The organism is Actinomadura rifamycini DSM 43936, assembly GCF_000425065.1.
Lineage (GTDB): Bacteria > Actinomycetota > Actinomycetes > Streptosporangiales > Streptosporangiaceae > Spirillospora > Spirillospora rifamycini.
On the sequence record NZ_AULB01000003.1, the window covers coordinates 1 to 57,671 of the forward strand.

General features: G+C 75.0%; 44 protein-coding genes and 1 pseudogene (1 of these 45 running past the window's edge). 26 read left to right on the plus strand and 19 right to left on the minus strand.

Annotated features, from left to right (window positions below; translation table 11 throughout):
- Together H505_RS0100005 and H505_RS0100010 are read left to right on the plus strand one after the other, a co-directional pair.
- A partial coding sequence (locus tag H505_RS0100005) for a transposase family protein (protein WP_026400320.1) occupies positions 1–270 on the plus strand: 270 nt, incomplete at its 5' end.
- Between the two features lie 213 nt (positions 271–483).
- A complete protein-coding gene (locus H505_RS0100010; protein WP_026400321.1) occupies positions 484–2,562 on the plus strand; it encodes a UvrD-helicase domain-containing protein in 2,079 nt (692 codons plus the stop codon).
- Here the strand turns inward: H505_RS0100010 and H505_RS0100015 are convergent.
- Complete coding sequence (locus tag H505_RS0100015) at positions 2,546–4,051, minus strand: serine/threonine-protein kinase (protein ID WP_026400322.1); 1,506 nt, start codon at positions 4,049–4,051, stop codon at positions 2,546–2,548. The two genes, H505_RS0100010 and H505_RS0100015, sit on opposite strands and share 17 nt — an antisense overlap.
- 315 nt (positions 4,052–4,366) lie before the next feature.
- Between H505_RS0100015 and H505_RS0100020 the strand changes: the two genes are divergently transcribed.
- Positions 4,367–5,221 carry an isocitrate lyase/PEP mutase family protein gene (locus H505_RS0100020; protein ID WP_026400323.1) on the plus strand — a complete coding sequence of 285 codons (855 nt, stop codon included), beginning with the start codon at positions 4,367–4,369 and terminating at the stop codon, positions 5,219–5,221.
- A 51-nt stretch (positions 5,222–5,272) separates the two neighbouring features.
- Here the strand turns inward: H505_RS0100020 and H505_RS0100025 are convergent, their stop codons facing one another.
- Positions 5,273–7,240 (minus strand): SAM-dependent methyltransferase, encoded by a 1,968-nt coding sequence (locus H505_RS0100025; protein WP_034516043.1) that lies wholly within the window; start codon positions 7,238–7,240, stop codon positions 5,273–5,275.
- A 271-nt stretch (positions 7,241–7,511) separates the two neighbouring features.
- Here H505_RS0100025 and H505_RS0100030 point away from each other — a divergent pair, with 271 nt between their 5' ends.
- The 7 genes from H505_RS0100030 to H505_RS0100060 all read left to right on the plus strand — a co-directional run bounded on the left by H505_RS0100030 (position 7,512) and on the right by H505_RS0100060 (position 19,439).
- On the plus strand, positions 7,512–8,273 hold the full coding sequence (locus tag H505_RS0100030) for a DUF4352 domain-containing protein (protein WP_026400325.1): 762 nt from the start codon (positions 7,512–7,514) through the stop codon (positions 8,271–8,273).
- Positions 8,274–8,317: 44 nt separating this feature from the next.
- Positions 8,318–10,705: a hypothetical protein gene (locus tag H505_RS38940; RefSeq protein WP_051299950.1), complete on the plus strand. Its 2,388-nt coding sequence runs from the start codon at positions 8,318–8,320 to the stop codon at positions 10,703–10,705.
- Positions 10,706–10,865: 160 nt separating this feature from the next.
- Positions 10,866–15,590, plus strand: a complete 4,725-nt coding sequence (locus H505_RS38945; RefSeq protein ID WP_157432845.1) for an AAA domain-containing protein — start codon at positions 10,866–10,868, stop codon at positions 15,588–15,590.
- An 89-nt stretch (positions 15,591–15,679) separates the two neighbouring features.
- Positions 15,680–17,452, plus strand: a complete 1,773-nt coding sequence (locus tag H505_RS0100045) for a PD-(D/E)XK nuclease family protein (RefSeq protein WP_026400326.1) — start codon at positions 15,680–15,682, stop codon at positions 17,450–17,452.
- 372 nt (positions 17,453–17,824) lie between these two features.
- On the plus strand, positions 17,825–17,980 hold the full coding sequence (locus H505_RS49605; RefSeq protein WP_157432846.1) for a hypothetical protein: 156 nt from the start codon (positions 17,825–17,827) through the stop codon (positions 17,978–17,980).
- A 29-nt stretch (positions 17,981–18,009) separates the two neighbouring features.
- Positions 18,010–18,585, plus strand: a complete 576-nt coding sequence (locus H505_RS0100055; protein ID WP_026400327.1) for a hypothetical protein — start codon at positions 18,010–18,012, stop codon at positions 18,583–18,585.
- Positions 18,586–18,617: 32 nt separating this feature from the next.
- Positions 18,618–19,439 carry a hypothetical protein gene (locus H505_RS0100060; RefSeq protein ID WP_157432847.1) on the plus strand — a complete coding sequence of 274 codons (822 nt, stop codon included), beginning with the start codon at positions 18,618–18,620 and terminating at the stop codon, positions 19,437–19,439.
- Between the two features lie 18 nt (positions 19,440–19,457).
- Here H505_RS0100060 and H505_RS0100065 read toward each other — a convergent pair whose 3' ends face one another.
- From H505_RS0100065 to H505_RS0100090, 6 genes are all read right to left on the minus strand, one after another.
- Positions 19,458–20,321 carry a hypothetical protein gene (locus H505_RS0100065; RefSeq protein ID WP_026400329.1) on the minus strand — a complete coding sequence of 288 codons (864 nt, stop codon included), beginning with the start codon at positions 20,319–20,321 and terminating at the stop codon, positions 19,458–19,460.
- Between the two features lie 195 nt (positions 20,322–20,516).
- Complete coding sequence (locus H505_RS0100070) at positions 20,517–21,371, minus strand: hypothetical protein (protein WP_026400330.1); 855 nt, start codon at positions 21,369–21,371, stop codon at positions 20,517–20,519.
- Between the two features lie 45 nt (positions 21,372–21,416).
- Positions 21,417–21,656 carry a hypothetical protein gene (locus H505_RS0100075; protein WP_026400331.1) on the minus strand — a complete coding sequence of 80 codons (240 nt, stop codon included), beginning with the start codon at positions 21,654–21,656 and terminating at the stop codon, positions 21,417–21,419.
- Positions 21,653–23,656, minus strand: coding sequence for a lipase family protein (locus H505_RS38950; protein ID WP_034516047.1), 2,004 nt, complete (start codon positions 23,654–23,656; stop codon positions 21,653–21,655). The genes H505_RS0100075 and H505_RS38950 overlap by 4 nt, the downstream gene beginning before the upstream one ends.
- Positions 23,653–25,224 (minus strand): peroxidase family protein, encoded by a 1,572-nt coding sequence (locus H505_RS0100085; protein WP_026400332.1) that lies wholly within the window; start codon positions 25,222–25,224, stop codon positions 23,653–23,655. Before H505_RS0100085 ends, H505_RS38950 begins: the two co-directional genes overlap by 4 nt.
- Before the next feature lies 1 nt (position 25,225).
- Positions 25,226–26,533, minus strand: a complete 1,308-nt coding sequence (locus tag H505_RS0100090; RefSeq protein ID WP_026400333.1) for a cytochrome P450 — start codon at positions 26,531–26,533, stop codon at positions 25,226–25,228.
- Positions 26,534–26,793: 260 nt separating this feature from the next.
- Between H505_RS0100090 and H505_RS38955 the strand changes: the two genes are divergently transcribed.
- Complete coding sequence (locus H505_RS38955) at positions 26,794–27,834, plus strand: acyl-CoA desaturase (protein ID WP_084549678.1); 1,041 nt, start codon at positions 26,794–26,796, stop codon at positions 27,832–27,834.
- Positions 27,835–29,080: 1,246 nt separating this feature from the next.
- Here the strand turns inward: H505_RS38955 and H505_RS38965 are convergent.
- From H505_RS38965 to H505_RS38970, 4 genes are read right to left on the minus strand one after another with little or no spacing between them, the layout of a single operon-like run.
- Positions 29,081–29,722, minus strand: a complete 642-nt coding sequence (locus H505_RS38965) for a GTP-binding protein (RefSeq protein WP_084549679.1) — start codon at positions 29,720–29,722, stop codon at positions 29,081–29,083.
- Positions 29,703–30,071: a DUF742 domain-containing protein gene (locus tag H505_RS0100110; protein ID WP_026400334.1), complete on the minus strand. Its 369-nt coding sequence runs from the start codon at positions 30,069–30,071 to the stop codon at positions 29,703–29,705. The genes H505_RS38965 and H505_RS0100110 overlap by 20 nt, the downstream gene beginning before the upstream one ends.
- Position 30,072: 1 nt before the next feature.
- Positions 30,073–30,462, minus strand: a complete 390-nt coding sequence (locus H505_RS0100115; RefSeq protein WP_026400335.1) for a roadblock/LC7 domain-containing protein — start codon at positions 30,460–30,462, stop codon at positions 30,073–30,075.
- The gene (locus tag H505_RS38970; RefSeq protein WP_051299952.1) at positions 30,459–31,973 is read right to left on the minus strand and encodes an ATP-binding protein; all 1,515 of its coding nucleotides are present in this window, start codon (positions 31,971–31,973) and stop codon (positions 30,459–30,461) included. The genes H505_RS0100115 and H505_RS38970 overlap by 4 nt, the downstream gene beginning before the upstream one ends.
- 470 nt (positions 31,974–32,443) lie before the next feature.
- Here H505_RS38970 and H505_RS38975 point away from each other — a divergent pair, with 470 nt between their 5' ends.
- From H505_RS38975 to H505_RS0100170, 10 genes and pseudogenes are all read left to right on the plus strand, one after another.
- Positions 32,444–35,587: an AfsR/SARP family transcriptional regulator gene (locus H505_RS38975; protein WP_084549680.1), complete on the plus strand. Its 3,144-nt coding sequence runs from the start codon at positions 32,444–32,446 to the stop codon at positions 35,585–35,587.
- A gap of 68 nt (positions 35,588–35,655) precedes the next feature.
- Positions 35,656–37,197, plus strand: a complete 1,542-nt coding sequence (locus tag H505_RS0100135; protein WP_026400336.1) for an MFS transporter — start codon at positions 35,656–35,658, stop codon at positions 37,195–37,197.
- An 84-nt stretch (positions 37,198–37,281) separates the two neighbouring features.
- Positions 37,282–38,193 carry an SPFH domain-containing protein gene (locus H505_RS0100140; RefSeq protein WP_026400337.1) on the plus strand — a complete coding sequence of 304 codons (912 nt, stop codon included), beginning with the start codon at positions 37,282–37,284 and terminating at the stop codon, positions 38,191–38,193.
- A 28-nt stretch (positions 38,194–38,221) separates the two neighbouring features.
- Positions 38,222–38,530 carry a type II toxin-antitoxin system antitoxin gene (locus tag H505_RS50865; protein WP_084549681.1) on the plus strand — a complete coding sequence of 103 codons (309 nt, stop codon included), beginning with the start codon at positions 38,222–38,224 and terminating at the stop codon, positions 38,528–38,530.
- Between the two features lie 2 nt (positions 38,531–38,532).
- Entirely contained in the window at positions 38,533–39,168 is a 636-nt protein-coding gene (locus H505_RS0100150) for a GOLPH3/VPS74 family protein (RefSeq protein WP_034516051.1), read from the plus strand.
- A 124-nt stretch (positions 39,169–39,292) separates the two neighbouring features.
- Positions 39,293–40,000, plus strand: coding sequence for a lysophospholipid acyltransferase family protein (locus tag H505_RS38985; RefSeq protein ID WP_051299955.1), 708 nt, complete (start codon positions 39,293–39,295; stop codon positions 39,998–40,000).
- Positions 40,001–40,031: 31 nt separating this feature from the next.
- Positions 40,032–40,610: a 3'-5' exonuclease gene (locus H505_RS0100160; protein WP_026400339.1), complete on the plus strand. Its 579-nt coding sequence runs from the start codon at positions 40,032–40,034 to the stop codon at positions 40,608–40,610.
- Positions 40,603–41,028: pseudogene (locus H505_RS48630) on the plus strand (ATP-binding protein); the annotation flags it as partial. The gene H505_RS0100160 and the pseudogene H505_RS48630, both read left to right, overlap by 8 nt.
- A gap of 84 nt (positions 41,029–41,112) precedes the next feature.
- Complete coding sequence (locus tag H505_RS0100165) at positions 41,113–41,517, plus strand: ankyrin repeat domain-containing protein (RefSeq protein ID WP_026400340.1); 405 nt, start codon at positions 41,113–41,115, stop codon at positions 41,515–41,517.
- 70 nt (positions 41,518–41,587) lie between these two features.
- A complete protein-coding gene (locus H505_RS0100170; protein WP_026400341.1) occupies positions 41,588–42,853 on the plus strand; it encodes an alpha/beta hydrolase family protein in 1,266 nt (421 codons plus the stop codon).
- Between the two features lie 62 nt (positions 42,854–42,915).
- Here the strand turns inward: H505_RS0100170 and H505_RS38990 are convergent, their stop codons facing one another.
- Positions 42,916–43,998 (minus strand): mechanosensitive ion channel family protein, encoded by a 1,083-nt coding sequence (locus H505_RS38990; RefSeq protein ID WP_064743421.1) that lies wholly within the window; start codon positions 43,996–43,998, stop codon positions 42,916–42,918.
- 205 nt (positions 43,999–44,203) lie between these two features.
- Between H505_RS38990 and H505_RS38995 the strand changes: the two genes are divergently transcribed.
- From H505_RS38995 to H505_RS0100195, 4 genes are all read left to right on the plus strand, one after another.
- Positions 44,204–45,934: a CocE/NonD family hydrolase gene (locus H505_RS38995; protein WP_084549755.1), complete on the plus strand. Its 1,731-nt coding sequence runs from the start codon at positions 44,204–44,206 to the stop codon at positions 45,932–45,934.
- Positions 45,935–46,091: 157 nt separating this feature from the next.
- Positions 46,092–47,369, plus strand: a complete 1,278-nt coding sequence (locus H505_RS0100185) for a glycosyltransferase (protein WP_026400342.1) — start codon at positions 46,092–46,094, stop codon at positions 47,367–47,369.
- A gap of 120 nt (positions 47,370–47,489) precedes the next feature.
- Positions 47,490–50,420 carry a helix-turn-helix transcriptional regulator gene (locus H505_RS52240; RefSeq protein WP_026400343.1) on the plus strand — a complete coding sequence of 977 codons (2,931 nt, stop codon included), beginning with the start codon at positions 47,490–47,492 and terminating at the stop codon, positions 50,418–50,420.
- 387 nt (positions 50,421–50,807) lie between these two features.
- The gene (locus tag H505_RS0100195) at positions 50,808–51,635 is read left to right on the plus strand and encodes a nitroreductase/quinone reductase family protein (RefSeq protein ID WP_026400344.1); all 828 of its coding nucleotides are present in this window, start codon (positions 50,808–50,810) and stop codon (positions 51,633–51,635) included.
- A gap of 13 nt (positions 51,636–51,648) precedes the next feature.
- Here the strand turns inward: H505_RS0100195 and H505_RS0100200 are convergent, their stop codons facing one another.
- A complete protein-coding gene (locus H505_RS0100200; RefSeq protein WP_026400345.1) occupies positions 51,649–52,602 on the minus strand; it encodes an ornithine cyclodeaminase family protein in 954 nt (317 codons plus the stop codon).
- A gap of 31 nt (positions 52,603–52,633) precedes the next feature.
- Positions 52,634–53,626, minus strand: coding sequence for an ABC transporter ATP-binding protein (locus H505_RS0100205; RefSeq protein WP_026400346.1), 993 nt, complete (start codon positions 53,624–53,626; stop codon positions 52,634–52,636).
- A gap of 398 nt (positions 53,627–54,024) precedes the next feature.
- Here H505_RS0100205 and H505_RS0100210 point away from each other — a divergent pair, with 398 nt between their 5' ends.
- The gene (locus tag H505_RS0100210) at positions 54,025–55,083 is read left to right on the plus strand and encodes a S1 family peptidase (RefSeq protein WP_026400347.1); all 1,059 of its coding nucleotides are present in this window, start codon (positions 54,025–54,027) and stop codon (positions 55,081–55,083) included.
- A 112-nt stretch (positions 55,084–55,195) separates the two neighbouring features.
- On the opposite strand, the gene H505_RS0100215 is transcribed toward H505_RS0100210, so the two are convergent.
- The 4 genes in view from H505_RS0100215 to H505_RS0100230 are tightly spaced (at most 1 nt apart) and all read right to left on the minus strand, a layout consistent with a single transcriptional unit that may run on beyond the window.
- Positions 55,196–55,930: a thioesterase II family protein gene (locus H505_RS0100215; protein ID WP_026400348.1), complete on the minus strand. Its 735-nt coding sequence runs from the start codon at positions 55,928–55,930 to the stop codon at positions 55,196–55,198.
- Entirely contained in the window at positions 55,927–56,565 is a 639-nt protein-coding gene (locus tag H505_RS39000) for a GNAT family N-acetyltransferase (RefSeq protein WP_026400349.1), read from the minus strand. The genes H505_RS0100215 and H505_RS39000 overlap by 4 nt, the downstream gene beginning before the upstream one ends.
- Positions 56,558–56,767: an MbtH family protein gene (locus tag H505_RS0100225; protein WP_026400350.1), complete on the minus strand. Its 210-nt coding sequence runs from the start codon at positions 56,765–56,767 to the stop codon at positions 56,558–56,560. The genes H505_RS39000 and H505_RS0100225 overlap by 8 nt, the downstream gene beginning before the upstream one ends.
- 1 nt (position 56,768) lies before the next feature.
- Positions 56,769–57,671, minus strand: the end of a protein-coding gene (locus H505_RS0100230; protein WP_026400351.1) for a non-ribosomal peptide synthetase. It continues 3,036 nt past the right edge of the window; 903 of the gene's 3,939 nt are visible here — the last part of the coding sequence; the start codon falls outside the window, past its right edge; the stop codon is at positions 56,769–56,771.

Consider the following 57,671-nt stretch of genomic DNA (forward strand, 5'->3'; position numbering starts at 1 on the left):
CTGGCCGCCTCCGGGCTGCTGGTCCTGGCCGACAAGGGCTACGTCGGCGCCGATCCGCACATCCAGACGCCCTACAGAGGCAAGAACAAGCCCGAGCCACTCAAGGACGCCAACCGCTCCCACGCCAAGCTCCGCGGACCGGGCGAACGAGCCAACGCCCAGCTCAAGACCTGGAAGATCCTCACGAAGCTACGTTGTTGCCCCCACCGGGCCGGTCACCTCGCCAAGGCCATCCACGTCCTCCAGAACCGCGAGCTCAACGCATGTTGAAAAAGCTTCACTGAGCAGTTGGACACCGTGTGGAGTGCGGCTCAGGTCGGATCTCGGCGGCGCGGCGGCATGGGTCGCCGCGGCATCGGCTCCGTCGTGGCGGAGCTGCCGGTGACCGGAGGTGGCCGGAGGTACACGGTTCAACCATCTGGGGGCTTGAGAATCTCTAGGATGGCCCCCTTGGCCTGGGTTCTGGCGGGAGGGGCGTGCGGAGTGGCTGAGCTGGCTATTGCGAATTCGTTCATGCCGCAGTACGCCAAGCTCGAGCCCAAGGTGCGCAAGGGCGTTGACGCGGCGCTCGCGAAGTTCGCGGAGCACACGCATGCGGGCCTGCACCTGGAAAAACTGCGGAACGCGCGGGACCCCCGTATTCGGACGATCCGGATCGACCAGTACTGGCGCGGGGTCGTGCTCGCGCCCGATCAGGGCGACGTGTACTGCCTGATCAGCGTGCTCGGGCACGACGACGCGATCGAGTACGCCAAAAGCCGGAGGTTCTCGGTGAACCGGCGGCTCGGCGTCCTGGAGGTCAGAGACGAGGGTGCCCTCGAGGAGATGTCGCCCGCGCTGGAGAAGGCGGCCGAGGGGACCGAGTACCGGCTGTTCGAGCACGTCTTCGACAAGGACCTCATGCGGCTCGGGATCGACGCGGAACTGATCCCGCTGGTCCGGCTGCTGACGAACGAGGCGCACCTGCAGGCGCTGGAGAAGCTGCTGCCGGAGCCCCAGTACATCGCGCTGCTGGCGCTGGTGCAGGGCATGAACCCGCAGGAGGCGTGGGCCGAGGTCGCCCAGTGCCTGCCGGTGGAGGAGTCGCCCGAGGAGGTCGACCCCGACGACCTCGTGGCGGCGATGCGGCGGACGCCCGGGCAGGTCGTGTTCGTCAACGGGCCCGAGGAGCTCCGGGACGTGCTCGCCCATCCGTTCGCGACGTGGCGTGTCTTCCTGCACCCGGTCCAGCGGAAGGTCGCTTTCAAGCGGTACAACGGGCCCGCGCAGGTGACGGGCGGGGCGGGTACGGGCAAGACGGTCACCGCGCTCCATCGGGCGAAGTTCCTGGCGGAGCGCGACGGCGCACGGGTGCTGCTGACGACCTTCACGAAGAACCTGGCGGAGGCGCTGGGGGATCAACTCGCCTTGCTGGTGGACGATCCCGAGGTGCGCGGGCGGGTGCACGTCCGGAACGTCGACGCGTTGGCGTACGCGATCGTGGGGCGGCATCACCGGCCGGCCATCGCCGCGCAGAACCTCCTGGACCGGCTGTGGGAGGAGGCCGCGGAGGGGACGGCCCACTCCCCCGTGTTCCTGCAGCGGGAGTGGGAGCAGGTCGTCCTCGCGCAGGGGCTGGAGAGCGAGGAGGAGTACCTCGCGTGCACCAGGTCGGGGCGCGGGGTGCCGCTCGGGAAGGCGCAGCGGTCGGTGGTGTGGCGGGCGCTCCGGCATGTGATGGACGGGCTCGCGGCGGCGGGGAAGTCGACGTTCCCGCAGCTCGCGAACGAGGCCGCGGAGCTGGCCGGGGCGCCGGAGTACGACCACGTGATCATCGACGAGGCGCAGGACATCCATCCGACGCAGTGGCGGCTGCTGCGGCGGCTGGTGGCGCAGGGGCCGGACGACCTCTTCATCGTGGGCGACCCGCACCAGCGGATCTACGACAGCCACGTGTCGCTGGCGAGCCTCGGCATCAACGTGCGGGGACGCAGCACGAAGTTGAAGCTGAACTATCGGACGACGCAGGAAATCTTGCAGTGGTCCGTGCCGCTGCTGGGGTTCGCGCCCGCCCAGGGGCTGGACGACTCCGCGGACACGCTGGACGGGTACCGGTCGCCGATGCACGGACGCCGCCCGCTCGTCCGGGAGTACGGCAGCGCGGACGCGGAGATGGACGGGCTCGTCGCGCAGGTCCGGACGTGGATCGACGACGGAGTGGAGCCGGGATCGATCGGGGTCGCGGCGCGGTACGTGTTCCTGGTGAAGAGGGTCGTTGGACGGCTCAAGGCGGCGGGCGTGCCCGCGTGCCAGGTGCCCGGCTCGTCCGACGGCGTGCAGGTCGGAACGATGCACCGGATGAAGGGGCTGGAGTTCCGCTGTATCGCGGTCGTGGGGGCGGACGAGAGTTCTCTGCCGTCCGGCCAAGCCCTCACGAGCGAGGACGAGGACCCGAAGGCGCACGCGCAGGACGTCCAGAAGGAGCGGTGCCTGCTGTTCGTGGCGTGCACGCGCGCGCGGGACCACCTGTACGTGTCGTACACGGACAGGCCCAGCCCTTTCTTGCCTAATTCAACTCGGTGAGAAGCGCCCTCAAGCCGGGGATCTGGGGGTGGGTTTCGCCGTTGCGGCCCACCAGCTCGGTCAGGAGCCCGGAGAGCTCCTCGCGGGCTTCGGCGGTTCGGCCCGCCGCGAGCTTCGCGCGGGCGATCTCCTCGCGGAGCCGCGGGACGAGCGCGTCGTCCGGACCGCGGCCGGGCGCGACGTCGCCGAGCAGCGCCTCCAGAGCGCGAAGCGCGGATCCGGTCGCCCCCAGCTGGGCGTGGCAGACCGCCTCCCGCTCGCGGCAGTGCAGGACCTGCGGGCCGTCCGGCCCCTCCCATTCGGCCAGGTCGGCGGCCGCCGAACGGTAGGCGTGGACCGCGCGCCGGTAGTCGCCGCCGTCGAACAGGACGTCGGCGAGCTCCGCCTGCAGGCGCTGCCACTCCGGATCGTCGTCGCCGAGGGCGAGCCGGGCGGGTTCGGCGAGGTCGGAGAGCAGTTCCGCGGCCTGCGTGTAGCGGCCCTCGCCCGCGAGGACGGCGGCCTCCTCGCGCGCCCGGACGACCTCGCCGCGGGTGGGGAGTTCGACGGGTTCCTCGACGCGGCGCGCGGCCGCGGCGACCTTGATGCGGCTGACGGCGTGCGCGTACAGGTGCGCGGGCGGGGACGTGACGATGCCCGGAAGCGGTTCGAGTGCGGAGACGAACTGCAGAAGCCGCTGGTAGACGTCCTCGGCGTCCCTGGGGCGGTCGCCGGGCTGCTTCTTGAGGAGTTCGAGGACGAGAGCGTCGAGACCGGAGGGGATGTCGGGGCGCAGCCGGCGGGGCGGGGCCGGGTCCTCGGTTTCGTGGCGGCGCATCACCTCGTACGGGGTCGCTCCCTCGAACACTCGGCGTCCGGTGAGCATCTCGTAGAGGACGCACCCGAGGGAGTACAGGTCGCTCTGCGGGCTCGGCGCCCCGTACACCTGCTCCATGGCCGTGTAGCCGGGCGTGTGGGGCGCGCCGAGGCCGGTGGTGGTGCGGCGCACGTCGTCGGGGCCGAGGGCGACCGCCGCGCCGAAGTCGAGGACCTTCACCGAGCCGTCCGGGCACAGCATGAGGTTGCCGGGCTTGAGGTCGCGGTGGACGAGCGGGCGCCGGTGGGCGACGCTCAGCACCGCGCAGACCTGCGCGGCGATCAGGGCCGCCCACGGGACCGGCAGCCGCTCGCGGGAGTCGACGACGTCGGCGAGGGTGAGGCCCTCGACGTACTGCATCACCAGGTAGAAGCAGTGGCCGCGGTCGGTGTCGCGGTGCCGCCCGAAGTCGTACACGGTCGGGACGCCGGGGTGCTCGAACCACGCGGTGCTGCGCGCCTCCTGCTCGAACCGCCCGGCGAGGGCCTCGTCGCCGACGACGGTGAACTTGACCGCGAGCCTGCGGTCGAGGAACCGGTCGTAGGCGCGCCAGACCTCGCCCATGCCGCCGCGCCCGATCGCCTGGTCCAGCTCGTACCGTCCGCGTTCTCCGAGGAGATCGCCGCGCCGCACTCGCACCTCCCTCCGCCGGTCCGGACGCCGGCGGGTCCGCCCGGCACCGTGTGCGTAGGGTACCGGCGTCCGCGGAGCGCGGCGAGCCTGCGCCGCCGCACGTCCGCGCAGGTAGCGCGGCCCGACGGCCGCTCACCGACAGCGGCGCGCTGACAGCATCGGCGGCGCCCGCTCCGGAGGTGGGCCCGGGGCGTCTCAAGACAGCCACATCATTGTTACTGCTTGTAGTTAAATGAATTCATAGAGTTAGCATGGTCCGCGCGGGATGGGTGTTCGTTCGGTCCGGGTTCGGCGCCCGCGACGAAGGAGTGACGGGTGAACTACGGGGACGAGCTACGGCGAGACATCGCGGCGGAAGGGGTCACTCCGCTCATCGGAGTGTTCGACATGTTCTCGGCCTCGGTGGCCGCGCAGCACTACGACGGCCTGTTCGTGTCCGGCTTCGGGTTCGCCGCCTCGTTCTACGGCCTGCCCGACATCGGCTTCATCGCCTGGCCGGACATGGTGGCGTTCACGCAGCGGCTGCGGCTGGCCTTCCCGCACCGGCACCTGCTGGTCGACATCGACGACGGCTATGTCGACAACGACGTCGCCTGCCACGTCATCGAGCAACTGGAGCTGATCGGCGCCTCCGGGGTGGTCCTGGAGGACCAGAAACGGCCGCGCCGCTGCGGCCACGTCGACGGCAAGCGACTCCTCCCCCTGCCGGAGTACCTGGACAAGCTGGCGACGGTGCTGCAGACCCGGCGCAACCTGGTGGTGGTGGCGCGGACCGACGCCACCGGGGAGGAGATGCTGCGGCGCGCCGAGGCCCTTGCCGCCACCGCCGCCGACGTCGTCCTGGTCGACGGGATCGGCAGCATCGAGGGCATCCGCCGGATTCGCGAGGTCATCGGCGACAAGCCGCTGCTGTTCAACCAGATCGCCGGCGGCAAGTCGCCGCGCCTGTCGCTGCCGGAACTGGCCGCGCTCGGGGTGAACGTCGCCGTCTACAGCACCCCCTGCCTCTTCGCCGCGCACACCGCCATGGAACAGGCGCTCCTGCGCCTCAAAGGGGAGGACGGCCGGCTCCCCGAGCCGACGTCCGGCGGCGTCGGCGTCAGCGAATCCCTCGCGCTGCTGCAACGCAACATCAGCCGACACCGCTCCGCCGCACAGCGCCCGTCATGAACGGGCCTCGCTCGATCCGGCTGGACGCCGCGGGCGCGGCGGGGGCGGCCGTCAGGGGCGGGGGCGGAGGGTGCCGGCGCCGAGCCCCTCTAGGCCGAGGGTGAGGACCCGGTCGCCGGCCTCCTGGGCGGCGCGGAGGGCCGCTTCCAGGTCGGTGAGGCGGCGGAACGCCTCGCCGTAGCCGGCCTGCTCGTCGAGGGTGAGGCGGGGCAGCCGGGCGCGGCGGACGTCGAACCGGGCGGACGAGGTGGAGCTGCGCAGGCTCGCGCCGCGGGCGCCCAGCCGCAGCCAGCCCGCGACGAAGTCGGGGTCGCTGCGGGCGGGGTCGACGCGGACGATCGTCAGTCCGGGCCCGAGGACCGGGCCGTCCTCGGCGGCGACGCGCGCGACGGGGTGGCGGGCGATCTGGGAGACGACGATGTCGCGGGCCCGGATCCGGACGTGGTCCGCGTCGGGGGCCGCGGCCCCGGTCGGGCCCCGGCCGCGGGCGGCGTCGTCCAGCGTGAGGACGGGCACGGTGCCCTCGTCCATCCGGATGCGGGGCGACACCCGCAGGAGCTGCAGGACGCCGGCCTTCGCCAGCTCGCCGATCGTCGTCATCGCGGGCTCGTCGCCGCCCCGCGCCTGTCTCAGCAGGTCCAGCGCGGTGACGGCCCGGGGCAGCGCGGCGGCGGCGCTCTCGAGGCGCTCGCGTTCGCGGGTGAAGGCGCCCCCGGCGGACGGCGCGGTGCGCTGCGGCAGGTGCCGCGCGGGGTTGAGGTCGACCTCGTCGTCGAGCAGGTCGATGATGCGGACGACGGTCGCGGCGCCGCGCTGCGGACGGCCGTCGAGGTAGCGGCGCCACGCGTCCACGGCGGCCTCGTGGTACGCGCCGGGCTCGGCGGACACGTCCGCCATCAGGACGTCGTCGGCGGGCTGGTCGCCCGGGGCGGGGCGGCGCAGCACCCAGACCGAGACCGCGACGGCCATGTTCGGCACGGCGCCCGCGGGGAGGCCGACGACGGCGCGCAGCGCGCCGCGGCGCAGCAGCTCGGCGCGGATGCGGCGGCCCGAGCGGCGGGCGGCCACGGCGGGCGGCACCAGCATCACGACGAGACCGCCCGGCGCGGCGTGCGCGAGCCCGTGCTGCAGCCAGGCGAGCTCCGACTCCATGCGGGGCGGCAGCCCGTACTCCCACCGGGGGTCGCCGGTCAGCTCCTCGTATCCCCAGTTGCGGTCGTTGAACGGGGGGTTCGTGACGACGAGGTCGGCGGCGCGTCCGGCGAACGCGTCGTCGCGCAGGGAGTCGCCCGGACGGACCTCGGCCGGGGCCCCGCGCAGTGCGAGCTGTACCGCGGTCATGCGCGCGGTCGTCTCGTCTATCTCCTGCCCGAGGAGCTCTTGCACGTTCTTGTAGACGTCCTGGGCGGTGGTCAGGAACGCACCCGTGCCGCAGGCGGGGTCGAGGACGGTGCGAGGGGTTTCGGTCGCGAAGTCGAGCATCAGCCGGACGACCGGTTCGGGCGTCATGTACACGCGGCGGCTGTGGTGCTCCAGGTAGCGCGTGCGTAGGAACTCGAAGGCGTCCGCGGTGCCGAGTTCGTCGGCGAGCCCGGCGAGCGCGCGCGCCAGGGGGACGTGGGCGGCGGCGTCGAAGGAGGCGGGGAGCCGGTCGGTGTGCGCGCGGACGGCCGCGGCGAGCGCCTCGCCGGCGCGGTCGTCCGGGAAGGCGGACAGGTCGTTCCGGAGGGACGGGTCCGCGTGCAGGGAGAGCAGGAAGGCCCCGGCGAACGTCATGACGTCGGACAGTTCGACGTCGGCGGCGGCGGCCTGCCGGAGGGTCTGCCAGACGCGCTCGCGCAGCGGCGGGTCGGCCAGTTTGCCCTGGTCGCGCAGCCAGCCCTCGATCTGGCCGAGGGAGAACGTCGGGCTGGTGGCGGTGCCGCCGACCGGCTGCGGGAAGTCGTCGTGCCGGCGCCGCCAGTTGCTCACCGCCGCGCGCCCCACACCCGCCAATCGGGCGATGTCGGCAGCGGTCACGGTCGCATCGTTCGACACACCAGCACTCCCTCCAGCCGACGTTCAGGCGGCGTTCAGTGATCACACCTTAGCGGTACCGGCCGGTCGGGCCGGTTGACCTGGTTCACGGTATCGCGGATCCGCGTCGATGAAGGTGACTGCTTGGGCGACGATTCGTCGGTTGATTGCGTTCACATTGCTATTGTGCTTTGCTGTGAACATCAGACGCCTCGCTGGACGAGCGCGGCGCTGGGCGCGACACCGAGGTGCCGCCGAGAACCACGGAGAGAGCATGAATCCCGGCCACGGAATCCCCGCACCAGGTCCGCAGCCCGCGGGCCCGCACGGTCCGCAGCACCTGCCGCCGCACCCGCCCCTTCCGCCGCACGGGCACCCGGCGGTCCCCCCGCCCCGGCGGCGCGGCAAGGGCTGCCTCTACGCGGCCGTCGGCGGCGTCGCGGCCCTGTTCCTGATGGTGGCGTGCGGGGCGATCGTCTCGACCGCGTCCGACCCGGCGGCCACGTCGTCCGGCACGGACGCCGGGTCCGCCGGGACGCGCGGCGAGGAGGCCGCCGCGGGCGGCGCGGGCACCGGGAAGGGCGCGGACTCGGAGAAGAGCGCGGAGCCCAGGAAGGGCGGGGCGAAGGTCGCCGACGGGATCGGGCGCGAGTACCGGGACGGCAAGTTCGCCTTCACCGTCACCAAGGTGAAGAAAGGCGTCGCGCGGGTCGGGAACCAGTACGCGGGCTCGGAGGCGCAGGGGCAGTACGTCCTCGTCCACATCACCGTCGAGAACATCGGCGACGAGGCCCGCATGTTCGACGGGACGAACCAGACGCTCATCGACACGAAGGGGCGCGAGTTCGAGGCCGACACCGAGGCGGCGATCTGGAGCAACCGGGACACGCGGTCGTTCCTGGAGCAGATCAACCCCGGGAACTCGGTGAAGGGCGTCGTCATCTTCGACGTCCCGAAGAACGTGAAGCTCAAGGCCATCGAACTCCACGACTCGATGTTCTCCGGCGGCGTCACCGTCCCCCTGGGCGGACGCTGACGCGCCCCGCGGCCGCCCGAACCGTCGTCATCACGGGAGTGGAATTGAGCGAGATCTCCTGGGTTCTGACCGTCCCCCAGCCCGCCGCGTGGGCCATCGCCCACGGCCACCAGGACGTCTACAACCGCACCTATCCGACCGACCGGCGCGGCTGGTTCGCGATCTGCGCGGGCCGCGCCGCGGACTCCGGGCTCCTCGCGGCCACCGCCCGGCTCACCGGCCGCACCCCGGCGCAGGTCGCGCGGGAGGCGGCCGAGCGGGACGCGATCGTGGCCGTCGCCCGGCTCGCGGACGTGTGCAACGAGCCGTCCTGCGCCTGCGGGCCGTGGGCGCGGGACCGCTACGTCCACTGGCGGTTCGCGGACGCGGTCCTCCTCCCCGAGCCGGTGCCCGCGCCCCGCGAGGTCGGGATCTGGAAGCCGCCGAAGGACATCGCCGACGCCGTGGCGCTGCAGTGGCGCGCGGCGGCCGGCGAACCCGCCGACCACACCGCGGTCCGGGACGGCCTGCTGCCGCTCCCGGCCGCCGGCTACCGCCGCGTCCTGCTCCTCGGGACCACCGGCGCCGGCAAGACGACCGTCGTCCGGCAGCTGCTCGGCACCGACCCGGAGACCGAGCGGTTCCCGTCCACCTCGACCGCCAAGACGACCGTCGCCGACACCGAGCTGGTCCTGACGCCGGACGGCCCGTACCGCGCGGCCGTCACGTTCGCGGGCCGCGACGAGGTCGCCGCCCACCTGCGCGACAACGTCTGGGAGGCGGCCCGCGCGGTGCTGGAGGAGCGCCCGGAAAGGATCGTCCAGGACCGGCTGCTCGACCACGTCGGCCAGCGGTTCCGGTTCAGCTACCTGCTCGGGCGCGCGGCCGCGCCCGGCGCCGCGGACCCGTCCGACGAGCCCGACGACCTCGACGACGACGCGGCGGCCCTGGGCCCGCCGGACGCCGCGCCCGACCCGGGCACCACCGAGCTCGTCCGGACCTCGGTCCGGGAGCTGCGGCGGTTCGTCCGCGCGGAGCTCGCGCGGCTCGGGCCCGGCGCGCCGGCGGAGGCCGTCGAGGACGAACTGGAGACCCGCGTGCGCCGCTCCCCCGTGGCCGACCGGATCGTCGCGGCGCTCCTCGCCGCCGTCCACGACCGGTTCGCGCTGCTCGGCGAGGGCGAGCTGCGCCGCGCGGACGGCTGGCCGGTGTCGTGGACGTGGCGCAGCGACGACCGCGCCGAGTTCCTGCGGGTGATCACCCGGTTCTCCAGCAACCAGGCGGCGTTCTTCGGGCACCTGCTGACGCCGCTGGTCGACGGCGTCCGCGTGGCGGGCCCGTTCCGCCCCCGGTGGGCCGGGCGCGCTCCCCGGCTCGTCCTCATCGACGGCGAGGGCCTCGGCCACGCGCCGGGCTCCGTCGCCGAGGTCTCCACCCGGCTGCGGCGGCGGCTCGACGAAGTCGACGCGATCGTCCTCGTCGACAACGCGCAGCAGCCGATGCAGGCCGCGCCCGTCGCCGTCATGCGCACCGCCGCCGCGACCGGCAACGGCGGCAAGCTGTTCTTCGTCTTCACCCACTTCGACCTGGTCAGGGGCGACAACCTGCGGTCGTTCCCGGACCGCGAGCGGCACGTCCTCGGCTCGGCGGAGAACGTCCTCGGCGACGTCCGGGAGGAGCTCGGCATCGCCGAGCGGGTGCTGCGCCGCCGCCTGGACGACGCGCGCTTCTTCGTCGGCGGCATCGACCGGCTGCTCGCCCCCGACCTGGTCGACCCGGCCCGCCCGAAGGCGGCCCGCCGCACCATCGGGCAGCTCAACGCCCTCCTCGACGCCCTCACCGCGGACGCCGTCCCCCCGGAGACCGGCCCGTCCCGCCCGGTCTACGACCGCGCGCAGGTCACCGCCGCGGTCGTCGAGGCCGCGCGGGCCTTCCACGTCCGCTGGCGCGGCGCCCTCGGCGACGCCCCCGCCCCGGACGTCCCGCGCCGGCACTGGTCCACGGTCAAGGCCCTCACCCGGCGTCTCGCGGAGGGCCACACCGACGAGTTCAAGGACCTGCGCCCCGCCGCGAGCCTGCGCACCGCCCTCGAGTACGCGCTGTACCGGGCCCTGCAGCGCCCGGTCGGCTGGACCGGCGCCGAACCCGACGCGGACGACCGGGAGGTCATCGTGGGCGAGATCGCCGGGGCCCTCGCCAAACGCCTCATCGCCCCCGTCGACCGCCTCGTCACCACCGGCCCGCGCCCCGCCTGGGCGCGCGCCCACGAGGAGCACGGCAGGGGCTCGACCGTCCGCCGCGCCCGCATCGTCATCGACGAGATCTACGAACGCGCCGTCCCGACCCCGCCCCCCGGCGCCCCCGGCGGCGCCCCGTACGCCCCGCCGCTCGCCCGCACCGTCCACACGGCCTTCCAGGAGGCGACCCGGGGCCTCGCCCACATCACCGGCTGAACGGCGGGACCGACCGTCCCCGGCGGGCCGGGCGGCAGGTGGGAGGCTTGCGGGGACAACCGCGAAGTGTCGCCGGACGTCCCACACAGACCGCATGCGAAGATCGCGCCCCCCGCGGCGGAGGCGCGAGTGCAGACGTTGAAGGGATGCGAGGGCGTACGTGACCGGTGATGCCATGACGCGGGAGCGGATCGGGCACCTGTACGACTATCTGGGGGCGCTCGCGCAGGAGGTGTACGCCAAACCCGTCCGGCATCTGGGCGACCACGAGGTGCAGGTGGCGCCGGGCGACCTGCCGGACCACCGGGCGGTGCGGCTGGTGTCCCCGGCCGGTGGCGGCACCGGGGAGGCGTGGCTGCGGGTCGGCAAGACGCCGAAGCCGAAACCGCCCGCGTACCCGCCGGAGATCGCCGGGCTGCTGCGCGGGGTGGGCCGCGGCGACCCCGGCGTCCCGCCCGAGCTGCCGGACGACCTCGCGGCGCGGGCCGGTGAAGAGGCCGCCGGCAACGCCCGCGCGGTCCTGGCCGCCTGGCGCGCGGACGTGTGGGAGCCGTGGGCTGAGGCGGCCCGCGCCGCGCTCGCCGCCCGGGACCTGTACGAGACGCTGTTCCGGCTGCGGCAGCGGATGCGCGCCGACGAGGCCACGCACGAACTGGTGTGGGGCCACGGGATCCTGGGCTGGCACCACGGCGGGCACCGGATCTGCCATCCGCTGCTGGTCACGCGGACGCGGGTGGCGTTCGACGCGGCGTCCGGGGAGATCTCGATCACGGCCGACGGGCCGACCGCCCTGGAGCTGGACTGCCTGCAGGGCCTCGGCGTCCCGGGGCTGGACCGGCTCGCCCCGATCGCCGAGGAGCTGCGCGCGGAGCCCGTCGACCCGTGGGCGCCCGACGAGGCGCGCCGGCTGTACCGGCGGCTCGTCGCCCCCCTCGGGCTGGACGCCCGCATCGACGACGGGGTCGCGGCCCCGGAGATCGGCCCGACCCCGGTCATGGCCGGGACGTGGCGGCTGTTCGTCCGGAAACGTCCGGTGATGTTCCCGCGCTTCTTCGAGCGGCTGAAGCAGACGGTCGCCGCGGGCGGGCGGCTGCCCGCGCCGATGGTGGCGCTGGCGACCGGCGACGACGCGCCGGCGGACGCCCCCGCGGACGACTGGACGCCGGTCGCCGAACGGCTGCTGCTGCCGCTCGCCGCGAACGACGAGCAGGAGCAGATCGTCCGCAAGCTCGCGTCGCACAGCGGCGTCACCGTCCAGGGCCCGCCCGGCACCGGCAAGAGCCACACGATCGCGAACCTGGTGTCGCACCTGGTCGCGCACGGCAAGCGGGTGCTGGTCACCGCGCACAAGGACCAGGCGCTCGCCGTCCTGCGCGACAAGATCCCCGACGAGCTGCGGGACCTGTCGCTGGCGGTGCTCGGGTCGTCGTCGGCCGACCTGACCGCGCTGCAGCAGTCCGTCCAGGCGATCACGGGGACGGCCGACGGGATCGACGAGGAGCGGGAGCGGCGCGCCACGGAGGCGCTGCGAGAGCGGCTCGACGCGGTGACGGCCGAGGTGCTGGCGCTGCGCAAGCGGCTGCGGACGTCCCTGGAGCGCGAGCAGGAGACGCTCGAGCTCGACGGCTTCCCCCGGCCCGCCGCCGAGGTCGCCGACCGGCTCGCCCGGCGGCAGGGCGAGCTCGACCTGATACCCGACCCGGTGCCCGCCGGGTCGCGGCCGCCGCTGGACCCCGGCGAGCTCGCCGAGCTGTACGCGCTGGCCGGGGAGATCGGCGAGCGGGACGCCCGGAACGCGGTGCTCGACCTGCCGCCCGCCGACCGGCTCCCGCCGGGCGGGCGGCTCGCGGAACGCTGGGCGGAGCTGCGGCGGCTCGCGGACGTCCTCGCCGGGTACCGCGACTACGTCGCCGACCCGGCCGTCCTCGACGCCGCCGGGGAGCCCGCGCTCGCGCGGCTCGCCGAACGCTGCGGGCAGGCCGCCCGCGCCCTCGCGGACCTGCAGGAACCGTGGTTGCAGCGGCTGCGCGACCAGGTTGTGCAGTCCCCGCGGTGGCGGGAGCTCTGGGAGGGGCACGCGCGGCGGCTCGGCGCGGACGCCGCCGAATGCGCGCGGCTGCGGGCGGCGACGGCGGGCGCGGCGGTCGAGCTGCCGCCGGGCCCGCCCGGCGAGACGCTCGCGCTGCTGGAGCAGGCGCGGGCCCGGTTCGCGCAGGGCAAGAAGGTGTCCGGGCTGACGCAGCGGTCGCTGGCGCAGTTCCTCAAGGGCACCGTGCTGGACGGCGAGACGCCGCGCACCGCCGCGGACGTCGAACGCGTCATCGCGTTCGTGGAGCTGCGGCGCCGCCGGGAGAGCGCGGTGCGGCTCTGGCGGGACGAGCTCGTCGCCGCGCTCGGCGCGCCCGAGCCCGCCGCCGGCGCCGCCGTCGAGATCTGGATCGACGCGCGGGTCCAGCAGATCACCGCCGCGCTGGCCTGGGAGTTCGGCGAGTGGCCGCGGCTGCGCGCCGAACTGTGCGCGATCGTCGCGCCCGACGCCGTCCCGCACCGGCCGTCCCCCGACGACCTGCACCGGCTCGCCTCGGTGCTCGGCGGGCTGACGGCGCGGGCCCGGCAGCGGGCCGTCCAGGCCGAGCTGGACGCCCTCGCCGCCCACGTGGCGGACGGGCGCGGCCGCCAGGGGGCGAGCCCGCTGTGGACCGACCTCGCGAACGCCGTCAGGCAGCGCGACCGGGGCATCTGGGACGCCGCGCTGGCGGGCGCGGCCCGGCTCGCGGCGCTCCGGCCGCGGGTCGCGCGGCTGACCGAGCTGCACGACCGGCTGGCGGCCGCCGCTCCGCAGTGGGCGCGCCGCATCCGGGAGACCGGCGGGGACGCCGCCGCGTGCGGCGACCCGGCCCGGCTCGGCGAGCTGTGGGAGTGGCGGCGCGCCGAGACGTGGCTGCGCGCGATCATCGACGCGGACGATCTCGGCGCCGTCCAGCGGCGCCTCGACGCGGCGCAGGAGGAGCAGCGGCGCGTCACGCTCGAGCTGACGCGCCGCTCGGCGTGGCTCGCCATGAAGGGCAACCTCGGCGCCGACCGGCGCCGCGCCCTGGTCGGCTGGCTGCAGACCCTCCGCAAGATCGGCAAGGGCACCGGGGCGAGCGCGGGCAAGTGGCGCGCGGAGGCCCGGCGGCTGATGCCGGAGGCGATGGGCGCCGTCCCGGTGTGGATCATGCCGTACTACCGGGTGGCGGAGTCGTTCGACCCGGTGGTCGCCCCGCCGTTCGACGTCGTCGTCATCGACGAGAGCAGCCAGTGCGACGTGTTCGCGCTCGGGCTGCTCGGCCTCGGCCGCAAGGTGGTCGTGGTCGGCGACGACAAGCAGATCAGCCCGTCCGCCGTCGGGATCCGCCGCGACCGCGTGGACGAGCTGATCCGCACCCACCTGCCGACGCTGCCGAACTCGATGCTGCTCGACATGGAGTCGAGCCTGTACGACGCGGCGACCCGGCTGTTCCCCGGGGTCGTCCGGCTGCGGGAGCACTTCCGCTGCCTGCCGCGCATCATCGAGTTCTCCTCGCAGCACTACTACGGCGGGGAGATCCAGCCGCTGCGGGAGGAATCGGACGTCCGGCTGCCCGGGCCCGCCGTGCGGGCGGTGCACGTCCCGGACGGCGTCCGGCGGGACCTGCCGATCGGCGACGTCAACGAGGCCGAGGCGCACGCCCTCATCGACCGGGTCGTCCAGTGCTGCGCCGACCCCGCCTACGACGGCCGGACGATGGGCGTCATCTCGCTGCTGAGCAGCAGCAGGCAGGCCCACTACATCGACGAGCGGCTCATGGGCAAGCTCGGCCCGGAGGAGTACGAGCGCCGCGGGCTCCGCTGCGGCGACTCCTACAGCTTCCAGGGGGACGAACGGGACGTCGTGTTCGTCAGCGTCGTCGCCGACTCGGCCCGCGCGCCGTTCACGTCCCGCCGGTACGAGCAGCGCGTCAACGTCGCCGCGAGCCGCGCCCGGGACCAGATGTGGGTGTTCCACAGCGTCCGGCCGAACGACCTGCATCCCGACGATCAGCGGGCGGCGCTCGTCCGGTACGCGTCCGACGGGCCGCGGTCCGCGGATGCGGCCGCCGACCCGGAGTCGCGCTGCGAGTCCGACTTCGAGCGCCGCGTCCTGCGCATGCTGCTGGACCGCGGCTACCTGGTCACCCCGCAGCATCCGGTGGGCAACCTGCGGATCGACCTCGTCGTCCGGGGCGGCGGCCGCAAGCTCGCCGTCGAATGCGACGGGGACAAGTTCCACGGCCCCGACCAGTGGGAGGACGACCTGCGCCGGCAGACCGTCCTGGAACGTCTCGGCTGGCGGTTCTGGCGGGTGCGCGGCAGCGTCTTCTACCGCGATCCCGAAGCCGCGATGTCGGAGCTGTGGCCGCTCCTCGACCGACTCGGCATCACCCCGGGCGGCGACCCGCCACCCGAACCGGCCGAGGTCTCGCCGACCGCGCCGCATGCCGGGCCGGACGCCGATCCCCGTCCGCCCGGGCTCTCGCTCTCGCCGGAACCGACCGGCACGCCGGGCACGGCTCCCGTGGACCCCGCCCCGGTCGTCCCGCCCGCCGCCGACCGCGCGCCCGACCGTCCGGGCGCCGTGGAGGCCCGGACGCTGGAGTTCCTGGAGCTCGCCGGTGCTTCCCGAGACGCTCCGGCGGACGGGCCCGCCGAGCCGGCGCGGGCCCCGGACGGTCCGCCGCGCGGCCGGCGGAGCACCGGGGAGCAGGTCCGGGCGTGGGCGCGGGCGAACGGGCGGCACGTCGGCTCCCGCGGCCGGATCGCCAAGGCGATCGTCGACGACTACAACTGGGAGCACCCGGACGCCCCCTATGATCCGGACCGGTGAGCAAGCCTCGCCGACTTTTCCGAATCGGTGGTTGATCGAGTTCACGCGTGCTCTAATGGTCGTGGTCATCCCCTAGCGCTGGAGCGGACATGCCCTTCGGAAACTGGACGCCGCACGAGGAGCTGAGCGGCGATCCCGGCGTCATCCGGCTCTCGGCGAGCCTGCTCGACCGCGACGACCGGCACTGCCGCGACTTCGCCGCGCTCAAGTCCCGCCCGCGGGTGTGGCCGCGCAGGCGGGGGGCGCGGCGGTACGCGCCGTGGGAGACGTTCCCGCTCGGGCTCGTGATGGACGCCCTGAACCTGACCGAGTTCGGGGACGTCCCCGCGGAGGACGCGATCGACAAGGCGCTCGGGCGGGCGCGGTCGGCGGTGCACCCGGGTGTCGCGGTGTGGGTGCGGCACGCGTTCGACGCGTACCTGCGGGCGGCCGAGTGGATCGCCGACGACCTCGAGGCCGAGGGCGTCGCGGTGCGTCCGGAGCCGCTGCCGCGGGTCGTCCAGGCGGAGTCGGCCGCGGAGCTGCGGGTGCTCACCGCGTGGGGACGCTGGTACGGGTCGGCCGACGGCGCCGTGCGGGAGTTCCGGCGGCTCCGGGTGGGGCGCCCCGGCGAGCGCGACGCGCCGTCGAACGACGCGCTCGCGTTCGTCGCGGCGGCGGGCCTGCGCGCGGAGAGCGACGTCTACCGGGACCTGCCGGTCGAGGTGCTCCCGGACGAGGTCGCACCGCAGCGCGTCCGGTTGGTCGAGGTCGTCCTCACGGGGGACGCGCCGCCGCGGGTGCTCGTGGACGCGCCGCCGGCCGAGGTCCGCCGCGTGTACCGGGAGCGCACCAGGCCGATCGTCACCGACATCGCGTTCGGCGTGGGCACCCGGCCGGGGTCCGACTGCGTCGACTGCAAGGTGCTGCCGACGTGCGGCGCGGTCCCGGACGTCCCGGGCCTGCTCGGCCTCGAGGGGCGCGGCACGCACCGCCGCACCTGGTCGGTGACGACCGGCCGCCAGTACCTGGTGTGCCCGGCGCAGGCGCACCTGCGGGAGCTGCACATCCCCGCCGCGCAGCGCTCGGACGGGACGGCGGCGCGGCGGGGACGCGCCGTGCACCGGTGGCTCGAGCTGGCGCACGGCCGCGCCGGCGCGCCGGCGTGCACCCGCGGCGACCTCCCCGACCCGGCGGGCGGGCTCGGCATCGCCGCCGGCGTCCTGACGCCCGAGGAGTACGCGGACGCCCACCCGTACCTGGCGGCGCACGTGGAGGTGTGCCCGCTGCGCGAACCGTCCGCGGACGTCCGGCCGGAACCCGCGGTGGCCGCGCACGACACCGAAGCGGACGTCGTGGTCATCGCCCACCCCGACCTGATCCGCACCACGGGCGGCACCGTCGTGTACCGGGAGCAGAAGACGACGCAGGGCGCTCCCCCGGCCGGGGACACCCGGACGGTCTTCACCCTCGTGCCCCAGCTGGCGCTGGCCGTCCTGCTGATGAAGCACGGCGTCCTCGGCGGCGACGGCGGCGGCATCGTCGAACTGGAGACGATGACGCCGTCGGGCGCGGAGGTGCTGCGGTTCGACGTGTGGGACCCCGACGTCCGGGAGGCCGCCCGCGAGGTGATCACGTCGATGACCGCCCGCTGGCACGCCGACGAGTCCTTCCGTGCGCTGCCCGGCCCGTGGTGCGGCGGCTGCCCGGTCGCCGACTGGTGCCCCGACCGCGCGCCGAACGACCCCGGCGCCCCGATCGTGGTGGACGGCGTCCGCATCGACCCGCTCACCGGCGAGGTCCTCGGCGACGCCGTCACCGGCCGCGCCGCCGCGGTCGCCGACGGCGTCACCGACCCGACCGAGGAACCCCCGCCCTTCTGACCCCGCTTTCCGCCGTCCTCACGGCCCGGCCCGTCCGGCGCGGTAAGGCACGGTGCGGGCGCCGCCGTTTGAAACCGGCCCTTAAGGCGAGTAACGCGTCGACCGATATGGGCGTTCTGATCAACAACATCCTCTCGGCTGCTAGCGTTGCCGCGCCGTCGGCACGGCGGTGATCAGCGCCATTCACCGCCAGGATGAGCAGGAGGGTTTCATGGCACCCGGAGGCGAACCGAAGCAGGCCGACCCTCGCCGCATCGAGACCACGCACATGACCTCGAGAAGGAAGTCATCCCGCAGATCAAAAAGGCGGGAGACACCATCAACGCGGACGGCGTCTACAACCTCGAGGGCGGCGACTTCAGCCCTGCGTGCATGGCGGCGGCCGGCGCCTATCCGATCAGCGTCCAGTTCGCCTTCGAGGACGTCAAAATGCTGATGACCACCGTGAAAGGCTACTCGGAGAAGATCGTCAAGGCGGCGGACACCTACCGGAAAACCGAGCAGAAGAACGCGGACCACGGCCGCTGACCGACCGCCACGACGGGAGACCCTCCACAATGGGAAATACGGACAGGCCCGGAGACGGTCAGCAGCCGCCCCGCCAGACCGGTGACCGGCAGACGCCTCCGCGCGAGCCCGCGCAGGGAGAGCCCGCCCCTCGGGAGAGCCCGCGGCAGGAGCCGGCGCCCGCGGCGCAGAACCGCCCCCCGGCGGAGCAGGGACGCCCGGCACGCGAGCCCGCCGCCCAGAAGCAGCACACGCAAGGACTCAAGGCCGGCGCCGCCGGCGGTGCCGGGGCCGCGGGCGCGGCGGCCCTCACCGGGCTGCTCGGCGGTTCGGTCGTGGGCACGCACGAGAGCCTCATGCCGATCGCGACGGCTCTGGCGATGGGGGCGGGAATCGACCTTCCGCCCGCTTTCATCGTCGCCTTCCTCTTCAAGGAGGGCACGGGGAAGACCACCAAGCTGGAGAAGTGCGCCCAGGAGTGGGACAAGGCCGCCAAGGAACTGCAGGTCGCCGCTCAGAACATCGCCCAGCTCGTGAAGGACATCCCGGGCGAGGCGTGGACCATGGACGACCGGCCGCTCTACGAGCGGGAGGTCGAGAACTTCGGGCACAGGGCGAGGCCCTGACGGCCTACTTCAACGCGGTGAGCGTCTCGATCATGATCACGGCGTGGGCCCTGTTCGCCTACTCCGTCTTCGCGAGCGCCATGGGCGCCTACCTCGCCGGGCTCGCCTTCGTCGCCGGCGCGTCGCTGCTGTCGGTCGTGGGCGCCCCCGCCTATGCCGAGTGCTTGGCCCTTGCCACCACGGCCCTGACCATCACCAAGGTGGCGGTGGGCATCCTCATCGCGGCAAGTGCGGTGTCCGCGGGCGTGATGCTGGTCAAGATGCACACCACCGCCGGTTCCCAGGAGGGCAACGGCGCCGCGAACGTCGACGCCGTCCTCGGCAAGGCGTGGGCGACCGGCTCGGCGGGTGCGGCCGCCAACATCACGGAGGGCATCGCCAACACCGGTCTCAATTTCCTCGGCAGGAAGGGCCTCACGCCCACGGGCCAGCTCGACCTGGACGCCGACCGGGACATCGAGAAGACGTGGAACGTCGGCATCGGCGGCAAGGCGACGAGTGCCGCCGGAGTGCTGGAGGGCGAGGGCGGCTACCACGCGAAAATCCGGGACGGCGACCTGCAGGGACAGGATGTCGAACTCAAGGCGAAGGTCGGTGACTCCGGCGGGTGGGGCTCGGGGACGCTGGGCGGGAAGCTCGAATGGGACGAGAACGAGAGCCTGAAGAACAAGTCGGTCATGGCCGGCTTGGAGAGCGCGAACACGGGCAACAAGGCCGAGTACGAGGGCACCTTCGACGAAAAGAACAAGTACAGCGACAAGTACAGCGTCAACACGCCGATCTACAACATCACTGAAGGGAACTTCAGCAAGAAGGCCGAGGACGAGACTCCCCCGTGGGACAAGAACCTGTAGGCCCGGCCCCGGCTTTCGTCACATACCGGAGGACGCGGCAGCGGCGGCCCCACCCTGAACCTTTTTCCGATGTTCCGCGTAACGCGGTACGAATTCGGTCTGGTAACGAATATAGGGCGCATGCACGTCACTGTATCCGGGGTACGGTTCACCTTCGAGGTCGAGTGATCGGGGAGCGATCCGGGATGCGCCGTCGATATCGAAGTGGAGACGCTGGTTCACTTCCTTGACGATCATGTACGCCGCGAAGAGCATCTTGAGGTGATGCGGGGTCTGCGGCGCACAGTGCAAGGCCCGTTCTGAACCGATCATTCTTGCCCAAACGGTGCCGTCACCGTCCACGAAGCGGAACATGTCGACGTTCGCGTACTCCTCGATCCGCCTGGGGGAGGCGGAGAGGTCCAGACGGACGACAGCGTCGCACAGCACCCGGCGGTTCGGGTCTCGCAACTGCGACCTTCCACCGATGTTCGTCAAGCCCTCGGAATCGACCGGTCCGTCGTACGGCTCGAGCTCCTTGTCGTGATCGGTGGTGAGGTGCCCCACCACGCCGCCCCGGGTCGCGACCACGGAGTCCGGCACGACCGGGTGTCCGATCACCTTGTCCGCCCTGTCGATCAGGAAGAGCGGCTTATTCTGCGTGTCCGATACTTGGAAAACCATTCGAGGCACGTGGTGCTTGCACAGTTCCGGGAGCGGAGCGAATGGTTTCATGCGCCGTATCCGCCGGAGCAGACTCACCTCTTCCCGGCGCCACTCCCCTACCATCACCGGCCGGACCGCGGCCAGCTCGGAGGCCGTCGCCGCATCCCGTACCCGGTAATGCAGATCTTCCGGTAGCGCGACGACCTCGAGTTGCCGCGCCTCGAACAGGTCTGCCATTCTCAGCTCCTCCGCGCAGAACCGGCTGTTCGGGGAACATACACCGGACCGGCGAGGGGTCGCGGATTCCTTCAGGCCGCACGCAGCAGGCTTCGAATTCCTTTTCCGGACGGCCCGAAATTTCGGGCGCCCAGCGGCGGCCGCCGCGTTCCCGGCCCGGCGGACCATTCCCGGGACGGCCGGGCCGGGCGGGGGTCAGAAGCCCATGTCGGAGGTTCGGCCGATGTTGCGGGCTCGGCGGTTCATCTCCTCCTTGTACCACTCGATGAACTCCTCCTGGTGGCTCATGTAGGAGGCGTGGGCGTCGGAGTGGCCGGGGTACGGTTCGGCGCCCGGGTCGAGGGGGGACGGGGGCGTGTAGGAGGACGTGGCGATCGAGGTGTGGAGGCGCTCGTCGAGGCCGGTGGCGATGACGTGGGCGGCGAGGAGGGTGCGGAGGTGGGGCTGGGCGGACGGGTTGACCTGGGTGGCCGAGCCGGACACGAGGCGGCGGGCCCACAGCGTCCCGTCGGGGCCGAGGTAGCGGACGGCGTCGGACGCGGGGTCCTGCGGGGCGTTCGGGTCGGCGGACGGGGGCAGCGCCATCCGGACGACGACGTCGCACAGCGCCTGGTGGTTCGGGTCGCGCAGGTGGGCGCGGCCGGCGACGAGGGTGAGGCCGTCGGTGTCGAGGGGGCCGGAGGGCGGGTCGAGGGCCGCGCGGTGCTCGTTGGTGAGGTGCCCGATCGGACGTCCGTCGGGCGCGACGACGGCGTAGTGCGGCGGGCAGACGTTGCCGGCGAGCTTGTCGGGGCGGTCGACGAAGAAGAGCGTCGCGTTCTGGGCGTCCGCCACCCGGAGGGTGACGCGCGGGACGTGGTGCTGGGCGTTGGGCGGGGTCAGGGTCGGTCCGGAGGAGCGCATGAACCGCTTGAGGAACCCCTCTTTCCGCTCCTCCCCCACGACGACCGGGGACACGTCGGCGAGGACGGCGCCGGTGCCGGGGTCGGTCAGGCGGTAGTGCAGGTCCTGGGGCAGGGACTGCAGGTCGAACTGGGAGGCTTGGAACACGTTCGTCACCCTCGGATGTCGCGCGGACGGTCTGCCTGCCGGATGCTACCGGCGGCCGCGCGGCGGGCGGGGGCCGTCGGCCAGGGCGCGGAGGCGGGCGGCGGCCTCGGCGAGCTCCTCGGACGCGACGACGCAGGCGGTGATGTGCTCGTGCAGGGCGGTGAACAGCCAGTCGGGCGCGGCGTCGTGGGTGCGGAGGCGGGCGGCGAGGGCGCGGAGGCGGTCGGCGCATTCGGCCATGGTCCGGGCGTCGGCGGCGAGGACCGCGCCGTGGTCGCGGGTCACGCGGGGACGCCTTCGGTGCGGGTCGAGCGGTGCTCGCGGGACGTCCGGCACAGCAGCGGACGGGCGCCGTCCAGGCCCAGGAGGCGCAGGCGGCGGGCCATCGGGTGGTCGCCCCGGACCGTCAGGCGGGCGCGGGGCGCCGGGTGCAGGCGGGCGGGTCCGCGGACGTCGATGCGGGAGCGCAGCGGCGTCCCGCCGAGGAGGGAGCGGACGGCGACGCCGCGTTCGGCCGCCGGGAGCGCCGGGCCGAGGTCGCCGGCGAGGGACGCGGCGTCGCCGATCGCGAGGGCGGGTTCGAGGGCGACGGGCGCGGTGGTGGCGGCGTGCCCCCACAGTTCCCGGGCGATCTCGGTCGTGGCGGCGGTGCTGTAGACGGAGTCGACGAAGCGGACGGCGAGCGGGCTCCGGACGGCGATGCCGAGGTGCGCCTCGCGGTAGGGGCCGAGGCTCGTGTCGCGGTTGTCGAAGGCGTGCAGGACGACGAGGGCGCGGCCGCCGAGGAGGGCGGGGCGTCCGGGGCCGAGCAGGGCGCGGGCCGGGCCGGGGTCGGCGGTGAACCAGGCGGTGAGGGCGGCCCCGGACCGGCAGGTGATCGGCAGGTCGAGTTCGCGGCCGGCGACCGTCCGGCGGGTGGGCGCGGCGGGGGCGGGGTCGTCGAACAGCCGGTACACCTGCGAGCGGGTGACGGGGCCGTGGTAGCGGGCGAGGCGGCGGTCGATCTCCGCGCGGTGCTCGGGGAGGTCGTCGGCCAGGTTGGCGGTGTAGTGCTCGGCGGAGTGGCAGGCCGGGAACAGGTGGGTGGGGTCGGTGTAGTCGACGACGTACCAGCCGGGCCGGTCGATGCACGTCCCGGCGCCCTGGCCGTCGAGGGCGGGGATGATGTCGTGCTGGTTGGTGACGCTGGCGACCCAGGTGTCCGGGGACGCCGGGCGCTTGAAGTCGACCGGGGAGCCGACCGCGACGACGTGCGTGACGGTGCGGCGGGCGCAGAAGCCGGCGTCCTGGGCGAGGCTCATGACGGCCGCGCCGCCGGCGCTGTGGCCGATCAGCGCGATCTCCGCGCCGGGCGGGACGCCGTAGTCGTCGATGGCGCGGGCGAGCGCGCGGCTGTAGGGGCCGCTGTCGCGGACGGTGCTGCTGAACGCGCCGAGCAGGTCGCAGGGCGAGGCGTCGTCGGGCACGCCGAGCTTCATGCCGGGCGCGTGGACGACGTGGCGGTCGGTGCCGTCGGGGCCGCGGACGGTCTGGACGAGCACCCGCCCGCCGGGCCCGAGGGCGCAGATGTTGGCGAGGAAGTCGAGGATCGAGCCGCGGTCCCGCAGCCGGTCGGCGGGGTAGGGGACGCGGACGGCCGCGCCGGCGCCGGAGTCCAGCAGGGCGACGGCGCGGTTGCTGATGCCGGTGAGCGGGTCGGCGGTCGCGGTGCCGGCGCCGGTCGCGATGAGCCAGGCGGTCGCGTCGTTGAGGGGGTTGCGGTCGAGCAGGGCGCGCAGCGCGAGGACCTCGCCGAAGACCGGCGCGATCGCGGTGAGGGCGCGGACGGCGCCGCGGTCGCGCACGAGGGCGTACAGGGCGCGGACGGAGTCGAGGTCGCGGTCGGCGGCGACGGCGTCGACGAGCCGCCGGACGAGCGGGTCGCGGAGGAGCCCGGGGTCGGTGAGGCCCACGGCGGTGATGCGCAGCCGCAGCGAGGTGACCATCAGCCGGATCGCGAGGCTGCCGGCGCCGGCCATGCCGCCGAGCCGTGCCGCGGCGGTGCCGAGCGGGCCGCCGGTGAGGGCGTGCCCGAGCCCGCCGGGGCCGGCGACGGCCCGCAGCAGGGCGTGTTCGGCGCGGGCGGCGGCGACGGGCGCGCGCGGGAGGGCGGCGAGCGCGCCGCCGCCGGTGAGGGCGGCGGTGGCGTGCGCGGACGCCTCGCGGACGGCCACCGCGGTCTCGGCGAGCTCGCGGGCGGCGCGGCGCAGTTCCGCGGCGGTCGCGGGGGCGGTCTCGGCGGTCACGCGCCGCGCCGCGTCATGGAGACGAACCGGGGGCGGGGGTCCTCCGGGACGTTGCGGTGCAGGACGTCCGACAGCGTCCGGGTGCTCCCGATGATCCGCATGCCGAGCGGGGTGAACGTCTCGGGGGTGAGCACGCGCGGCGCCAGCAGCGGGTTGGTCAGCGCCTGCGAGAACGCGTCGATGGCGATGATCTTCGTGAGCAGCGGCGGGAGGATGGCCCGCGCGGAGCTCGGCTCCTCGGCGAACAGGCCGACGTACAGGTCGAGGTCGTCGACGCTCGTGTACAGCTCGCGCAGGGCGTTGCTCACCCGCGGGTCGCCGGACACGTGCTCGAACCGCCGGACGCGCGGGAAGCCGCAGTGCGCGCGGTAGTCGTTGTAGGGGGCGAGTTCGAGGGCCCGGGAGTCGGCGATGCTGGCGACGTCCACGGCGTGCAGGCTCGGGTCGGTGTTGAACAGGCCGATGCGCCCGGCGCGCTGCTCGGACGCCTCCTCGAAGAGCCGCCCGAGCCCGGCCTCGGGGAGCAGGTCCGGGGCGAAGAGGGTGGCGGGGACGGGGAGTTCCGATCCGCCGACGACCAGGGTGGACGGGATGAGGCTGTGCCAGCGGTAGACGAGGTTGAACTCGACCGACGCCCAGTTCTCGCGCTGCCACGGCGCGCCCGCGAGGCGGGCGGTGAGCGACGGGTCGAGCAGGAAGCGGAAGTGGTAGGGGGTGATGTGGTTGATGTACTCCTCGACCACCAGCTTGACGACCTCGACGATGACGATGTTGCGGGCCGTCTGGAAGAGGCGCTCGTCGTCCCACCGGGGGTTCCGCTCGGCGAGCAGGCGGGCCACCCGGTTGTGCTCGCGCAGGAACAGCACGGTGAGCATGGTGAAGCCGACCTGGGTGTTGCCGCGGTCGCCGGCGAGCGCGAAGAGCCGGTCGCGGCGCTCGTCCGGGAGCGTCTCGAACCGGACGACGTCCAGCCCGGCGAACTCGGACTTGATCTTGCCGTTCTCGCAGAGGTACGGCGGGAACTCGCCGCCGTTGATCGTCTGGCTCTTGAGCAGGCCGCCGTCGAAGGCGCGGACGGCGGCGGCCGCGGCGGCGTCGAGCCCGTAGAGGGGGTTGAGGTCGACGTGGTGGTTGGAGCTGCTCCGGCGGGGGTCGCGGGGCTCGGCGGCGTCGCCGCGCAGGAACCCGTCGGTGAACCACTGCGCGAAGTAGGCGAACAGGACGGTCGAGCGCGGGCACGGGATCGTGTCGCCGGTGCGGGCGAACAGGCCGGCGGCGCGTTCGGGCGCCGGGCGGGCGCCGTCCCGGACGGGGACGGGCGGGAGGTGCCGGCCGCTGAACGTCTTGTCGGTGAGCGAGGCCCAGGACGTGTAGGGGGCCATGGTGCTGAGCGGTTCGGGCCGTCCGGGCATCTCGCGGACCGCCCGGTCGATGATGGCGGCGTTGAGCCCGCGCCGCAGCGGGCGGACGCTCTCGGCGGCCCGCCACAGCGGGCGCCCGCGGGTGAGGGCGAGGTAGCGCAGCCGGTTGGCCGCGCCGTCGGTGGCGATGCTCCGCGCGCCGGGCATGTCAGGCGCTCCCTTCGCCGGACGGGCCGAGTCCGAGGACGAACCGGTCGGGGAACACGCCGCGGTCGCGCACGACGTCGCCGTCCGGCGGCGGCAGGAGCCGGACGTCCCGGCGCAGCAGGCGGCGCGCGACCTCGCCGACCACCGCGGCGCCGGGGTGGACGCCGAGGCACGCGTGCGGGCCGTGCCCGAAGTGCAGGTAGACGTCGGCGGGGCGGCCGGGGCGGTAGTCGTCCGGGTCGGGGACGGCGTCGCCGTCGAACATCGCGGACGCCGCGGCGGCGAGGACGAGCGTGCCGGCGGGGACGGTCGCGGCGTGCGGGGTGCCGGCGGCGAGCACGTGGTCGCGCTCGCAGAACCGCGTGATGACCTTGAGGAACGGGTCGAAGCGCAGCGCCTCCCAGACGTGGCCGTCGAACCGGGCGGGGTCGGGGCCGCGGGCGGCCGCCGCGGCGCGGGCGTGCGCGTCCGGCCGGGACAGCAGCTCGCGGACGAGGTGGACCAGGGAGCCGGACGCGTTCTCGACGAAGCCGAGCATGAGCGCCGCGACGTTGATCAGGACGCGTTCGTCGTCGACGCCGGCGCGGGCGGGGAGCGGCGTGCGGAGCAGGCGGTCGAAGACGTCCGCGGGCGCGTCGTCGCGGTGCCCCGGGGCGGCGCGGCGTTCGGCGAGGCGCTCGCGCAGGTGGTCCATCATGGCGCGGCCGGCGGCGGCGGACCCGGCGCGGACGGCGGGGTCGCCCGCCGGGTTCGCGGTGACGTCGGCGATCACGGCCCGGGACCAGCGGGAGAGGGTCGCCTCGTCGGGGCCCGCGAAGCCGAAGTACTCGGCGCAGACCGCGAGCGCGACGCGGCGGAACAGGCCGCCGACCGCCTCGATGCGGCCGTGCGGCTCGGCGGCGTCGAGGGCCGCGTCGGCGGCCCGGCCCGCGAGCGCCCGCACCGCCGGGACGTCCTCGGGCGGCAGCATGATCTGCATGAGGCCCCGCTCCCGCCAGTTCAGCGGCGTGGCGTCGCGGGAGAGGACGACCGGGCCGCCGAGGGCGCCCTCGAGCCGGTCGGTGTAGGCGGCGACGGTGAACACCTCCCAGCGGGACAGCACCTCGCGGACGTCCGGGGCGCGGGTGACGAGCGCCAGGCCGGGCGCGAGCAGGACGGGGCGCCGGGCGCGGAGTTCGGCGAAGAGGGGGCGCCAGTCGGTGCGGAGCCAGCCGGTGAGGAGCGCCGGGGCCGCCGCGGGGTCGCGGCGGACGGCCGCGTCGTACTGCCGCAGGTAACCCTCGGTGGTCGTCTGCTGGGACCGTTGCATGCGGCGGACCTCTTGTTCGGTCGGTTCCTGCGGCGGCGGGAGGGGGTTTCCGGCGCCCTGATCACGTGCGATCACACGTCGTGGCGGGAGATTAGCGGCACGTGACGATGATCACAATGCGTGATGACGAAAAGCCAGGACATGACGACCGTTTGTGACGTCTTCATTACTCTTCGGATACTGTCAGCGGTGTCCGGCGCCTCCTTCAATGGGCAGCGTCCGTCAATGGGCGGCGTCCGCCGGACCGACGAGGGGAACCGATGCCCGGATCCGCACCCGCCGCCGAGACCGTGGCGATCTCGCCGGCCCGGCGCGCCGCGTACCTGGTCGTGCTCGTCGCGCTCCCGCCGCTGGCCCTGGCCGCGGGCGTCGCCGTCGCCTGGGGGCGGGGCATCGGCCCGCGCGACGCGGTGATCGCCCTCGCCATGTACGTGATCAGCATCTACGGCATCGGCGTGGGCTACCACCGGCTGTTCACGCACCGGTCGTTCAAGTGCCGGCGCCCGCTGCGGATCGGCCTGGCGCTGGCGGGCGGGCTGGCCGTGGAGGGCCCGGTCAGCCTGTGGGCGGCCGAGCACCGGCGGCACCACAAGTACGCCGACCGGCCCGGCGACCCGCACTCGCCGTGGGCCTACGGCGAGACGGCCCGCGGCCTCGCGCGGGGGCTGCTGCACGCGCAGGCCGGCTGGTTCTTCACCGCGCGCCGCAGGTCCGACCGGCGGCACTGGGCGCCCGACCTGCTCGCCGACCCCGACGTCCGCCGGCTGGACGCCGCCTACCCCGCGGTGGTCGCCCTGTCCTTCCTGCTCCCCGCCGCGGCCGGGGGCCTGTGGTCGTGGTCGTGGGCGGGCATGTGGACGGCGCTGTTCTGGGGCGGCCTGGTGCGGTACGCGGTCGTCCACCACGTGACCTGGTCGGTGAACTCGCTCGCGCACGCCTTCGGCGACCGCGACTTCCGCACCCGCGACCGGTCGACGAACCTGCCGCTGGTCGCGTACCTGACGCTCGGCGAGGGCTGGCACAACTGGCACCACGCCGACCCGACGAGCGCCCGGCACGGGGTGCTCAAGGGGCATCTCGACCCGAGCGCCCGGCTGATCCGGCTGTTCGAGCAGGCCGGCTGGGCCTACGACGTCCGCTGGCCCGACCCGTCCCGGGTCGCCGCCCGGCGCGCGTCCGCCGAGCCGTCCGAGCCGTCCGAGCCGTCCGAGCCGTCCGAGCCGTCGGAGCCGTCCGAGCCGTCCGAGCCGTCGGAGCCGTCCGAGCCGTCCGAGCCGTCGGAGCCGTCCGGCGTTCCCTGAGGGCGGCCGGCGGGGTCGGGCCCGGCGACCGGATGCCTGCCCGGAGGTCCCCCCGGGTCGGCGTGGGTGAAGGTGACCGGGAGCCGGACCGGGCAGCGCGTCCACGGGGACGGCTCGTACTCGAGGTCGGCCGGGTCGATGGCGAGCCGGACGCCGCGCAGCGCGTGCAGGACGGTCGCGACGGCCGTACGGGCGATGGTGCGGGCCGGGTCGCGGGCGGGGCACGCGTGCGGGCCGGCGCTCCAGGCGAAGTGCGCGCGGTTGCCGCGCTGCCAGAACCGGGCCCCGGCGTGCGCGCGGACGTCGTGCGCGACGGCGGCGAGGCCGAGGACGAGGGCGTCGCCGCGGGCGATGGCGCGGCCGCCCAGCTCGGTGTCGCGCAGCGCGAACCGGGCCGGCATGTTGATCATCGGGGGCGCGACGGCGAGGACCTCGTCGAGGGCGTCGTCGATGCCGAGCCGCCCGCCGCGGACCCGTCCGGCGAACCGGGGGTCGGTCAGCATGAGCCGGAGCGTCTGCGCGATCCAGCTCATCGTCGTGTGGTTCCCGGCGGACACGAGGACGGCGACCGACCGCAGCGCCTCGGCTTCGCCGCGCAGGCCGGGGTGCGCGAGGAGCAGCGACGCGACGTCGTCGGCGGGCCGCGCGCGGCGGGCGGCGAGGAGCCCGCCGAGCAGGGCCTCCAGGCGGCGGTCGCCGTCCCGGGCGTCCTCCCCGGAGCCGCCGGAGAGGGCCCGCACGGCGTCCCGCAGCTCGCGGCTCTGCCGGGGGTCGAAGCCGATGAGGCCGCCGAGGGCCAGCAGCGGGACGGTCGCGGCGTACTCGGCGACGAGGTCAGCGGAGCCGCGGTCGGCGAACGCGCCGATGAGGCCGCGGCACAGGTACTCGACGGTGCGGCGCAGCCGGCGGTGGTCGACGGCGGCGATCGCGTCCTCGACGGGGCGGCGCAGCCGGCGGTGCTCCTCGCCGTCGTGGCCGGTGACGTTGTCGCGGAAGAACATCATCGGGCCGAGGGGCGAGTCGGGCCGGACGGCGCCGTCCCGGAAGGCGCGCCAGTCGCGGCCGTCCCGCGAGTACAGCCGCGGCGACCCGGTGACCGTCTTCAGCTCCTCGTAGCCCATCACGAGCCAGGCGTGCACGCCCGGTTCGAGCTCGACCGGGGCGACGGGGCCGTGGTCGCGCCAGAGCCGGTCGAACACCGGCCCCGTGTCGGGGCAGGTGGTGGTGGCCGCCAGCGGCAGGGGGTTCACGGGGCGGGCTCCCGGACGGTGAGGGCGTGCTCGGCGAGCGCGACGAGGGCCGCGACGGACGAGTCGCGGTCGAGGGCGTTGCAGTCGACGATCGGGGTGTGCGGCAGCAGGTCGAGGGCGCCGCGGAGCCGGTCGTGGGGGTGCGGCGGGGTGTCGGGGAAGTGGTTGACGGCGACCGCGAACGGCGCGGCGACGTGCGTCTCCACCTGGTCGAGGACGTCGAAGCCGCCGGCGAGCCGCCGCGAGTCGACGATCACCAGGACCCCGACGGCGCCCTCGGCGAGCCCGGCCCACATGTCCCAGAAGCGGCGCTGGCCGGGCGTCCCGAACAGGTAGAGGGCGAGAGACGGGTTCAGGGTGATGCGCCCGAAGTCCATCGCGACGGTCGTGGACGTCTTGCCGGGGAGCCGCGCGAGGTCGTCCACGCCGGTGCTGGCCTCGGTGATGGGCTCTTCGGTGCGCAGCGGGCGGATCTCGCTGACCGAGCCGATGAACGACGTCTTGCCGACGCCGAAGTCGCCGACGACGAGGATCTTGGCCGTCCGGGCGACGGTGTCGGCGACGTACGGCCCCGGCGGACCGGGCGCGGCGGGCGGGGCGGGCGGATCAGAGGGAGCGTCAGAGGGCGCGGAGCCCATCGAGCACCTCCTTCAGCAGGTCGATTCCGGGTTCGGTGTGGCCGCCGGCGAGGGTCTCCAGGCGGCCGGCCGCGACGAGGTCGCCGACCAGCACCCGGACGGCGCTGACCGGCAGCTCCAGGTGCGCGGCGGCCTCGGCCACCGACAGGACGCCGCCGGCGCAGAGCCGCAGCAGCGCGCGGAGCTGCGGCGGGGCGTCCGCCGGGAGCGGTTCGGCGGCCCCGGCGGGCGGCGGGACCGCCTTCAGCAGCGTGTCGACCCCCACCCGGGCCCCCGGGCCGGCGGCGCGGCCGCCGGTGACCACGTAGGCCCGCAGCGGCGTGTCGCGGTACTCGCCGGGGCCGGACAAGTCAGCCGCTCCCCCGCGCGGGCGTGGCGAGCTGCTCGCCGAGCTTCAGCACGGTCGCCTGCATCTCCTGCGCGACCAGCGCCGCGTTGATCACCGGGCCGGTGACGACGGCGAGGCACGAGCGGGCGGCGGCGCTGCGGACGAACAGGTAGCCGCCCTCGTGCCCGACCATGAGCTGGTGCAGGGCCTTGGCGCCGGTGCCGAACTCCCCGGCCTGGTCGCGGGCGAGGGACAGCAGCCCGCTGCACCGTGCGGCGAGCCGGTCGGCCTCGTCCCGTCCGGTGTCGGCGGAGCGCGCCTTGAGCAGGCCGTCCACGGTGCACACGATGGCGTGCCGGACGCCCTGGACGCGGGCGAGCCGCGCCACCACCCAGTCCTGGTCAGCCGTCATCGGTCCTCCTGTCGTCGGTTCGGTGGTGCCCCGGGGGGCGGGGCGGGCGCGTCCGGCGCGGGGGTGTTCGGCGCGGGTGCGCCGGGCGCGGGGGCGTACGGGATGAGGGCGTCCATCAGCGCCCCGGCCTCCTCGGGCGTCTCCGGCGGCGGCGCGACCGGCGGCGGGCCGGGCGGCGGCACCGGGCGGAGGGCGGCGCGGTGGCGGCCGCGGCGGGCGACGCGCTGCGGGAGGGCGTCGCCGGGGCCGGCGGGGCCGCCGTCCCCCGCCGGGTCCGGCGCGGCGGGCGGCTCGGGCCGCGGCGCCGGGGCGTCCATGGCGTCGGGGACGAGGACGACGGCCTGCAAGCCGCCGTAGGGCGACTCCCCGAGGCTGACCTTGAAGCCGTGCCTCCGCACGTAGCGGGCGATGACGGCGAAGCCGAGGCGCGGCACCTCGCCCATCTCGGCGAGGGTGACCTCGCGGGAGCCGTCCAGCAGTTCGCGGGCGAGGGTGAGGCGGGGCTCCTCGAGGCCGGCGCCGTGGTCGTCGACGCGGAACACGGCGCCCTGCGCGGCGGCGGTGACGCGGACGGTGACGGGCGCGGCGGTCGGCGACGACTCGGTGGCGTTGGCGAGCAGTTCGGCGAGGACGTGGATGACGGCCTCGAGCACGACGGGCCCGACCGCGAGGTCGGGGTCGCCCTCGATGCGGACGCGCTGGAAGTCCTCGATGCGGGCGGCGGCGGACTGCACGACCTCGGCGAGCCGCATCGGGGTGTCCCACTGCTGGCCCTCCCACGTCCCGGCGGCGACGGCGAGGCCCTGCGCGAGGCGGGCGGACTGCGCGGCGAGGTGGTCGATGGCCTGGCAGGCGAGGTACACGTCGGCGTGGTCGCTGTGCCGTTCGGCGGTGACGGCGGCCTCGGCCTGGACGCGGTGCATGGCGGACTGGACGCGCCGGGCGAGCGCGACGGTCGCGAGCTGCTGGGACTCGAGCCGGCCGCGGGCCTCGGCGCGCAGTTCGGCGACGGCTTCGAGGGCGGCGTCCCGGGCGGCGGCGAGCGCGGCGCCGCCGGAGCCGGCGCCGGGGTCGCCGGCGAGCGGCGGCGGGACGGGCTCGCCGCGCAGCGCGGCGGGCAGCTGCGCGGTCAGCAGGTGGTCGGCCATCGCGGCGAGGGCGTCGCGCTGCGCGGCGACGCCCGCGACCTGGGCGTGCCGGGCCCGTTCCCGGTCGGTCTCGGCCCGGTCGCGGCGCCGCAGCTCGTCGTCGCGGCCGCGCAGTTCGGCGGCGTGCGCGGCGGCGTCCCGGGCGGCCGCCGCGCACGCGGCGCGGCAGCGGGCGTGCAGCCGCCACGCGGCGGCCGCGGCGGCGAGGGCGGCGACGGCGAGCAGGACGGCCAGCCCCCGGTGCAGCGGTCCCGTGCCGCCCCCGGGCAGCAGGGGCGCCGCGACGGCGAGCACGGCCGCGCCGGCGGCGGGCAGCAGCGCCGCGGGCCCCGGAGCGGACGGGAGCGGGGTTGTGTTCATCATCGGCTTTCGTGACGGACGAGGTGACGCGGCGCGCGGCGCGTCCCGCCGGGCGGAGGGGGGTCACTCCGGCGGGACGGGCGGACTCCATTCGGGCGTCCGATAACCGCAATGCGGACGGGACGAATGCGCGGCCCGGAAAATGGCCGTGTTCCCGTCCGGTGTCGCGTGCGACATTCGGCCTCGAGATTCACGCTGGGGGGATTTTGGACTTCGCAAGCAAAGCGTGACGCACCGCGCCGCGTCAAGGCGATCCCGGGCGAACCATCGGTGACGCTCAGGCTTGCCAGAAATGTCCGGGTGACGTCTTGGTCGTCGCCCGGATGCCCCGGCGGGGCGCGTCGGAGCGTTCCACGGGAAACGCGGGCGGAGAAATGCGCAATCGCGCCCCCGGTGCAATGCGAACGGCTATTCTGCCCCGCCGGTTCGCCCGCTTGTGCGGCGTGCGTCCGGGATGCGGAAGAATCGGGCGCATGCGGTTCGGGGTGCTCGGGGAGGTCGAGGTCCGACGGGACACGGCGCAACGCGCCCCCGCCGGAGCACCCCCGAACGAGCTCGCCGCGGGCGGGACCGGTGCGGGTGGGGCCGTGGCGGTCGGGGGGCCGCGGGTGCGGGCGCTGCTGGCGATGCTCGCGCTGGACGCCGGGCGCGTGGTGCCCGCCGAGCGGCTCATCGACGGCCTGTACGGGGCGGACCCGCCGCGCGGCGCCGCCAACGCGCTGCAGTCGCAGGTGTCGCGGTTGCGCCGCGGCCTCGGCGACGCCGCGCTCGTCGAGGGCGGGCCGGCCGGGTACCGGCTGGCGGTCGAGCCCGGCGCCGTGGACGCCCACCGGTTCGCGCGGCTGGCGCGGGAGGGGCGCGCGGCGGCGGGGCGCGGCGAGCACGCGCGGGCGGCGGGGCTGCTGCGGGAGGCGCTCGACCTGTGGCGCGGGCCCGCGCTGGCCGGGGTGGACGCGCCGTTCGCCGCCGCCCGCGCGGTGCGGCTGGAGGACGAGCGCGCGGCGGCCGTCGAGGAGCGCGGCGCGGCGGTGCTCGCGTCCGGCGCCGAGCCGGGCGCGGTGCTCGCGGAGCTGCGGGCGCTGGTGGACGAGCGCCCGCTGCGCGAGCGGGCGCGCGCGCTGCTGATGCGGGCGCTGCACGCCGCCGGGCGGCGGGCCGAGGCGCTCGCGGTGTTCGAGGAGGGCCGCCGGCTGCTGGCGGACGAGCTGGGCGCCGACCCGTCCCGCGAGCTGGCCGCGGCGCACCTGGACGTCCTGCGCGGCGGACCGGAGCGCGCCCCGGCGGACGCCCCGCGCGCGGTCTCGCCGCCCGCGCAGCTCACCAGCTTCGTCGGCCGGGAGGACGCGGTCCGGCACGTCGGCGGGATGCTCGCCGCCGGGCGCCTCGTGACGCTGCTCGGACCGGGCGGGGCGGGCAAGACGCGGCTGGCGGTGGAGGCGGCGGCCCGCGAGGACGGCGAGGTCTGCTTCGTCGACCTGGCGCCGGTCGGCCGGGGCGACGCGGGCCGGGCGCTGCTCGCCGCGCTGGGGCTGCGGGAGAGCGCGGTGCGGCAGGCGCCGGGCATGCTGCTCGTCCTCGACAACTGCGAGCACGTCGTCGCGGAGGCGGCGGGGCTGGCGCGGCGGCTGCTCGGCGCGTGCCCGGCGCTGCGGGTGCTGGCCACGTCCCGGGAGGTCCTCGGCGTCACCGGGGAGGCGGTGTGGCCGCTGCCGCCGCTGGCGCTGCCGCCTCCCGGGACGCCGGCCGGGGAGCTCACCGGGTACCCGGCGGTGCGGCTGTTCGCCGATCGGGCGGCGGCCGTCCGGCCCGGCTTCGCGGTCGACGCGGCGAACGCGGCGGACGTCCTGCGGATCTGCACGGCGCTGGACGGGCTGCCGCTGGCGATCGAGCTGGCGGCGGCGCGGCTGCGGTCGCTGCCGGTCGGCGAGGTCGCGGCGCGGCTGGGCGACCGGTTCCGGCTGCTGTCGCGCGGCGACCGGACGGCCGCGCCGCGCCACCAGACGCTGCGCGCGGTCGTCGGGTGGAGCTGGGACCTGCTCGGCGCGGACGAGCAGACGCTCGCGCGCCGCCTGACCGTGTTCACCGGCGGGTTCACGGTGGAGGCCGTCTCGGAGGTCTGCGGGTTCGAGTACGCCGACGAGGTGCTGGCGGAGCTGGTGGACAAGTCGCTGGTGCAGCTGGAACCGCACGGGGGCGGCGACCGCTACCGGATGCTCGACACCGTCCGGGCGTTCTGCGCGGAGCGGCTCGCGGACGCCGGCGAGGACGAGCGGTTCCGGCGGGCGCACGCCGCGTACTTCCTGGACCTGGCGCTGCGCGCCGACCCGCACCTGCGGGGCGCCGAGCAGCTCGCGTGGCTGGACCGGCTGGCCGCGGACCACGCGAACCTGCACGCGGCGCTGCGCCGGTGCGTCGGGTCGGGCGAGACCGCCCGCGCGCTGCGGCTGATCGCGGCGCTGTCCTGGTACTGGTGGCTGCGGGGCCGCGTCGAGGGGGCGCCGCTCGCGGCCGCGCTGCTCGAGAAGATCGGCGGCGAGCCTCCTCCGGGACTGGAGGAGGAGTACGTGCTGTGCGTGTGCAACGTGGTGTCGGCGGGCGGCACGGGCCCGGCGGTCCTCGCGTGGCTGGACCGCGCGGAGCGGACGCTGGCGGGCGTCCGGCGGCTGCTGGCGTTCCCGGCGACGACCGTGCTGTGGGCGATGACGGCGGGGCCGGAGCGGACGCAGGAGTCCGTGCTCATCGAGCAGATCGGCGACGATCCGTGGACGCTGGCGCTGCTGGACATGAGCGACGGGTTCCTCGACCAGTTCTCCGGCGACCGGGAGCGGGCGGAGCGAAGGTGCGCGGCGGCGCTGGCGCGGTTCCGCGCCATCGGCGACCGGTGGGGGATGGCGAACTGCCTCGACCCGTTCGCGCAGCTCGCCGACTGGCGCGGCGACCGGGCCGCGGCGCTGGCGCTGCTCGGTGAGGCGCTGGAGCTGGTCGGCGAGCTGGGCGCGCTGGAGGACGGCGCCGACCTGCTGTGCCGCCGCGGCGAGGTGCGCATCCACGGCGGGGACCTGGACGGCGCCCGGTCCGACTTCGAGCGCGCCGCGGAGCTCGCCCGGCGGGCCGGGACGCCGGACAAGGTGGCCGCCGCGGTGCACGGGCTCGCCGAGATCGCGCGGCTGCGCGGGGACCAGGCGGAGGCGCGGCGCCTGTACGAGACGGCGCGGACGGGCTACGCGTCGGACCGGTTCGTCGTCGCCGCCGTCCGGGGCGCCACGCTGGTGGGGCTCGGCTGGGTGGCGCTGGACGACGGCGACGTGCGGCGGGCCCGCGCGCTGTTCGGCGAGGCCCTGGCCATGGCGCACGACCATCCGATCTTTGGCTACCGGGCGAGCGTGGCGGTGGGGCTGGCCGGTCTCGCGCTGGCGGGCGGCGACGGGGAGCGCGCGGCGGTGCTGCTCGGCGTGGCGCGGGCGCTGCGGGGCGTGCAGATCCCGGGCGACCACGACGCCGAGCGCGTCGAGGCGTCCGCCCGGGCGCTGCTCGGCGACGCGCGGTTCGAGGAGCGGTACGCGAGCGGCGCCGCCCTGTCGCACGCGGACGCCCTGGCGGCGCTGCCGCGCCGCTGACCGCCCGGCGGGGCGGCGGTGCGCGGACGGTGCGCGGACGGTCAGCGCGCCCGGCGACGCTCGTCCGCATGTCGTACAGTCCGGCCCGCAAGCGGGCCACATTCGCGGTCGGGGCGCTGGTGGCGCTGGTGCCCGCCCTCGACCTGACCGCCCTCAACCAGGCCATCCCGCACCTGTCGGCCGACCTCGGTCCGTCGGCGACGCAGATCCTGTGGATCGCGGACGCCTACGGGTTCGCGCTCGCGGGGCTCCTCATCACCATGGGCGCGGTCGGCGACCGCATCGGGCACCGCCGGCTGCTGCTGATCGGGACAGCGGTGTTCGCCGCCGCGTCGGCGGTGACGGCGTACGCGCCGTCCGCCGAGGCGCTGATCGCGGCGCGGGCGCTGCTGGGCGTCGCGGGGGCGACGCTGATGCCGTCCGCGCTGTCGCTGATCCGGCGGGTGTTCACCGATCCGAAGGAGCGGACGGCGGCGGTCGGGGGCTTCTTCGGTCTCGGCGCGTTCGCGGTCGGGCTCGGCCCGGTGCTCGGCGGCGCGCTGCTGGAGCGGTTCTGGTGGGGCTCGGTGTTCCTCATCAACGTGCCGATCATGATCGTCGCGCTGGTCGCGGGCGCGCTCGTCCTGCCCGAGTCGCGCAACCGGCTCACCGGGTGGCCGGACCTGCCCGGGGTGCCGCTGTCGGTCGCCGGGGTCCTCGGCGTCGTGTACGCGGTGAAGGAGGCGGCGGCGCACGGCGCGGACGAGCCGCGGGTGTGGGCGGCGGCGCTGGTCGGGGCGCTCGCGCTCGCGGCGTTCGCGGTCCGGCAGACGCGGGCCGCCGAGCCGCTCATCGACGTCCGGCTGTTCCGCCGGGCGGCGTTCTCCGGAGCCGTCGTCACCAACATGTTCGCGATGTTCGCGCTGGTCGCGCAGTCGCTGATCTTCTCGATGTTCTTCCAGCTCGCGCTGGGCTGGGCCCCGCTCAAGGCGGGCCTGGCGGGGCTGCCGGGCGCGGCGGGCGCGATGCTCGGCGGCGCCGCGCTGGCCCCGCCGCTGATCACGCTGCTCGGCCGCGCCCGGGTGGTGGCGCTCGGCCTGGTCGTCTCGGCGGGCGGGTACGCGCTGTTCCTGACGATCGGGCTGGACACCGGCTACCCGCTGATGCTCCCGGCGATGCTGCTGGCGGGGCTCGGCATGGGGATGGCGATGACGGTCACCGGCGACACGGTGCTGGCGTCGGTGCCGAAGGAGCGGTCGGGCGCCGCGTCGGCGATCTCGGAGACGGCGATCGAGCTGGGCGGGGCGCTGGGGATGGCGGTGCTCGGCAGCGTCCTGACGGCGGTGTACCGGAACGACCTGGAGCTGCCGGCCGGGACGCCGGCGCCCGCGGCCGCGGCGGCGCGCGACTCGCTCGCCGGCGCGGTGGAGGCGGCCGCGGCCCTGCCCGGGCGGGCGGGCGCGGAGGTCCTCGCGACGGCGCGGGAGGCGTTCGTCTCCGGCATGCACACCGCCCTGCTGTGCGCGGCGGTGCTGGCGGCCGCGGTGGCGGTGCTCTCCCTGGTCACGCTGCGCCGCGTGCCGAAGGTGATCGAGGAGCTGCCGGACCCGGAGCCCGTCGCCGCGCGGTGACGTCCGCGTTCCCTCCGTCCGCGCCCGTTTGGAAAAGTGATATCACTTTGCTAGATTGGCGATAACAGGACAGAGGGAGGCCCCATGGACACCACGGCGAAGGTCGAGATGCCGGCTCCGAAGATCTCGGAACGCCCGGCGAGCGACATGAACGGCTGGGGGATGCTGGCGCTGGCGGTGGTGCTGATCCTGGCGGGCGCGCTGGCCGTGGTGCTCGGCGTGCTCGCCGGCGGCGCCGCCGCCCTCACCGCCGGCATCGCGACCGGCTCGGTGCTCGTCATCGCCGGGCTGGTCGCGGCGGTCGGGCTGACCGCGGTCGCGCCGGGCGAGGCGCGGGTGCTGCAGGTGCTCGGCCGCTACGCCGGGACCGTCCGGACGGACGGCCTGCGGTGGGTCAACCCGATCAGCGAGCGGCAGAAGATCTCCACCCGGATCCGCAACCACGAGACGGGGCTCGCCAAGGTCAACGACCTGGACGGGAACCCGATCGAGATCTCCGCGGTCGTCGTCTGGCAGGTCCGCGACACCGCCCGCGCGGTGTTCGAGGTGGACGACTTCGTCGAGTTCGTCGCGTTCCAGACCGAGGCGGCCGTCCGGCACATCGCCGGCAGCTACCCCTACGACAGCCACGAGCAGACCTCGCTGCGCGACAACGCCGACGAGATCACCGCGCAGCTGTCGGCCGAGGTGACGCAGCGGGTCGCGTCCGCGGGCGTCGACATCATCGAGTCGCGGATCACCGGGCTGGCGTACGCGCCGGAGATCGCGCAGGCGATGCTGCGCCGCCAGCAGGCGGGCGCGGTCGTCGCGGCCCGGCAGCGGATCGTGGAGGGCGCCGTCGGCATGGTGCAGCTCGCACTGGACCGCCTGGTCGAGGACGACGTCGTCGAGCTCGACGAGGAGCGCAAGGCCACCATGGTCAGCAACCTGCTGGTGGTCCTGTGCGGCGACCGCGACGCCCAGCCCGTCCTGAACACCGGCAGCCTGTACCAGTGAGCGAACCGACGGCGGGCGATGATCGGCCTTGACCTCCGAGCGCAAGAAGATCCTCCTGCGGCTCGATCCGGCCGTCCACGACGCGCTGGCCCGGTGGGCCGGGGACGAGCTGCGCAGCACGAACGCGCAGATCGAGTTCCTGCTGCGCAGGGCCCTCGCCGACGCGGGGCGGCTGCCCGGCTCGGTGGGCCGGATGCGCAAGCGGGGCCGTCCCCGCAAGACCGGCGCCGCGGACGGCCCGGACGCCCAGGAGGATGCCGGCGACACGGACACGACCCGACGAGAGACGGACACGGAACCCCCGAAGGACCCGCCGCCCGGCGGGAGCGAGGACTGACCATGGTGGTGCGGATTCCCGAGTCGCTGCCGGCGCGGATGTTCCTGCTGGCCTACGACCTGCGCAAGAAGAAGATGACCAAGAGCGGCCGCCACCTGGGCTACCTGCTGCGGGCCGCCGCGCTGACCGAGCTGTACCTGGACGGGCGGCTCGGCGAGGACGAGAAGGCCCGGCCGCGGCCGGGCACCCCCGGCACCGACCCCTACGGGCTCGTGGCGCAGATCGCCGAGGCGCCCCGGCCCCGCTCCTGGCAGCACTGGGTCCGCAAGGACGCCAAGGCGCTCGTCGCGCCGGTGCGCGACGAGCTCGTGGCGGACGGGCTGGTCCGGGTGCGGCGGCGGCGGGTGCTCGGCGTGTTCGCCGTCGAGGACGTCACCGTGAAGGACCCGCGGGTCGTGAAGGCGCTGTGGGGCGGGGCGTCCTCGGCGCTGCGCGGCCGGCCGGTCGCGCACGTCAACAGCTACGACGCGGCGGCGGTCGCGCTGGCGGCGGCCTGCGAGCTGAAGTCGGTGCTGCCCGCCCGCGACCGGCGGCGGCACAAGCGCCGGATCGAGGAGCTGACCGCCCGGTCGGGTCCCGCGCCGCGCGCCGTCCGCAAGGTCCTCCAGGCGGAGTACGCCGCCGCGAGCAGCGGCTGACCCGCCCCGGCCCCGGCTGCCGGCCGGGGCCGCGCAATGAGGGGTTCCGACAAGATCCGGCGGTGCCGTCTTGTATCGGGGCCCCACCGCGCGCGGGCGGGCGGCGCCCATAGATTCCTCCGGCATGGACCCCGAACGCCTGATCTATCCCGTCACGAAGCACCTCCTGCTCGGCCCCGCGATGCGGGTCGCGTTCCTGCCGCGGGTGCGGGGGCTCGGGCACGTCCCCCGGCGGGGGCCGGTCATCCTGGCGGCGAACCACCTCGCGGTCCTCGACTCGTTCGTCCTGCCGCTGATGGTGCCGCGGCGGGTCCACTTCCTCGGCAAGCAGGAGTACTTCACCGCGGCGGGCCCGCGCGGCCGCGCGACGGCCGCGTTCTTCCGCGGCCTCGGCGCGATCGCGGTGGACCGTTCCGGCGGCCGCGCCGCCCTGGCCGCCCTCGACGCGTCGGCGCGCGTGCTGGAGCGCGGCGGGGTGTTCGCGATCCACCCGGAGGGCACCCGCTCCCCCGACGGCCGGCTCTACCGGGGCCGGACGGGCGTGGCGCGGCTCGCGCTGCGGACGGGCGCGCCGGTCGTCCCGGTCGCGATCGAGGGCACGGACCGGGTGCAGCCGCGCGGCCGGGCCGTCCCGCGCCCGGGCCGGATCGCGCTGCGGTTCGGCGCGCCGCTGCGGTTCGCCGGCCGGGACGCGGGGACGCCGCGCGGCCGCGCCGCCCGCGAGGTCACCGACGAGATCATGGCGGCGATCCGCGACCTGTCGGGACAGGAGTACGCCGGCTCCTACGCCCCGCCGCCCGGGGACGGCCGGGCGGCGGAAAACCCTTCGTGAACCGGCGGCGGCCCCGGTATCGTCCGCCGCCATGGACGAGAAGACCGGCCGCTTCCTCAACGTCGTCGATCTCGAGGCGACGTGCTGGGACGGGCCCGTCCCGCCGGGGCAGGCGAACGAGATCATCGAGATCGGGCTCTGCGTCGTCGACCTCGAGGAGCGCGAGCGGGTCGCGCGGCACCGCGTCCTGGTGCGTCCGGAACGGTCGGAGGTCAGCGCGTTCTGCACCGAGCTGACCGGGCTCACGCAGGACGAGGTGAACGGGGGCGTCCCGTTCCGGGAGGCGTGCGCGCTGCTGGAGCGGGAGCACCGGTCGCACACGCGGACGTGGGCGAGCTGGGGCGACTACGACCGCAAGCAGTTCGAGCGGCAGTGCGGCGGGGGCGACGGGGGCGTCCGGTACCCGTTCGGGCGGCGGCACGTCAACGCGAAGGCCGTGTACGCGGCGTCGCACGGGCTGCGCCGGATGGGCATGGCGGGCGCGCTGCGGCACGCCGGCCTGCCGCTGGAGGGCCGCCACCACAGCGGGGCGGACGACGCCTGGAACATCGCGGCGCTCGTCCTGGACACCGTGCGGCGCGGCGCCTGGCCCGACCGAAAGGATGTTTGATCCCGCCCGCTCGGGCACCTTTTCGTGGAGGGCCGAGACGGACGAGCACGGAGACGACGTGGAGATCAGCCTGGACCTCCTGCTGCCGAGGGACGCGGCGAGCGTCCCGGCGACCCGGAGGATCCTGGACGCGGCGCTGCAGACGCTCGGCGTCGAGCAGCAGATCTGCGGGGACATCGAGATGATGCTGAGCGAGGCGTGCACGAACGTGATCGAGCACGCCGAGAACGGCGCCGACTACACCGTGCGGGCCACCATCCAGGACCGGCGGTGCCTGATCAAGGTCATCGACGCGGGCCGGGGGTTCGACGCCGAGCGGGTGCCGGAGCCGGACCCGGGCGCCGAGCACGGCCGCGGCCTCATGATCATGCGGTCGCTGGCCGACGACGTCAGGTTCGGCACGCACGCCGAGGACGGGGCGCTCGTCGCCCTGGAGAAGCGGCTCAGCTACGGGGAGGGCAGCCTCGGCGGGCTGCTCGTCGCGGGAAGTGGGGTCACGGACATGAGCGAGGCCGATCCCGAACTGGAGGAGTTCGCGTCCCGTCTGTTCGAGGCGGCGCGCACGGGCGACACCGAGCGGCTCGTCGCCTACATCGACGCGGGGGTGCCCGCGAACCTGGCGAACGACAAGGGCGACACGCTGCTGATGCTGGCCGCCTACCACGGGCACGCCGACGCGGTGCGCGCGCTGGCCGCGCGCGGCGCCGACCCCGAGCGGCCGAACGACCGGGGGCAGCGTCCCCTCGCCGGCGCGGTGTTCAAGAAGGAGCCGGACGTGGTGCGCGCGCTGCTGGACGCGGGCGCCGACCCCCGCGCGGGGACGCCGTCCGCCGTCGACACCGCGCAGATGTTCGGCCACACCGAGTTCCTCGCCTGGTTCGAGCAGGCCCCGCCGTCCGGTTCCTGACCAACGGAAGGGGGCACGCGGGCCGTTCGTTCATGGCGGCCGGCGGGCGCCGGACGCGAGCGTGGAGGGCATGCGAACACGTATGTCCGGCCGTCCGCTCGTCGCGGCGGCCCTGACCCCCTTCGTCCTCGCCGGGTGCGGCCTCTCGGCCGCGGGTCCCGTCGCCGCGGAGAAGGCGGGCGCGGCGGAGACCGCCGCGCCCGCGACGTTCACGCTGCCGCCGCCGACCGGGCCGCGGGCCGTCGGGACGACCGAGCTGCACCTGGTCGACGCGGGGCGCCCCGACCCGTGGACGCCCGACCGCGACCGCGAACTGATGATCAGCGTCTGGTACCCGGCGGCGAAGGGCGCGCACGGGGACCGTCCGGTCGCGCCGTTCCTGCGTCCGGGCGTCGCGCGGCTGTTCACGGACGTCGACGCGCTGGGCGTCTTCAAGGCCGGGACCGTCGACTGGGCGGGCGCCCGGACGCACGCGGCGAAATCCGCCCCGGCCGACGCGCGCCGGGCACGGCCCGTCGTGCTGTACTCCCCCGGGTTCGGGGTGCCGCGCACGCTCGGCACGCCGCTCGCCGAGGAGCTCGTCAGCCGCGGGTACGTCGTGGTCACGATGGACCACAGCGGCGAGGCGCCGGTGGAGTTCCCCGGCGGGCGGGTGGACGCCGGGCGGCTGCCCGAGCGCACCCCCGACCGGCTCAAGACGGCGATGGACGCGCGGGCGCGGGACACCCGGCTGGTCCTGGACGCCCTCGCCGAGCTGCGGCGGGGCGGCAACCCGGACGCCGGCGGGCGGGCGCTCCCGGCCGGGCTCGCGCGGACGCTGGACCTGTCGGACATCGGCATGGTCGGGCACTCGGCGGGCGGCATCCAGGCGGCCGAGGCGATGCGGACGGACCGGCGGGTGGACGCCGGGATCGACCTGGACGGGACCCTGCAGTACGAGGACGGGACGCTCATGCCCGTCGCGGCCGAGGGGCTCGACCGCCCGTTCCTGCTGATGGGCGGGTCGATCGCCGGGAAGCCGCAGACGCACCTGACGAACCCGTCGTGGGGGGCGTTCTGGCGGAACTCGACCGGCTGGAAGCGGGACCTGAACGTCCCGGCGGCGGGCCACTACTCGTTCACCGCGGTGCAGTCGATCCTGCCGCAGGTGGACGTGCGCGGCGACATCCCCGCGGAGGCGCGGGAGCAGCTCATCGGGACGGTCGATCCGGAGCGGATGACGGCGTCCCTGCGGGCGTACGTGACCGCGTTCTTCGACCGGTCGCTGCAGGGTCGGACGCGCCCGGTCCTGGACCGGCCGTCGCCCCGGTACCCGCACGTCCGGTTCGTCGAGTAGGGCGGGAAAGCGGAAGCCCCGCGCGCCCGGACGGGCCGGGCGCGCGGGGCTCGCGGGGCCGGTCAGAGGGGCGGTTCGCCCTTCGCGGCGCCGTTCCCGTTCCCGTTGCCGCTGCCGTTGCCGTTCGCCTCCTGGAGGCTGACGCGGTGGTGCCAGTACGGCGGCGCGTAGCCGCGCTGGCGCAGCTCCCGGTGGAGCCGCTTGAGGTACTCGTGCTTGATGCGGAACTGGTCCTCGAACTCGGTGGAGCGCACGATGACGTGGAAGCCGACGGACGAGTCGTTGAAGTCGTCGAAGCGCACGAAGATGCCCGCGCCCTCGACGCCGCCCTGCACTTCCTTCATCACCTCGTGCCCGACCTCCTCGAGCAGGCTCTCGGCCTTGTCGAGGTCGATCTCGTAGGGCAGCTTGGCGTAGACGAGGACCGACATCTCCTCGCCGGGACGGCTGTAGTTGGTGAGGATCGTGTCGGAGAACCGCTGGTTGGGGATCACCTCGATGTTGTCGGACAGGGTCCGGATCGTGGTGTTCCGCCAGTTGATGTCGACGACGTAGCCCTCCTGGCCGGTGTCGAGCCGGATGTAGTGGCCGGGCTCGATCGTCTTGGCGGCCAGGATGTGCACGCCCGCGAAGAGGTTGGCGAGGGTGTCCTGGAGGGCCAGGGCGACGGCGAGACCGCCGACGCCGAGGGCGCCGAGCAGCGGTCCTATCGAGACGCCGAGGCTCTGCAGCATGATCAGCATGCCGATGCCGATCACGATCACCTTGGCGATGTTGGCGAAGATCGTCACGTTCGCCGCGACGCCCTGCCGGGCCATCGCGTAGGAGGAGAGGCTTCCGGCGATCAGCCGCGCCGCCGCCACCGACACGAAGAAGATCGCGATGGCGGTCAGCAGCCGGGCGAGGACGTCGAGGGTGCCGCGCGGCGCGTCCCAGATCTTCAGCGCGATCCAGATCCCGGCGATGAGCGTGAGCGGGAGCGCCAGGTCGTGCACGAGCTTGGCGACCAGGTCGTCCCAGGTCCAGCGCGTGTCACCGGCCCGCTTGCCCAGCCGGGCGGTCAGCAGCCGCAGCCCGACGGCCACCACGACGGCCACCGCGAGGGTGATCGCGGCGGCGATCGGCCGTTCCCAGCTATCACTCATGAGGGGTGCAGTCTCCTTCCGGGCACGGCCGTGCGGCCTTTGCCGGTCAGGTGAGGTTTGCGTGATGTGCGTGCAAAGTACGCTTTACGCGGATCGCCTCGATCGTAGTTAACCCGCGGCCCGCTCGAGACCCGATCGCGGCGAATGGGCGCCCGCCGGCCAGTGAACGGTGTCGTTTACGATCGATCGCGTGGTAGGTGTGGGCATGATGCGCCGGCTGGGGGTCACGGCGCTGGGACTGCGGAACGGCCCCCACAAGGTGACCGTCGAGCGGGACCTGGAAGTCCCCGCCGGCGACGGTGTGACGTTGCTCGCCGACCGGTACGCGCCCGTCCTCGATGACGGGGACGTGCGCGACGCCCCGACGGTGCTCGTCCGCTCCCCGTACGGGCGGCGCGGGCCGTTCGGGCTGATGTGCGGGCAGGCGTTCGCGTCGCACAGGTTCCAGGCGGTGGTGCAGAGCGTCCGCGGCGGGTTCGGGTCCGGCGGCGTGTTCGAGGCGCTGGACGAGCGGGAGGACGGCCTCGCCACCATCGCGTGGCTGACGTCGCAGCCCTGGTTCGGCGGAACGTTCGCGATGCACGGCCCGAGCTACCTCGGCTACGTGCAGTGGGCGGTGGCGGCCGAGGCCGGCCCGGAGCTGAAGGCGCTGTCGATGCAGGTCACGGCGTCCACGTTCCGGGACGCCGTCAACGTGGGCGGGACGTTCGCGCTCGAGTCGGCGCTGATCTGGGTGGACATGACCGCCCGGATGAAGAACTCCCTGTCGGGCATCACGACCGGCTTCCTGTCGCCGCGCCGCGCCCGCCGGGCCGCGCTGTCGGGCCGTCCGCTCGCCGAACTGGACCGGATCGCCACCGGCGAGCAGCAGCGCTTCTTCCAGGACCTTTTGGTCAACGGCCCCGACACCCCGTTCTGGGACAAGCGCGACTTCAGCCCGACGGTGTCGCGGGTCACCGCGCCGGTGAACATGACCGGCGGCTGGTACGACATCTTCCTGCCGTGGCAGCTGAAGGACTACGCGGCGCTGCGGGCCGCCGGGCAGGAGCCGTACCTGACGATCGGCCCCTGGTTCCACGCCGACCAGCGGATGATGCGCGGTTCGGTCGGCGAGTCGGTGGCGTGGTTCCGCGCCCACCTGCTGGACGACCCGTCCGGCCTGCGCCCGAACCCGGTGCGGCTGTACGTGACGGGCGCCGGCGAGTGGCGCGAGTTCCCGCACTGGCCCGTCCCGGGGATGCGGGAGGAGCGCTGGCACCTGCGGCCGGAGGGCGGCCTGGCGCCCGCGGAGCCGCCCGAGTCCGAGCCCGACCGGTACCGGTACGACCCGGAGCACCCGACGCCGTTCCTCGGCGGGCCCACGCTGCTCGGCGAGACGCACCCGTCCACCGACCAGCGGCGGCTGGAGCGGCGGCGGGACGTGCTGACGTTCACGTCCGCGGAACTCGACGAGGACCTCGAGATCATCGGCCCGGTCACCGCCGACCTGCACATCAGGTCGAACCGGGAGCACACCGACTTCGTGGTGCGGCTCTGCGACGTCACGCCGGAGGGCGAGTCGCTGAACCTGTGCGAGGGCATGCGGCGGCTCGTCCCCGGCGCGCCCGACGCGGACGCGGACGGGGTGCGGGCGGTCGCGATCGAGCTGTGGCCCGCGGGGCACCGGTTCCGCGCCGGGCACCGCGTCCGCGTGCAGGTGGCCAGCGGCGCCTACCCGCGGGTCGCGCGCAACCCGGGCACCGGCGCGCCGATCGGCACCGCGACCGAGATGCTCACCGCCGACCAGGAGATCTTCCACACACCCGGCCGGCCCTCGACGATCAACCTTCCCGTGGTCCCCGCGGGCGCCGGGCGCATCGAGGACGCCGGGAACACCGCGGGCATCGGCGGCGCCGAAGAGGCCGGGGGCGTCGGACGGGCGGACGCGGGCGAGTAATTCTGCCGGTATCCGCGCTGATCGGAGGCGATCCGGTGGAGCCATCCGATTCGTGAGGTTTGACGGAGACGCCGCCAGGGGTAAGGATCTCTACGAGCAGGTGTCTACGACGCAGATACCTCCAGGCTTCCCCTGTGTTGTCCCGGAGGGTCCCGTTATGCACCGCCCGCTGAACATCGCGCTCGTGTCCGCCTCCGACCTCGACGGCGAACACCTGCAGTCCGTCCACGTCCGGGATCTCGCCCGCTCTCTGGTCCGCCCCCTGCACGGCGACGGAGAGCCGAACCACGTGACCGTCTACGCCCGCCGGCAGGACAAGGACGCGAAGAACCGCGTCCGGCTCGGCCCGGGCGCCGCCCTGGTCCACCTCGACGCCGGCCCGGCCCGGCCGCTGACCGAGGACGAGACGCTCGCGTACCTGCGCGACTTCGCCGACGGGCTCCGGCGCCGCTGGTCCGGCGCCGGCCGTCCCGACATCGTCCACGCGCACGGCTGGATCGGCGGCCTCGCCGCCTGCGCCGTCGCCCGCGAGCTGGACATCCCCTTCGCGCACAGCTACCACGGCGTCGCCGCCGCCGAGCGCCGCACCGGCCGCGCGGTGCACCCGCACCGCGACCGGCTGGAGAAGGCCATCGGCCGGGACGCCGCCGTCGTGCTCGCCGGGCACGCCGAGGAGGCGAACGCGATCGTGCGGATGGGCGTCCCGCGCCCCGCCGTCACGGTCGTCCCCTACGCGGTGGACGGCGAGCAGTTCGCGCAGACCGGCCCGGCGATGCCGCACGGCGACCGCCCCCGGCTGGTGATGGTCTGCGACGACCTCGAGGCCGGGGACGTCCCGACCGCGCTGCGCGCCCTCGTGCACGTCCCGGACGCCGAACTGGCCGTCGCCGGCGGCCCCGCCCGCGAGGAGCTGGAGAACGACCCGGTCGTGCACCGGCTCAAGCTCATGGCCAAGGAACTGCACGTCGCCGACCGGGTGATCTTCCTGGGCCGGCTGCCCCGCAAGTCGCTGCCGCGGCTGCTGCGCACCGCCCGGCTGGCGCTGTGCCTGGAGCCGGTCCAGCCGTCGCCCGCCGTGCCGCTGGAGGCCATGGCCTGCGGCGTCCCGGTGGTGGCGACCACCGCCGGCGGCAACGCCGACGAGGTGCTCGACAAGATCACCGGGCTGCACGTCCCGGCGGGCCGCCCGGTGCAGATCGGCCGCGCCGTCCGGCACCTGCTGTCGGAGGAGACCACCCGGCACGGCTACTCGATCGCCGCGGCCGACCGCGCCCGCTCCCGCTACTCCTGGGAGCGGATCGCCGCCGAGACTCTGCGCGCCTACCACAAGGTGCTGCCCGTGCCGGAGGTCCCGGCACCCCGCGACGAGGACGCCGCCGACCGGCTCGAGGAGCCCGCGGCGGCGGCGGAGCGCGAGCCCGCCCTCGCCCGCTGACCGCCCGCCGCACCGCCCGTCCGGGCCCCGGACCCCGCGCCGGTCCGGGGCCCGGCGCATGCGCCCGGACCACCGCCCGCCCGGTGGAATACTGGACGCGATGGAACAGAAGGACGTTCGGTGCTGATCGGCAGGGCGGCGGAGCTCGCCGAGCTGACCGGCGCGCTCGACGGCGCCGCGGCGGGCCGCGCCCGCGCCGTCCTCGTCGGCGGCGACGCCGGGATCGGCAAGACGCACCTGGTCTCGACGCTGCGCCGCGCGGCCCGCGAGCGGGACTGCGCCGTCCTGGTCGGGCAGTGCGCCGAGCTGGGCGAGAGCGTCCCGTACCTGCCGCTCGCGGACGCCCTGTGGACGGCCTCGCGCGGCGACGGCCCGGAGGCCGCGGCCGTCCGGGACGCGCTGGCCGCCCGCCCGGTGCTGGGCCGGCTGCTGCCCGACGGCGACGGCGGCCCCGGCGAGGGCGACCCGCTCGCGCCCGACCTCGGCCGGCAGCGGCTGTTCGGCGCCGTGCTGGGACTGCTCGGCGAACTCGGCGCCGACCGGCCCGTCCTGCTCGTCCTGGAAGACCTGCACTGGGCCGACCGCTCCACCCGCGACCTGCTGACGTTCCTGTGCCGGGTGCTCGAGCGCGAGCGGATCTGCCTCGTCGGGACGTACCGGTCGGACGACCTGCACCGGCGGCACCCGCTGCGCCCGCTGGTGGCGGAGCTGCGGCGGCTGCCGAACGTGACGGGCGTCCAGGTGCGGCCGTTCGGGCGCGACGAGACCGGCGCGTACCTGGCCGCCCTGTCGGGGACGCCGTCCGCGCCGGTGGCCGCCGAGGTCGTCGAGCGCGTGCACCTGCGATCCGAGGGCAACCCGTTCTACGCCGCCGAGCTGCACGCCACCGGGGACCTGGAGGAGCTGCCCGCCGGGCTCGCCGACCTGCTGCTGTCGCGGGTCGAGCGGCTGTCGCCGGACGCGCGCCGCGTCGTGCGGGTCGCGGCGGTCGCCGGCCGCCGGGTGGACGACGAGCTGGTGCGGCGGGTGTCGGGCCTCGCGGAGGACCCGGCCGGCGAGGCGCTGCGCGAGGTGGTGTCGCACCAGCTGCTCGTCCCGGACGGCGCCGGGTACGTGTTCCGGCACGCGCTGCTGCGCGAGGCCGTCTACGCCGACCTGCTGCCGGGCGAGCGGACCCGGCTGCACGCCGACTTCGCGCGGCTGCTCGCCGGGGACGGCGACGGGAGGGGCGGCTCGGCGGCGGAGCTGGCGCACCACAGCCGGGCCGCGCACGACCTGCCCGCCGCGTTCGCCGCGTCGGTGCGGGCCGCGCGGGAGGCCGGGCGGCTCGGCGCGCCCGCGGAGGAGTTCGAGCACTACGAGCGGGCGCTGGAGCTGTGGGACACCGTCGCGGACCCGGAGGCGGCCGCCGGGACGGACCGGAGCCGGCTGGCGCTGGCCGCCGCGCAGGCCGCGGCGGAGGCCGGCGAGGTGCGCCGCGCCGTGCAGCGGCTGCGCCGCATGCTGGAGAGCGCCGACCCGGCCGACCTGCGGCTCGGCGTGCTGATCCGCGAGCAGCTCTCCACCTACCTCGGTGAGCTCGACCTGGACGAGGAGGCGCAGGCGACCGCTCGGGAGGCGGTGTCGATGCTGCCTCCCGACCCGCCCACGACGGAGCACGCCCGCGCGCTGGCCACCTACGCGAAGACGCTGCTGTACCGGGACGCGGACGGCGAGATGCCGGAGTTCGCGGAGCGGGCGGTGGCGGTGGCCCGCGCGGCGGGCGCGGTCGACGCGGAGGCGAGCCTGCTGATCAGCCTCGGCGCCTACTGGAAGCGGCGGGCCGACGAGAAGGCCGACGAGGTCATCGAGGGGGCCCGCGCCCTCGCGTTGAAGGGCGGGGACCCGCTGGTCGCCCTCCGCTCGATGTTCCAGTACGCGGGCGTCCGGTTCGACCGCGGCGACCTGGCGGACGCGGCCCGCGCCGCCGACGACGGCGCCCGGTACGCGCACGAGAACGGCCTCGACTGGAGCACGTACGGCGCGCTGCTGCGCTGCCTGCGGTTCCTGATCCGCTACACGGCCGGCGACTGGGCGGAGGCGGCCCGCCTGGCGGAGGGGTTCGGCGTCCAGGCGACGCGGCGGGCCGACGCGCAGGTCTCCGCCTACGCGCTGTTCCTGGAGGTCGCGCGGGGCGACGCCGGCGTGGACGAGCGGCTGCGCCGGCTGGAGCCGCTCCTGCCGGAGGACCACTTCCTCATCTACATCACGCGGGGCCTGGCCGCCGAGCACGCCCTGTGGCGCGGCGACCCCGGCACGGCGGTCGCGCACGTCGACGCGGTGCTGGCCGGCCCGTACGGCGCCGAGACAAGCGCCATCCGAATCGCCGCGACGGGCCTGTGGGCGCACGCCGAACTCGCCGCCCGCGCCCGCTCCGCCGGGGACGCGGCGGCCGCGGCGGCCGCCGCCGCGGCCGCCGACGCGCTCGCCGAGCGGGCCCGGACGGTCGCCGAGTACGACGCCGACGGGCGGCACCGCCCGTCCCTCGGCGTGGAGGGGCGCGCGTGGCTCGCCCGCGTGGAGGCCGAGCGCCGCCGCGTGGACGGCGTCCTCGACCCGGACCTGTGGCGCCGGGCCGCCGAGCTGTTCCGGTACGGGACGGACGGCGGCGGGTTCGTGTACGAGGTGGCGCGGTCGCGCTGGCGGCTGGCCGAGGCGCTCGCCGAGGCCGGCGACCGGGACGCCGCCGCCGCGCAGTGGCGGCGCGCCGCCGGGACCGCCGAGCGGCTGGGCGCCGCGCCGCTGCTGGCGGCGCTCCGCGACCTCGGCGCCCGCGCCCGGCTGGCCGCGCCCGCGGAGCGCCCGGCCGCGGGCGGCCCGTTCGCCGCGCTGACCGCGCGGGAGCGGGAGGTGCTGAAGCTCGTCGCCGAGGGCCGCAGCAACCGCGAGATCGCCGAGACGCTGTTCATCTCGCCGAAGACGGCGAGCGTCCACGTCTCCAACATCCTCGCGAAACTGAACGTTTCCGGCCGCACCCAGGCCGCCGCGCTCGCCCTCCGCGAGAATCTGTGAATTGCCGATTGCGATGACCGGCCGACGCTGATACCTTTTCGATCGTGACTGCCGGGTCTGCCCTGTCTGGGCATGAGCGAGTGAGGCACCCGGCCTCGGCGTGAGCCCGAGGCGGGCGCGTGCCCCGCCCTTCCTTCGCACTTCCTCCTTCTCTTCTCCGTGTGCGCTCCGTGCGCGCCGCAGGTGCGCCCTGAACGCTCCCTGAACGCTTTCTGAGCGTTCCGACGCGCCTTCCGACGCGCCTCTCGGTGACGTTCCGCGCACGGTTCCCTTCGCGCCGCGCGAACCGATTCGGCGCACTTTTCCCCACCCTTTTCCCAGCCATGGCCGCACCTCGCCCCATGGCCGATCACCCCTGCCCGAAAACAAAAGGAGAGACACCGCAGAATGGATTTCAACCGTCAGGTCATCGAGGAGTTCCGCGCCAATGACGGCCGCGTCGGGGGCATGTTCGAGGGCGGCCGGCTGCTCCTGCTGACGACGACCGGCGCACGGTCCGGCGCCCGGCACACCGTCCCGCTCGGCTACCTGCCGGACGGGCCCGAGCGGCTGCTGGTCATCGCGTCCGCCGGCGGCGCCCCCCGGCACCCGGCCTGGTTCCGCAACCTCGTCGCGAACCCGCGCGTCACCATCGAGACCGGCGCGTTCACGCAGGAGGCGGACGCGTCCGTCCTGGACGGCGAGGAACGCGACCGGCTGTTCGCCCGCGCCGTCGAGGCCGACGCCGGATGGGCCGAGTACGAGGAGAAGTCCGGCCGCACGCTGCCGGTCGTCGCGCTCACCCCCATCGACTCGGGTCCGCCGCGCGGCCCCCAGGGGCAGGGGCTCAAGCGGATCCACGGCGAGTTCCGCCGCGAGCTCGACGCGATCCGGCGGGAGGTCGCCGCGTCCGGAACGACGATCGGTGCCCAACTCCGCGTCAACTGCCTCACCTTCTGCCACGGGCTCGAGTTCCACCACGGGAGCGAGGACCGCATGATCTTCCCGACTCTGGAGCGGAACCGTCCCGAGCTGGCCCCGGTCATCGACCTGCTCCGCGAGGAGCACGAGGTGCTGAAGGGCCTGCTGGCGGAGCTGCGGGCCGCGCTGGCGTCGGACGCGCCCGACCCCGCCGCGCTCGCGGCCGACGTCGACCGCCTCGTGGCCGAAGTGAACGCCCACCTCGACCACGAGGAGGAGCGGCTCGTGCCGGTCCTCGACGAGTTCGTGCTGTAGGCGGGGCGGGCCGTCAGGCGAGGAAGTCGAACTCGCGGCCGACGCCGGCGGCGCGGGCGGCCTCGTACGCGGCCCAGCTCAGCGCGAGGTCCTGCCAGGGCAGGCCGACCGGCGCGTACACGGTCACCTCCTCGTCCCGCGCCCGGCCCGGGACCTCGCCGCGCAGCAGGTCGCGGAGGGTCCCGGCCGCGTGCTGGACGTCCAGGCCGGCGGACGCGAGGACGCCCGTCTCGACCGCGAACGCGATGTCGTCGACGACGACGCGGGCGTTCTTCAGCAGGTCGGGGCCGAGTTCGGCCTTGCCGGGCTCGTCCGCGCCGAGGGAGGTGACGTGCGTGCCGGGCGCGACGTCGGCGGCGTGCAGGAGCGGGCGGCGCGTCCAGGTGGCGGTGACGACGATCCCGGCGGCGCGGGCGGCGGCGCGCGGGTTCGGCGCGACGGACGCGGGCGCGCCGAGCCGCTCGCCGTGCCGTTCGGCGAACGCGGCGGCGCGTCCGGCGTCCACGTCGCAGACGGTGAGGGCGCGGACGGGACGCAGTTCGGCGAGGCCCCGCAGGACGAGTTCCGCCTGGGCGCCCGCGCCGACGACGGCGACCGTGTCGGCGGCGGGCCGGGCGAGCGCGTGGGTGCCGAGCGCGGCGGCGAGCCCGGTGCGCCACGCGGTGACGGTGGCGGAGTCGAGCTGGGCGAGCAGCTCGCCGGTCTCCGCGTCGTGCAGGCAGACGACGCCGCGCAGCGCGGGCCGGTTCCCGGGGAACTTCGCGTTGACCTTCACGGTGTAGGCGGGCACGCCGGGGACGAGGCCGGGCAGCAGCGCCGTCGCGGTGCCGGGGCCGGGCAGCGGCGCGACCGTCCGGTGCGCCGCCGTCTCGGCAGGCGGGGCGGTGAAACCGCGGCGGATCGCGTCGAGGCACCCGGCGGGCTCGAGCAGCCCTTCCAGGTCGGAACGGTTCAGAAGGAGCGTCACCGGACCATTCTCCCGATCCGGGCGGGCGGCGTCACGGGCGGGGGCGCTGCCGCGCGGCGACGAGGGCGTCCCAGTCGGTGAGCCAGTCGCGCCCGTTCTCGTCGATGAACGAGCCGGGCGGCGGCGTCACCCGGTGCGCGGCGAGCCATTCGCCGGGGCGGTGCATGGACGGGCGGATCCGCCCGTCGCTCGGCATGAGCTGCGGCGGGATCGGCGCGGGCGGCGGCACCGGGGCGCTCTCGGCCGCCAGTTCCGCGACGTCCTTCTCCTCGGCCATCCCGATGGGGCCCTCGCGGCGCGCGTTGAAGAACTGGTTCACCGCCGGGTGCGTGCTGGACAGGACCATCTCGCGCGGCCCGAACATGACCAGGCCGCGGCGGAACAGCAGGCCGAGGTTGTCGGGGAGGACGCGGGCGGTGCCGATGTCGTGGGTGACGATGAGGAAGGTCGTCCCGAACTCGGCGTTGACGTCCACGAACAGCTGGTTGAGGTAGGCGGTGCGGACGGGGTCGAGGCCCGAGTCGGGCTCGTCGGCGAGGATGATCTCCGGTTCCAGGACGAGCGCGCGGGCGAGGCCGGCGCGCTTCTTCATCCCGCCGGAGATCTCGCCGGGCAGCTTGTCGCCCGAGCCGGACAGGCCGACCATGTCCATCTTCTCCAGGACGATCCTGCGGATCTCGGCCTCGCCCTTCCTCGTGTGCTCGCGGAGCGGGAACGCGATGTTGTCGAAGACGTTCATGGAGCCGAACAGGGCGCCGTCCTGGAACAGCACCCCGAACGTGCGGCGCATCCGGTACAGGTCGCGCTCGCGCAGGCGGGGGACGTCGCCGCCGCCGACGTAGACGTGGCCGCGGTCGGGGCGCAGCAGGCCGACGAGGTTCTTGAGGAACACGGACTTGCCGGTTCCGGAGGGGCCGAGCAGGGCGGAGATCTCCCCCGCCGGGACGGTGAGGGACACGTCGTCCCAGATCACCTGCCTCCCGAACGACTTCCTGAGCCCCTCCACCCGGATCTCGACGCCCATGGGCCCTCCCGTGCCTTCCGCGCGGGACCGGGGGCGGCGGGGGTTCCGCCGGCGCTCGTCCGGCCCCCCGTCCCTCCGTTGTACGCCCCGATCGGCCCGGTGGGGAGGCCCAGCGTGCGCCGGATCGGGCCCGGACCGGCGGCGGTCCGAGCGGCGGTCCGGACGGTGGTCCGGGGGGCGGGCCGGGGCCTTATCGAACGCGCGATTGAACATTGAACGGCACGTCGAACGGCGCCCCCCTCACTCCGCCCGCCGCCTGCGGCTCCGCACTCAACGTGCCAACGGGTTCACACATGTTTGTCACCTTCTTGCCTTACGTCTGCTTTGCCGGTTCCTCAACCATGTGCGGTGTCTCCGGCGCGCCATCGGGGCGTGCCAGCTCCCCCCTGGAGGCACGAATGTCCAAGCGTCACGGACGCGCCCGCGCCGCCGCCGCAACCGCCGCCGCGGCGGCCGGCCTCGCGGCGGCCGCCCTCGTCACCGCCCCGCCGGCGGCCGCCGCACCCGCGGCCCCGGGCGCCCCCGACCAGGTGGCCGCCCAGCTCGCCGAGCGGCTCGGCGCCCGCAGCGCGGGCGCCTACCTCGACTCGTCCACCGACAAGCTCGTCGTCACCGTCACCGACGCCGCCGCCGCGCGGACCGTCCGCGCGGCGGGCGCGCAGCCGAAGACGGTCGAGCGCAGCGGCGCCGACCTGAAGGAGGTCATGGCCGAGCTGAAGCGGGACGCGACCGTCCCCGGCACCGCGTGGGCGATCGACCCCGTGTCCAACAAGGTCGTGCTGACGATGGACAGCACCGTCAAGGGCGCGAACCTGGAGAAGGTGCGCGGCGAGGCCGCCCAGCACGGCGCGGCCGTCCGCACCGAGCGGGTCGCCGGCGAGTTCCGCATGTTCACCGCCGGCGGCCAGGCCATCTACGCGGGCGGCGGCCGCTGCTCGCTCGGCTTCAACGTCCGCAGCGGCAGCACCTACTACTTCCTGACGGCGGGGCACTGCACCGCCATCGGGTCGACCTGGACGGACGGCAGCGGGCGCACCCTCGGCCGCAACTACGCCAGCAGCTTCCCCGGCAACGACTACGGCGTCGTGCGGTACACGTCGACCCCGCAGGACACCCGCGGCGTCGTCCACCTGTACGGCGGCGGCACGCAGGACATCACGCGGGCCGGCAACGCGACGGTCGGCCAGAGCGTCACCCGCAGCGGCAGCACCACCGGCGTCCACCGCGGCCAGGTCACCGCCCTCAACCAGACCGTCAACTACGCGGAGGGCAGCGTCAGCGGCCTCATCCGGACGACCGTGTGCGCCGAGCCGGGCGACAGCGGCGGGTCGCTGTTCTCCGGGTCGACCGCGCTGGGCCTGACCTCGGGCGGCAGCGGCAACTGCACCTGGGGCGGCACCACGTTCTTCCAGCCGGTCACCGAGCCCCTGTCCCGGTACGGCCTGAGCGTGTACTGATCCCGGACCCGATCCGGCGAACCTCACAGGTCCGGCGCGCACCGACCCGGTGCGCGCCGGTCCCCTGTTCGCGCCGGTCCCCTGTTCGCGCCGATCTCCGAAGGGGTCCGCGCTAGACGGCGGGGACCTCGAGGGTCCGCAGGACCTCGGCGATCACGTCGGGCTGCCGGTCGGCCAGGTAGAAGTGGCCGCCCGGCAGCGTCCTGAGGGCGAACCGGCCGTCGGTGACGTCCGCCCATCCGGCGGCCTGGTCCGCCGTGACGTGCGGGTCGTCGTCCCCGATGATCGCCGTGACCGGGACGGCGAGCCGGGTGCCGTCCCGGTGCGCGTAGCCCTCGATCAGCGCGAAGTCGTTGCGGACGTACGGCAGGACGAGCTCCCGCAGCTCCGGGTCGCGCAGCGCCTCGGCGTCCGTCCCGCCGAGCTTCACCATCTCGGCGACCAGCCCGTCGTCGTCGCGCTCGGCGACCCGGTCGTCCCCCCGGTCGTGCGGCGGGCGGGCACCGGACACGAACAGGTGCACGGGGGCGCTCCCCCGCTCCTGCAGCAGCCGCGCCGCCTCGTAGGCGATGACGGCGCCCATGCTGTGCCCGAACAGCGCGGCCGGGCGGTCGACGAGCGGCGCCATCGCGCCCGCGACGAGCCGCGCGAGCTGGTGCGGGTCGGTGACGAGCGGCTCGCCCATCCGGTCGGCGCGCCCCGGGTACTGCACGGCGTGGACCTCGACGGCGGGGCTGATCTCCTTGGCCCAGGTCCGGTAGAACACCGCCGACCCGCCCGCGTGCGGCAGGCAGAACAGCCGCATGGACGCCCAGGGGCGCGGCTCGGCGCAGCGGAACCAGCTCACGTGATCAACTCCTCCTCGCCCCGGCGGGGGACGGCGCGCGGATCGCGCGGCAGCGGCCACGGCGCCGTCCGGGGGTCGGGGACGAGCTTGGGGGCAACGGTCTCCGCGGCCACCTTAAAGCCCCGGCGCCGGTAGTTCGCCATCGCGTTGGGGTGGTCGAGGCTGCTGGTGCGCAGCCACACCCGCGTGGCCGGGCCGGCGCCCGGCGCCCACAGCTCGCCGCGCCGCCACGCCCGCCGGACGCACTGCTCCACCAGGTACCCGCCGCAGCCGCGGCCGACGAACGCGGGACCCAGCCCGACCAGGTGGATCTCGGTGTCGCCGCCGGGCTGCGCCTCGATCTCGAAGAACCCGGCGACGGTGCCCTCGGCCATCGCGATCCACGTGCCCAGCTCGGGGCGCTCCACCCAGGCGCACCAGTCGGCGTGCGTCCAGCCGAACCGGTCGGTCCAGCAGACGCGGGCGCCGACCAGCGCGTACAGGGCGCGGTTGACCTCGGCGGAGGGCCGCCGGGCCAGCGTGAACGTCATCTCGGCGCCGGGCAGCGGCGCGGGGCGCAGGTCGGCGGCGTCGAGCATCTCCATCGTCCACTCGGTGACGGCGGGGACTTCGACGGGCTCTCCCGGGCTAGTCACCCATGGCCTCGACGAGGCTCTTGGGCCGCATGTCGGTCCAGTTCTCGTCGACGTACCGCAGGCAGGCGTCGCGCGTGTCCTCGTCCTTCGCCACGGTCCAGCCGGCGGGGACCTCCGCGAAGGACGGCCACAGCGAGTGCTGGCCCTCGTCGTTGACGAGCACGAGGTACGTGCCGTCGGGGTCCTCGAACGGGTTCGTCATGTCATCCCTTTCCGGTCTCGCTGTGGAGTTTGTCGAGCCTTGCGGCGAGCACGGCGCCGATCTCGGCGGCGGGGCCGGGCTCCATCAGCAGGTGGTGGTCGACGTCGATCGGGTACTCCTCGACGCCGCCGTCGACGAGCGGGCCCCAGTTCGCCCGCCCGGTGGGGGAGTCGGCGGTGCGCCCCCTGAGCGCGGTGAAGAACACCACGTCGCCGCGGTACCGGCCGGGCCGGTACTCCTCGGCGTGCCGGAGCCCGTTCTCGTAGTTGCGGTAGACGTTGACGAGGTCGTCCTCGCCGAGGGTGGCGAGGGCGTCCTCGCGCTCGGCGAGCACCGCCATGATCCGCGCCATGTCGGGGGCGCCGTCCGCGGCGATCATCCCGGCGTCGATGCCGATGGCCTGGAGCAGCTCGGGCAGGACCTCGCGGCGCTCGGACTCGAGGTCCTGCCCGTGGTAGGCGTCGATGAGCGCGAGCATCCCGACCTCCTCTCCCGCGGCCCGGAGGCGGACGGCCATCTCGTAGGCGACGAGCCCGCCGAGCGACCAGCCCGCGAGGTGGTAGGGGCCGGACGGGCGGACGGCGCGGATCTGCGCCAGGTAGTCCTCGGCCATCTCCTCGACCGACCCCGGCAGCTCGGACCGGGTGAACGCCCGCGCCTGGAGCCCGTAGACGGGCTGGTCGGGTCCGAGGTGCCGCCGGAACTGCAGGTAGCCCCACGCGAGGCCCCCGGCGGGGTGCACGAAGAACACCGGCGGCCGCGTCCCGGACGCCCGGATCGGGAGCAGCACCTCGAAGCCGAGCCGGTCCTCGGGGTCGCCGACGCGGGTGAGGGCCTCGACCGTCTGGTGGGTGAACACGTCCTTGGGGGTCAGCTCGATGCCGGCCTGCCGGGCGCGGGTGAC

Excerpts from the sequence above, each read along its gene's own strand:
- H505_RS0100030 (WP_026400325.1), top strand. The coding sequence starts at position 7,512 with ATGAATCCCGGCCACGGAATCCCCGCACCAGGTCCGCAGCCCGCGGGC.
- H505_RS0100045 (WP_026400326.1), top strand. The coding sequence starts at position 15,680 with ATGCCCTTCGGAAACTGGACGCCGCACGAGGAGCTGAGCGGCGATCCC.
- H505_RS49605 (WP_157432846.1), top strand. The coding sequence starts at position 17,825 with ATGGCGGCGGCCGGCGCCTATCCGATCAGCGTCCAGTTCGCCTTCGAG.
- H505_RS0100055 (WP_026400327.1), top strand. The coding sequence starts at position 18,010 with ATGGGAAATACGGACAGGCCCGGAGACGGTCAGCAGCCGCCCCGCCAG.
- H505_RS0100060 (WP_157432847.1), top strand. The coding sequence starts at position 18,618 with ATGATCACGGCGTGGGCCCTGTTCGCCTACTCCGTCTTCGCGAGCGCC.
- H505_RS0100065 (WP_026400329.1), bottom strand. The coding sequence starts at position 20,321 with ATGGCAGACCTGTTCGAGGCGCGGCAACTCGAGGTCGTCGCGCTACCG.
- H505_RS0100085 (WP_026400332.1), bottom strand. The coding sequence starts at position 25,224 with ATGCCCGGCGCGCGGAGCATCGCCACCGACGGCGCGGCCAACCGGCTG.
- H505_RS0100090 (WP_026400333.1), bottom strand. The coding sequence starts at position 26,533 with ATGCAACGGTCCCAGCAGACGACCACCGAGGGTTACCTGCGGCAGTAC.
- H505_RS38955 (WP_084549678.1), top strand. The coding sequence starts at position 26,794 with ATGCCCGGATCCGCACCCGCCGCCGAGACCGTGGCGATCTCGCCGGCC.
- H505_RS38965 (WP_084549679.1), bottom strand. The coding sequence starts at position 29,722 with ATGGGCTCCGCGCCCTCTGACGCTCCCTCTGATCCGCCCGCCCCGCCC.
- H505_RS0100115 (WP_026400335.1), bottom strand. The coding sequence starts at position 30,462 with ATGACGGCTGACCAGGACTGGGTGGTGGCGCGGCTCGCCCGCGTCCAG.
- H505_RS38970 (WP_051299952.1), bottom strand. The coding sequence starts at position 31,973 with ATGATGAACACAACCCCGCTCCCGTCCGCTCCGGGGCCCGCGGCGCTG.
- H505_RS38975 (WP_084549680.1), top strand. The coding sequence starts at position 32,444 with ATGCGGTTCGGGGTGCTCGGGGAGGTCGAGGTCCGACGGGACACGGCG.
- H505_RS0100135 (WP_026400336.1), top strand. The coding sequence starts at position 35,656 with ATGTCGTACAGTCCGGCCCGCAAGCGGGCCACATTCGCGGTCGGGGCG.
- H505_RS0100140 (WP_026400337.1), top strand. The coding sequence starts at position 37,282 with ATGGACACCACGGCGAAGGTCGAGATGCCGGCTCCGAAGATCTCGGAA.
- H505_RS0100150 (WP_034516051.1), top strand. The coding sequence starts at position 38,533 with ATGGTGGTGCGGATTCCCGAGTCGCTGCCGGCGCGGATGTTCCTGCTG.
- H505_RS38985 (WP_051299955.1), top strand. The coding sequence starts at position 39,293 with ATGGACCCCGAACGCCTGATCTATCCCGTCACGAAGCACCTCCTGCTC.
- H505_RS0100160 (WP_026400339.1), top strand. The coding sequence starts at position 40,032 with ATGGACGAGAAGACCGGCCGCTTCCTCAACGTCGTCGATCTCGAGGCG.
- H505_RS0100165 (WP_026400340.1), top strand. The coding sequence starts at position 41,113 with ATGAGCGAGGCCGATCCCGAACTGGAGGAGTTCGCGTCCCGTCTGTTC.
- H505_RS0100170 (WP_026400341.1), top strand. The coding sequence starts at position 41,588 with ATGCGAACACGTATGTCCGGCCGTCCGCTCGTCGCGGCGGCCCTGACC.
- H505_RS38990 (WP_064743421.1), bottom strand. The coding sequence starts at position 43,998 with ATGAGTGATAGCTGGGAACGGCCGATCGCCGCCGCGATCACCCTCGCG.
- H505_RS38995 (WP_084549755.1), top strand. The coding sequence starts at position 44,204 with ATGATGCGCCGGCTGGGGGTCACGGCGCTGGGACTGCGGAACGGCCCC.
- H505_RS0100185 (WP_026400342.1), top strand. The coding sequence starts at position 46,092 with ATGCACCGCCCGCTGAACATCGCGCTCGTGTCCGCCTCCGACCTCGAC.
- H505_RS0100195 (WP_026400344.1), top strand. The coding sequence starts at position 50,808 with ATGGATTTCAACCGTCAGGTCATCGAGGAGTTCCGCGCCAATGACGGC.
- H505_RS0100205 (WP_026400346.1), bottom strand. The coding sequence starts at position 53,626 with ATGGGCGTCGAGATCCGGGTGGAGGGGCTCAGGAAGTCGTTCGGGAGG.
- H505_RS0100210 (WP_026400347.1), top strand. The coding sequence starts at position 54,025 with ATGTCCAAGCGTCACGGACGCGCCCGCGCCGCCGCCGCAACCGCCGCC.
- H505_RS0100225 (WP_026400350.1), bottom strand. The coding sequence starts at position 56,767 with ATGACGAACCCGTTCGAGGACCCCGACGGCACGTACCTCGTGCTCGTC.